This window comes from Oceanobacillus kimchii X50, assembly GCF_000340475.1.
Lineage (GTDB): Bacteria > Bacillota > Bacilli > Bacillales > Amphibacillaceae > Oceanobacillus > Oceanobacillus kimchii.
Window position 1 is genome coordinate 757,776 of record NZ_CM001792.1, and the last position, 43,813, is coordinate 801,588.

At 36.5% G+C, this 43,813-nt stretch carries 41 protein-coding genes and 2 riboswitches; of the genes, 34 read left to right on the plus strand and 7 right to left on the minus strand.

The genetic code is table 11. The features are described from left to right. Window positions 1–352: 352 nt before the first annotated feature. Complete coding sequence (locus tag C794_RS04145) at window positions 353–955, minus strand: TetR/AcrR family transcriptional regulator (protein ID WP_017795873.1); 603 nt, start codon at window positions 953–955, stop codon at window positions 353–355. Between the two features lie 293 nt (window positions 956–1,248). On the opposite strand from C794_RS04145, the gene C794_RS04150 reads away from it, so the two are divergent. From C794_RS04150 to C794_RS04165, 4 genes are all read left to right on the plus strand, one after another. After that, complete coding sequence (locus tag C794_RS04150) at window positions 1,249–2,130, plus strand: ABC transporter ATP-binding protein (RefSeq protein ID WP_017795874.1); 882 nt, start codon at window positions 1,249–1,251, stop codon at window positions 2,128–2,130. A gap of 24 nt (window positions 2,131–2,154) precedes the next feature. Further along, window positions 2,155–3,768 (plus strand): ABC transporter permease, encoded by a 1,614-nt coding sequence (locus C794_RS04155; RefSeq protein ID WP_017795875.1) that lies wholly within the window; start codon window positions 2,155–2,157, stop codon window positions 3,766–3,768. 195 nt (window positions 3,769–3,963) lie between these two features. Next, window positions 3,964–4,827 carry an AraC family transcriptional regulator gene (locus C794_RS04160; protein WP_017795876.1) on the plus strand — a complete coding sequence of 288 codons (864 nt, stop codon included), beginning with the start codon at window positions 3,964–3,966 and terminating at the stop codon, window positions 4,825–4,827. Window positions 4,828–5,041: 214 nt separating this feature from the next. After that, a riboswitch (purine riboswitch) is annotated at window positions 5,042–5,142 on the plus strand. A 98-nt stretch (window positions 5,143–5,240) separates the two neighbouring features. Continuing rightward, window positions 5,241–6,545, plus strand: a complete 1,305-nt coding sequence (locus tag C794_RS04165) for an NCS2 family permease (RefSeq protein ID WP_017795877.1) — start codon at window positions 5,241–5,243, stop codon at window positions 6,543–6,545. 77 nt (window positions 6,546–6,622) lie between these two features. Here C794_RS04165 and C794_RS04170 read toward each other — a convergent pair whose 3' ends face one another. After that, a complete protein-coding gene (locus C794_RS04170) occupies window positions 6,623–7,795 on the minus strand; it encodes an MFS transporter (RefSeq protein ID WP_017795878.1) in 1,173 nt (390 codons plus the stop codon). Window positions 7,796–7,960: 165 nt separating this feature from the next. Between C794_RS04170 and C794_RS04175 the strand changes: the two genes are divergently transcribed. The 4 genes from C794_RS04175 to C794_RS04190 all read left to right on the plus strand — a co-directional run bounded on the left by C794_RS04175 (window position 7,961) and on the right by C794_RS04190 (window position 10,642). Beyond that, entirely contained in the window at window positions 7,961–8,677 is a 717-nt protein-coding gene (locus C794_RS04175; protein ID WP_017795879.1) for a gamma-glutamyl-gamma-aminobutyrate hydrolase family protein, read from the plus strand. 78 nt (window positions 8,678–8,755) lie between these two features. Further along, window positions 8,756–9,301 carry a dihydrofolate reductase family protein gene (locus C794_RS04180; RefSeq protein WP_017795880.1) on the plus strand — a complete coding sequence of 182 codons (546 nt, stop codon included), beginning with the start codon at window positions 8,756–8,758 and terminating at the stop codon, window positions 9,299–9,301. 16 nt (window positions 9,302–9,317) lie between these two features. After that, window positions 9,318–9,998: an alpha/beta fold hydrolase gene (locus C794_RS04185; protein WP_017795881.1), complete on the plus strand. Its 681-nt coding sequence runs from the start codon at window positions 9,318–9,320 to the stop codon at window positions 9,996–9,998. A gap of 425 nt (window positions 9,999–10,423) precedes the next feature. Then, entirely contained in the window at window positions 10,424–10,642 is a 219-nt protein-coding gene (locus C794_RS04190) for a hypothetical protein (protein WP_017795882.1), read from the plus strand. Window positions 10,643–10,734: 92 nt separating this feature from the next. Here C794_RS04190 and C794_RS04195 read toward each other — a convergent pair whose 3' ends face one another. Beyond that, the gene (locus C794_RS04195; RefSeq protein ID WP_017795883.1) at window positions 10,735–11,172 is read right to left on the minus strand and encodes an SRPBCC domain-containing protein; all 438 of its coding nucleotides are present in this window, start codon (window positions 11,170–11,172) and stop codon (window positions 10,735–10,737) included. Window positions 11,173–11,215: 43 nt separating this feature from the next. Next, window positions 11,216–11,737: a peptide-methionine (S)-S-oxide reductase MsrA gene (gene msrA / locus C794_RS04200; RefSeq protein WP_017795884.1), complete on the minus strand. Its 522-nt coding sequence runs from the start codon at window positions 11,735–11,737 to the stop codon at window positions 11,216–11,218. Between the two features lie 84 nt (window positions 11,738–11,821). Between msrA and C794_RS04205 the strand changes: the two genes are divergently transcribed. The 19 genes from C794_RS04205 (at window position 11,822) to C794_RS04295 (ending at window position 31,735) form a co-directional block, all read left to right on the plus strand. Beyond that, the gene (locus C794_RS04205) at window positions 11,822–12,376 is read left to right on the plus strand and encodes an MOSC domain-containing protein (RefSeq protein WP_017795885.1); all 555 of its coding nucleotides are present in this window, start codon (window positions 11,822–11,824) and stop codon (window positions 12,374–12,376) included. Between the two features lie 18 nt (window positions 12,377–12,394). Further along, window positions 12,395–12,898, plus strand: coding sequence for a methylated-DNA--[protein]-cysteine S-methyltransferase (locus tag C794_RS04210; protein WP_017795886.1), 504 nt, complete (start codon window positions 12,395–12,397; stop codon window positions 12,896–12,898). A 183-nt stretch (window positions 12,899–13,081) separates the two neighbouring features. Then, window positions 13,082–14,338 (plus strand): Nramp family divalent metal transporter, encoded by a 1,257-nt coding sequence (locus tag C794_RS04215; RefSeq protein WP_017795887.1) that lies wholly within the window; start codon window positions 13,082–13,084, stop codon window positions 14,336–14,338. A 128-nt stretch (window positions 14,339–14,466) separates the two neighbouring features. Next, a complete protein-coding gene (locus C794_RS04220) occupies window positions 14,467–15,060 on the plus strand; it encodes a DUF2179 domain-containing protein (RefSeq protein ID WP_017795888.1) in 594 nt (197 codons plus the stop codon). 83 nt (window positions 15,061–15,143) lie between these two features. Next, a riboswitch (purine riboswitch) is annotated at window positions 15,144–15,244 on the plus strand. Between the two features lie 177 nt (window positions 15,245–15,421). Next, a complete protein-coding gene (gene purE / locus C794_RS04225) occupies window positions 15,422–15,913 on the plus strand; it encodes a 5-(carboxyamino)imidazole ribonucleotide mutase (RefSeq protein WP_017795889.1) in 492 nt (163 codons plus the stop codon). Continuing rightward, a complete protein-coding gene (gene purK, locus C794_RS04230; protein ID WP_017795890.1) occupies window positions 15,900–17,033 on the plus strand; it encodes a 5-(carboxyamino)imidazole ribonucleotide synthase in 1,134 nt (377 codons plus the stop codon). Before purE ends, purK begins: the two co-directional genes overlap by 14 nt. After that, window positions 17,030–18,325: an adenylosuccinate lyase gene (gene purB / locus C794_RS04235; protein ID WP_017795891.1), complete on the plus strand. Its 1,296-nt coding sequence runs from the start codon at window positions 17,030–17,032 to the stop codon at window positions 18,323–18,325. Before purK ends, purB begins: the two co-directional genes overlap by 4 nt. Window positions 18,326–18,340: 15 nt before the next feature. Continuing rightward, window positions 18,341–19,054 (plus strand): phosphoribosylaminoimidazolesuccinocarboxamide synthase, encoded by a 714-nt coding sequence (gene purC / locus C794_RS04240; protein ID WP_017795892.1) that lies wholly within the window; start codon window positions 18,341–18,343, stop codon window positions 19,052–19,054. Then, window positions 19,051–19,296 carry a phosphoribosylformylglycinamidine synthase subunit PurS gene (purS, locus tag C794_RS04245; RefSeq protein ID WP_017795893.1) on the plus strand — a complete coding sequence of 82 codons (246 nt, stop codon included), beginning with the start codon at window positions 19,051–19,053 and terminating at the stop codon, window positions 19,294–19,296. Before purC ends, purS begins: the two co-directional genes overlap by 4 nt. 3 nt (window positions 19,297–19,299) lie before the next feature. Further along, window positions 19,300–19,986, plus strand: coding sequence for a phosphoribosylformylglycinamidine synthase subunit PurQ (gene purQ, locus C794_RS04250; RefSeq protein ID WP_017795894.1), 687 nt, complete (start codon window positions 19,300–19,302; stop codon window positions 19,984–19,986). Then, window positions 19,970–22,198: a phosphoribosylformylglycinamidine synthase subunit PurL gene (gene purL / locus C794_RS04255; RefSeq protein ID WP_017795895.1), complete on the plus strand. Its 2,229-nt coding sequence runs from the start codon at window positions 19,970–19,972 to the stop codon at window positions 22,196–22,198. The genes purQ and purL overlap by 17 nt, the downstream gene beginning before the upstream one ends. Further along, entirely contained in the window at window positions 22,174–23,580 is a 1,407-nt protein-coding gene (gene purF, locus C794_RS04260; protein WP_017795896.1) for an amidophosphoribosyltransferase, read from the plus strand. The genes purL and purF overlap by 25 nt, the downstream gene beginning before the upstream one ends. A 25-nt stretch (window positions 23,581–23,605) precedes the next feature. After that, complete coding sequence (gene purM / locus C794_RS04265; RefSeq protein WP_017795897.1) at window positions 23,606–24,625, plus strand: phosphoribosylformylglycinamidine cyclo-ligase; 1,020 nt, start codon at window positions 23,606–23,608, stop codon at window positions 24,623–24,625. Beyond that, window positions 24,622–25,194 carry a phosphoribosylglycinamide formyltransferase gene (purN, locus tag C794_RS04270; RefSeq protein ID WP_017795898.1) on the plus strand — a complete coding sequence of 191 codons (573 nt, stop codon included), beginning with the start codon at window positions 24,622–24,624 and terminating at the stop codon, window positions 25,192–25,194. The genes purM and purN overlap by 4 nt, the downstream gene beginning before the upstream one ends. Before the next feature lie 2 nt (window positions 25,195–25,196). After that, window positions 25,197–26,729 (plus strand): bifunctional phosphoribosylaminoimidazolecarboxamide formyltransferase/IMP cyclohydrolase, encoded by a 1,533-nt coding sequence (gene purH, locus C794_RS04275; RefSeq protein ID WP_017795899.1) that lies wholly within the window; start codon window positions 25,197–25,199, stop codon window positions 26,727–26,729. Window positions 26,730–26,746: 17 nt separating this feature from the next. Next, the gene (gene purD, locus C794_RS04280) at window positions 26,747–28,018 is read left to right on the plus strand and encodes a phosphoribosylamine--glycine ligase (protein WP_017795900.1); all 1,272 of its coding nucleotides are present in this window, start codon (window positions 26,747–26,749) and stop codon (window positions 28,016–28,018) included. Between the two features lie 555 nt (window positions 28,019–28,573). Next, entirely contained in the window at window positions 28,574–30,313 is a 1,740-nt protein-coding gene (locus C794_RS04285) for an adenine deaminase (RefSeq protein WP_017795901.1), read from the plus strand. A gap of 42 nt (window positions 30,314–30,355) precedes the next feature. Further along, a complete protein-coding gene (locus C794_RS04290) occupies window positions 30,356–31,414 on the plus strand; it encodes a DUF3048 domain-containing protein (RefSeq protein WP_017795902.1) in 1,059 nt (352 codons plus the stop codon). 24 nt (window positions 31,415–31,438) lie between these two features. Beyond that, window positions 31,439–31,735, plus strand: coding sequence for a YerC/YecD family TrpR-related protein (locus C794_RS04295; protein ID WP_017795903.1), 297 nt, complete (start codon window positions 31,439–31,441; stop codon window positions 31,733–31,735). Window positions 31,736–32,032: 297 nt separating this feature from the next. On the opposite strand, the gene kynA is transcribed toward C794_RS04295, so the two are convergent. Genes kynA through kynU form a run of 3 tightly spaced genes read right to left on the minus strand, consistent with a single transcriptional unit; the run spans window position 32,033 to window position 34,787 of the window. Beyond that, window positions 32,033–32,875 carry a tryptophan 2,3-dioxygenase gene (kynA, locus tag C794_RS04300; protein ID WP_017795904.1) on the minus strand — a complete coding sequence of 281 codons (843 nt, stop codon included), beginning with the start codon at window positions 32,873–32,875 and terminating at the stop codon, window positions 32,033–32,035. Beyond that, complete coding sequence (kynB, locus tag C794_RS04305; RefSeq protein ID WP_017795905.1) at window positions 32,865–33,512, minus strand: arylformamidase; 648 nt, start codon at window positions 33,510–33,512, stop codon at window positions 32,865–32,867. The genes kynA and kynB overlap by 11 nt, the downstream gene beginning before the upstream one ends. Further along, window positions 33,513–34,787, minus strand: a complete 1,275-nt coding sequence (gene kynU, locus C794_RS04310; protein ID WP_017795906.1) for a kynureninase — start codon at window positions 34,785–34,787, stop codon at window positions 33,513–33,515. Window positions 34,788–34,922: 135 nt separating this feature from the next. Between kynU and C794_RS04315 the strand changes: the two genes are divergently transcribed. The 7 genes from C794_RS04315 to C794_RS20800 all read left to right on the plus strand — a co-directional run. Beyond that, window positions 34,923–35,543 (plus strand): TetR/AcrR family transcriptional regulator, encoded by a 621-nt coding sequence (locus C794_RS04315; protein ID WP_017795907.1) that lies wholly within the window; start codon window positions 34,923–34,925, stop codon window positions 35,541–35,543. Between the two features lie 396 nt (window positions 35,544–35,939). Next, complete coding sequence (pcrB, locus tag C794_RS04320) at window positions 35,940–36,629, plus strand: heptaprenylglyceryl phosphate synthase (RefSeq protein ID WP_017795908.1); 690 nt, start codon at window positions 35,940–35,942, stop codon at window positions 36,627–36,629. 23 nt (window positions 36,630–36,652) lie between these two features. After that, window positions 36,653–38,878, plus strand: coding sequence for a DNA helicase PcrA (gene pcrA / locus C794_RS04325; RefSeq protein WP_017795909.1), 2,226 nt, complete (start codon window positions 36,653–36,655; stop codon window positions 38,876–38,878). Between the two features lie 11 nt (window positions 38,879–38,889). Next, the gene (gene ligA / locus C794_RS04330; protein WP_017795910.1) at window positions 38,890–40,893 is read left to right on the plus strand and encodes an NAD-dependent DNA ligase LigA; all 2,004 of its coding nucleotides are present in this window, start codon (window positions 38,890–38,892) and stop codon (window positions 40,891–40,893) included. A gap of 12 nt (window positions 40,894–40,905) precedes the next feature. Beyond that, window positions 40,906–42,015 carry a CamS family sex pheromone protein gene (locus tag C794_RS04335; RefSeq protein WP_017795911.1) on the plus strand — a complete coding sequence of 370 codons (1,110 nt, stop codon included), beginning with the start codon at window positions 40,906–40,908 and terminating at the stop codon, window positions 42,013–42,015. A 249-nt stretch (window positions 42,016–42,264) separates the two neighbouring features. Then, entirely contained in the window at window positions 42,265–43,536 is a 1,272-nt protein-coding gene (locus tag C794_RS04340; protein WP_017795912.1) for a helix-turn-helix domain-containing protein, read from the plus strand. Window positions 43,537–43,556: 20 nt separating this feature from the next. Continuing rightward, a partial coding sequence (locus tag C794_RS20800; RefSeq protein ID WP_039819578.1) for a hypothetical protein occupies window positions 43,557–43,813 on the plus strand: 257 nt, incomplete at its 3' end.

Here is a 43,813-nt window from a genome sequence, read left to right on the forward strand (position 1 = left end):
GTAAAGAAGCACGTCTATTAACCAAAGTACAAGCAATAACAAAATTAATAAGTGTAAACGAAGACACGCTATCTAACCAAAGTACAAAGCAATAACAAAATTAATAGTGAAAAGAGCACGTCTATCAACCAAAGTACAAGCAAATAACAAAAATTATAGTGAAAAGAGCACGTCTATCAATCAAATCACAAGCTCATTAATTGGTTACACTAGGAAAAAGGTTTTGTTTTCCTAGTTAGTTGAATCCGTGCCTGCTAAAGGCCCCGTCAGCAATGAATAGCAAACAAACATTCAGATTTTATACCAAATATTTTAATTATGAAATTGATTTAAAAATTTTGTCTTACTTTTCCTATTCTTTCTTGTTTGGTGCAATCCCTTTAATCAACATTTCTGTCCATTCTTCTGTATAGGGCATGATTTTTTCATATACTTGAGGACTGGAAATTCCTTCTACAAGTGCCTGGAAATAAATCAATAGAAATTCATCGGAATATTTTAAGTCAATTTTTCCTTCCTTACGTCCACGGTGGAATAGATCTAATAACATACCAAAACTTTCTTGGGTATATTGTTGCATCATTATTGACAATCCATCATCATCTTTTCTTGTAAGATATTCCATCATAGATAAATAAAAATCCTGATTGATCTTATTAAAAAAATTAATTTTATTTTGGCTCATTGAAATTAGTGTCTCTTCAAAAGTTTTATTCTGATCCATGATTTGCTTTGCGGATGTCGCCATTTGTTTTAAAAAGTGCTTGAAAACTTCATGGATAAGATTTTCTTTACTGCCAAAATATTTGAAAACAGTTGTTTTTCCAACATTAGAGGATTTTGCAATTTCCTCCATCGTTACATTTGATTTTTCTGCATCACTATTCATCAATGTAAAAGCAGCTTCTAATATCTTTTTTTTCTTCTCTTCGGTTCTTTTTTCAAAGCCATTCACTGTCTAAGCCTACTTTCTATATATCATTAATATTTCTCCGGCAGTTTATACTTTTCCTTATATTATATAGAAAAATATACGAACTATCAAACTGATAATAGTATTTATTTTATTGACTAAAGGACTTAAAAGTAATAATATTGAACCTATAATTGAACTTTAGTTTAAAAAGAGGTTTAAATTTATAATAAAATGAACTATTTCATTAATAATAGTTTATAATTATAACTTCTTCTTAGACCGGAAAGCACGTTATAACTTGATATTAATTTTTATGAAGGAGTGTCAGTGTTATGACCAAGATTGTGAAATTACAAGGAGTACAAAAGAAATTTGGTAAGTTTCAAGCGTTAAAGGATGTAACATTTGCAGTGAATGCTGGGGAGGTTGTGGGTTTTATTGGACCTAATGGTGCAGGTAAATCAACAACAATACGTGCTTTATTAGGTATTATCAAACGGGATGCAGGGAAGGCAGAAATTTTTGGGAAAGATGTTTGGAAAGATAGCCTAGAAATTCATAAACGTATTTCCTATGTTCCTGGAGATGTTGCACTTTGGGGGAGTTTGACAGGTGGAGAAATCATTGATCTATTTATTAAATTACATGGTGGAGGGGATAAACAAAAAAGGGATAATTTAATTGAGCGTTTTGAATTGGACCCAAAGAAAAAAGCGAAAGGATATTCGAAAGGAAACCGCCAAAAAGTAGGTTTGATTGCAGCACTATCAGTTGAATCAGATTTATATATATTTGATGAGCCGACTTCAGGCTTGGACCCATTGATGGAAGCAGTTTTTCAAGAAGAAGTGGAAAAAATCAAAGGTGCGGGTAAATCGATTTTACTTTCATCACATATCTTGAGTGAAGTAGAACGGTTAGCAGATAGGGTAGTTATTATTCGTCAAGGTGAAATTGTGGAGACAGGTACATTAGATGAATTACGTCACTTAACTCGATCGACGGTTACTTTAGTAACAGAAGGGGATGTTGGAGTAATGGCTTCTATAACTGGTGTACATGATTTCATGCAGAAAGACAACCAAGCTACTTTCTCTGCTGATCATCAATATTTAAATGATATTTTAACCCAAGCAACAAAATTAGGAGTTAAAAAGTTTGAAGCTGTTCCACCAACGCTGGAAGATCTGTTTATGCGTCACTACGAAGGTTAAGAGTTCAGATGGAGGTGATAAACAATGAAGGAAAAATTTGCACGGTGGGATACATTATTTGTTCAATATTTAAAGCGTGATTGGAAAAAGATATTTTTTTGGGTGTTAGGAATTGGTTTATTTTCTTCAGCGTTTGTTCCAGCATTTAAGGAAATTGCCAAAGGTGAAGGATTAGTGGGCATGTTTGAAACTATGCAAAACCCAGCGATGATTTCAATGGTAGGACCTACCCCAGTTGAATCTGCAAATGATTATACTTTGGGAGCAATGTATGCACATGAAATGTTATTATTTTGTGGTTTGTTTGCAATGATCATGGCTGTTTTGCATGTGGTAAGTCATACTCGTAAAGAGGAAGACCTTGGATTAACAGAACTAGTACGTTCTTTTCAAATAGGGCGCCAAGCCAATTCTCTAGCTGCAGTGACAGAAACGGTATTCATAAATATCATATTGGCATTATTTATTAGTGGAGTACTTGCAAGCTTTGGTGCTGATTCAATTTCTGTTGAAGGATCTTTGTTATTCGGAGCTTCCATTGGAATGGCCGGAATAATAGGTGTAGGAATAGCATTAGTGATGGTACAGATTATGCCAACTTCATCAAGTGCAACAGGTTCTGCACTTGGAATTGTAGGATTGTTATATATTATTCGTGCAGGAACTGATGCTTCCAATGTTGACTTATCTATGTTTAATCCGATGGGATGGACGTATTTAACGTATCCTTTTACGGAAAACAACTGGTTGCCACTGGTTTTTGCTTTGGCCTTTAGTATTATCATGATAATTATTGCTTTTGCTCTTGAAGGTGGTCGCGATATGGGAGCAGGTTATCTGCCTGAAAGAGAAGGACGAAAAAACGCAAAAAAATCCTTGTTATCTGTTCGAGGAATATTTTTTAAACTTAACAAAGGAGTTATGATTAGTTGGTTAATTGGTTTTGTTATTATGGGAGGAGCTTACGGTTCAATATATGGAGACATGCAGACGTTTCTTGAGAGTAACGAGATAATGAAGCAAATGTTTTCTCATTCAGGTGTTTCTATCGAAGAATCATTTACTGGCACGATAATGATGGTGATGATTGTTTTAGTTTCTATTTTACCAATTGCCATTGTCAATAAAACTTTTAATGAAGAGAGTCGTTTACATCTTAGTCAAGTATTTGCTACAAAAGTAACACGTAGTCAAATCTACTGGACTACTATCGGTTTGGCAATTATTGCTAGTCTAGTAGGGATATTACTAGCAGCAGGTAGTCTTGGAGCTATAGCAGTAGCTGTAATGGAAAATAGTACCACAATGGGCATAAGTGATTTTCTTGTATCTGGATATAATTTTCTTCCGTCTGTACTATTTATTACGAGTATTGCAGCTTTAATGCTTGGTTGGGCCCCAAAGTTAGGTAAACTGGTTTATATTTACCTTGGCTATTCTTTTGTACTAAACTATTTTGACGGTATCTTGAACTTACCTGAAGGCTTATTAAAAACAGCTATTCAAAGCTGGATACCGCATATGCCGATGGAGGACTTTGATGCATTTGTTTTCATTACCATTACTGCGATCAGTATCGTGATGTTAGTGATCGGATATTTTGGCTATAAGAGAAGAGACATGATTGAAGGAGCATAAACCATGGACTTTGAGAAACATTTTATCAGTTCATTAATAGATAATGATGAAACAGGGCGAGCTTAAACATTTGTAGCCTCTCTAAATAAATAAGCTGATTCCCCCTTTTTTATAGTATCCGATATAATTTATATAAGAAATGTCGAGTATGATAAACGCTGGTCAGATACGATATAAAAGAAAGGTGGGGAGGCCATGTTACACGAATTGAATCATGTCATTGATTATATTGAAGACCATTTAACGAATGATCTACCATTAGAAAGCATTTCTGCATACGCAGGGGTTTCAGATTATCATTTTAGAAAAATATTTTTTTATATTGCAGGGATAACGCTTAGTGAATATATTAGAAACAGACGATTATCTGAAGCGAATAAAGAATTATTAAATGGTGAAAAAGTGACAGATGTTGCATTTAAATACGGCTATGATTCCTTAGATGGATTTACAAAAGCGTTTAAAAAATGGAGCGGGTTTTTGCCTTCTGACGTGATCAAAACTGGTGTAAGTAAATATTTCCCCAAACTTTCATTTGTAATAAATGTAAAAGGAGGGTTATCTATGGATGTTAGAATTGAAGAAAAGCCGGCGTTTAATTTTGTAGGAGTAACGAAACGGGTACCGATGCAATTTGAAGGTGTGAATAATGAGATCGTAAAGCTTGTCGAAAGTATTACAGATGCTCAAATGGAAGAGATGCATTCCCTGCAAAATATCGAACCTTATGAAGTGGTAAATGTTTCTTACGATCCAGATGCGAATTTTTTGAAAGAGGAAGGCGATTTAACACATTTAGTAGGTGTCTTAACAACCTCAAATCAATTGAGCGATCAATTAGAAAAGCTCTCTGTCGCTGCTTGTACTTGGGCAATCTTTCCCAATGAAGGGCCATTTCCTTCTACGTTACAAGATACAATGGCGAGAACGTATTCGGAATGGTTTCCTACTTCTAATTATGAAGTAATCGAAGCCCCATCTTTTTCCTTTACCAAGATGGATGAGCATAAAGCTGATTATGCTTACAGTGAAGTATGGATTCCAGTGAGAAAAAGATAGTAATCGTCACCCAAAGCGTTTTATCATAACTTAGTTAAAAAAATGTTATGATAGAGCGCTTTTCTGTTTACAAAATAATTTATCATCGATAAAATAAAGGCTAACGTAGTGAATAAGATACTTGAACTTTAAAAGTAAAACACGAATATTATTTTTTATAATGAGTTTTTTGTTCGTGTTTTATTGACAGTAGTCGTCGATGATAGTAATATAATGATGTAATTGAATAGAAATGCGTATAATTAAGGGGATATGGCCCAAAGTTTCTACCAGACTGCCGTAAATGGTCTGACTACGCAGTAATTATATTCGTATCTCGATTATTTAAGATATGAAGCTAGATTTACTGTTGTGATTGTAGAAGCGCTTGGAGATCCCAAGGGCTTTTATTTATTTTGGGGGGAATTAGAGAAATGAAAAAGTATTTTCAATTAGACGAGTTAGGCACGAATATCCGTAGAGAATTTGTAGCCGGCTTAACAACATTCTTAGCAATGGCATATATTTTATTTGTAAATCCTAATATGCTCAGTGAAACTGGGATGGATGCTGATGCAGTTTTTGCTGCAACAGCAATTGCAGCAGCAATAGGTACATTGGTAATGGGATTAGTTGCGAAATATCCAGTAGCATTAGCTCCAGGTATGGGACTAAATGCATTCTTTACGTATACGGTCGTAATTGGATTTGGTATACCATGGGAGACTGCACTTGCAGGTGTGTTAGCTTCAGGTCTTATATTTATCATTTTAACGTTATCCGGTATTCGTGAAAAAGTCATTAACGCCATTCCGTCAAGCTTAAAGTTAGCAGTTGGTGCTGGTATCGGGTTGTTTATTGCTTTTATCGGTTTGCAAAATGCCAATATTGTACAGGCTGACCCTTCTACACTACTTGCATTAGGTGATATTACTTCACCTACTGTTATGCTTGCGATTTTCGGACTTGTAGTATCTGTTATTCTATTAGCCTATGGTGTGAAGGCAGGAATATTTTATGGAATGATTATTACTGCAGTAGCAGGGATGATTTTTGGATTAATTCAACCACCTAGTGGATTAAGCGGCGTTGTTAGTAGTGTTCCCAGTTTAGCTCCTACATTTGGACAAGCTGTTCTACATTTTGGTGAGATTTTTACTTTAGAAATGTTGGTTGTTATTCTAACTTTCTTATTTGTAGACTTTTTTGATACAGCTGGCACACTTGTAGCAGTTGCGTCAAAAGCAGGAATTATGAAAGATAATAAGTTACCTCGAGCTGGTAAAGCATTATTCTCTGATGCTTCAGCTACAGTGGTTGGAGCAGTTGTTGGTACTTCAACAACTACTGCATATGTAGAATCTACAACTGGTGTAAGTGTTGGAGGACGTTCTGGATTAACTTCTGTGTTTACTGCGGGCTTTTTCTTATTAGCATTATTCTTCTCTCCTTTATTGGGAGTTGTTACAAGTGAGGTTACTGCACCTGCTTTAATTATTGTTGGTGTACTAATGGTTAGTGCTTTAAAAGATATTCCTTGGGATAAATTTGAAATTGCTGTTCCTGCATTCTTTACCGTGTTGATGATGCCATTAACGTATAGTATTGCTACGGGTATTGCGATAGGATTTATCTTTTACCCAATTACGATGTTAGTTAAAGGGCGAGGAAAAGAAATTCATCCGATTATGTATGGCTTATTCGTCATATTTATTCTATATTTCATATTCTTAAATTAGTATTAGTTAATAAAAAGGGTTAACCAAAATTGGTTAACCCTTTTTGCATGCTCTATGATAAAATGTTCTACAGTAGCTTATTCTGAACCAGGTGCAGTTAAATCTCTACGGTAATATGCTATATGATAGGTGATTAACAAAACTGTGCCTATTGCGGAAAGAATACCCATTAATGTATACATTGAACTTCCTCCAAAAACATCAACTAGAGAACCTCCAGCTAATGAACCAATAATACCAGAAAGTCCAAAATACACTGAGAAGAATACCAGATGACCAGTGGATTGTAAGAAACTTGGAATTAACCGTGTAACATAATCAAACGCAGCGGTATAAAATACACCAAATGTTAGTCCATGTAAAAATTGTAATCCGATAATCATCATGGGATCCATCGCTGAAGCGTATAGGAACCATCTTACTGTATATATAATCGCAGCGATAATTATAAATATTAATGAATGGAATTTTTTAAACCAAAAAGCTGCTAATGCAAAGACGGCTGCTTCTGAGATAACTCCTGCAAACCAAGCCAATCCAACAAGATTCTCACTTCCACCAAGTTCACTAATATAAAGAGCCATATAGTAATCATTCATTCGGTGAGTAATCGTAATAAATAAGATAACCCCAAGAAAGAGAAGGAAAGGTTTACTTTTTATAATTTTACCGATGTCATTAAATTTAACTGGTTTGGTATCGGCTTTTACATCTTTTAAAGGGATGAGAGTAAGTAACGCAATCGTTCCAAAAGCTAAATACACCCATACCATATATCCAATCCCGAATCGCGCCAATACTTCTCCGACTAGTAAGGAAGATAGGGCAAACCCAACAGATCCCCACATTCGTATAGAGCCAAAAGAAATACCCAATTGTGTGGCACGTCTTTGCGCAAAACTATCATTTAAACCACCGATAGGAGCTGCAAAAAAGTAAAACACTGCTCCGAAAATAAGAATAGTATGTAAGGAGGACATTTGGAAAAAGGTGAAACCAAAAATCAATAGGCCGATGAGGCAAATGAATAGTATTCGTTTTATTGTTTTGAACTTATCACTTAGAAATCCCCAAAATGGTTGTGCCAGTATAGCAGCTAAAGACTCTACTGCAAGCACCCAACCAATTTGTGTTCCAGACAATCCGCGAGACTGTAGGTATAGTGGTAAGAAACTAATCAGAATCGTATTGGATGCATGGTAACTGACAAATAATGTTTTTAAAGGGATTAATGATTTTGTTTTACTCATACAATCAGATCTCCTTTTAGGATATAAAGTGAAACTTCATTCACAAGGGTATCACTGTCCGTTAAATGCTGGATAAAACGAATAAACACAACTTACATTACTATATCACTTTTTATAAAAGAGAAGTAGAGAATATTATTTAATTTTTGAATAGGAGGAGATTTAATGAAGCCAGTGATTGGTATTACTTCATCCATGGAGACAGATTGTTCCCAATACACCATTAATAATCGCAATATAAGGGCAATCGAGAATGCAGGTGGTATTCCCGTCATGCTACCATATTTGAAGGAGAAAGAAGATATAAATCACATGATGAACAAGCTAGATGGATTATATTTAACTGGGGGATATGATATTGATCCCACTTTATTTGGTGAAGAACCTTTACCTGGGCTTGGCACCATTATTCCTGAACGAGATCGTTCAGAAATTGCATATATAGAAAGAATGATTGAAACAGATAAACCAATCCTAGGAGTATGCCGTGGAAGTCAAATATTAAATATCGCAATAGGTGGTTCAATGTATCAAGATATTTATACACAACTAGACACTTCTACTTTATTACAACATCAACAGAAAGCCCCATTCGGTCATCGATCACATTTTGTGAACGTCAAAGAAGATTCGTTATTATTTCAATTAACTGGGATGGATAAATTCAAAGTTAATAGTTATCATCATCAGACAAACAATCGAGTTCCCAAAGATTATCAAATTTGTGCAACAGCAAGTGATGGAATTATAGAAGCTTTTGAGAGTACAAATCATCGTTTTGTACTTGGTCTACAATGGCATCCTGAGGGGCTTATCGATTACAAAGAGGATCCATCGCTTTCGATTTATCAAGGATTTATCAAAGCATGTATTGATCAGTAGAATAATAGAATTAGAATGAATGATTAGTTGAATGCTTTCACAACTGTCCGCTTAAATATTCAAAAAGGGGGTGTAATTATGGGGGAGAAGCGTAAGGTAAAACTATTTATTGCTACTAGTCTGGATGGTTATATTGCAACGAAGAATGAATCGATTCAATGGCTTGATGATATTGAAGGTGAAGGGGACAATGGTTATTTAAGATTTTATGAGGAAATAGATACGGTGATTATGGGAAATAAAACGTATCAATGGCTCGAATCACAAAACTTAAGTGAATTCCCTTACCAAAGCAAAGATTGTTATGTATTTTCACGTAAAGAATCAGGAAGTAACGAGAATGTGATTTTTGTAAATGATGATGTGGAGCGTTTTATTCAGATGTTACAAAACAAAGAAGGAAGAGATATATGGATAGTCGGTGGCGGGGAGTTACTATCTTCTTTCATAGAAAAAGATTTAATTGATGAATATATTATCACGGTAGCCCCTATCATTCTTGGCGGGGGAATACCTTTATTTAAAGAAGCGAGCAGTGTCATAAACCTATTGTTAATAGGTACGCAGAAATTTAACCAGTTTATAGAATTGCATTATGAGAGAACTATATATAAAAAAGAATAGTTAGAGAGGTGATGTAATGAATGTACAGTCGGTTGAGTTAAAAGGAATTACCATTCATTATCAAGAATATGGTGGAAAACATCTTCCGCCAATGGTAATGTTACATGCATTAGGAAAGGATGGACTTTCTTGGAAGAGTGTTGCAGAGGAATTAAGCGAAAAATATCATATCTACACATTAGATATGAGAGGACACGGTAAAAGTGAGTATACAAATGAATATTCTTTTGAACTAATGTATGAAGACGTAAAATTATTTGTAGATAAACTGGGGATAGATAAGTTCACTCTAGTTGGACATTCCATGGGTGGAACTGTTGCCTACATTTTCGCGGAGAATGATTCTTCACGATTGGAAAAGTTAATTATTGAAGATACTCCTCCTCCAGTTGAAAGAGAAGCCGTTTCAATCCCAGAGTCTCCAAACGCTCCTGTACCTTTTGATTGGAATGTAGTTCAAGAGCTAATGAAACAGTTAAACGAACCAAATCCTAAGTGGTGGAGCGATTTAAGTAACATAAGTGTGCCAACATTAATCATTGGAGGAGGAGAATCTAGTAATATTCCACAAGATCAATTAAAAGAGGTACATGATAAGATAGTAGATTGTCAGTTTGTAACCATTGATGCTGGACATCATATTCACGAAACTAGTTTAGAAAAGTACGTAGAAGTCTTACAGGAATTCTTATCATAACTCAGAATAAAAGAAAGGATTTCTATCAAGACGAAATCCTTTCTTTTATTTTGTAAGGAATCAAACTAGCCACATCTACCTCCAGTTCCCAGCAACTAGGCGACTTCACGAAATAAATTAAATTCATCATCGGTAAGTGGAACCGAAAAACAGGGCGTCCTCGCTACGTTTCTAAAAGGGTGTTTGCGCAATTTGTTCTGATATTTTCAGTGAAGTTTTAGTATTTTTCCAAGTCTATTATGAAAAATAGAAGTAGCCTTGGTTAATAGTGTGGTTCTATTAACATTTATTATGGGAATCAGAAACAGTTATAGTGAATAGAACCACTCTCTTATTACTTAGCTGTTCTTCATAGTTAATTGTTGAAATGTTAGAATAGAAAGACGAACTAAAATAATCGAGATTTTCGTAAGTGGGGCATACATATGAAAAAAAAGAAACCAATTTACGTGGAAACGTTCATTCGGAATGATTTGGAAACAGTTTGGAAGTTCTCGAAATGGTTTTCTATCAAGCTCCCAATTAGTGAGCATTTTACAGTTTGGGAAGAGGAAGATTATTTGAAGGCTAACCATGAAATGTGGATTCTTGGAAAGAAATTTTTGACGATAGATTACAGTATTTATAGTGTCTCAACAGAATAAATTTTCGTGAATTAAAGTCATGGTATAAAAAAAGAAGAAATATGCGATATTTTGCATATTTCTTCTTTAGCCTTTTTTGAAGAGAATTACGATTAAAGACCCTCTGCTAAATCTTTTATCGTTTGTTTTGCATCTTCTGCGAACTCTACGGAAGCATCATAATACATTTGGCCGTTTTCAATTAGCGAGAAATCACCAATTTCTATAGATAATAACGTATGGTCATTATTTTCTTCAATATAGAAACGATAGGCAACTTCTCCTTGTTGTGGTTTCTTCTTCCAACTGGTTACATATAAATCAATGACCAATTCTTCCTCTTTTAAAGCTTTAATAATGGTAGTGATGGATTGGTTTCCATTTGGAGTATCCCATATTACTTTGGAACCAGTAGTCATATGTTCTTGTGGATAGTCTTCTGGTAATTCATCCCATATAGCTACATATCTTGGATTTGTTAATATTTCCCACACATTGGTTGCAGTTGTGTTTATTCGTATACTTTCTTGAACAACTAGCGTATTCTCCATTTCAAATCCTCCTTAGATATTAAATTGAAGTTGCTTTTATAAATTAATCCCAGTTATCTTCAATAAATTCATCCCTACCTGATTTGGCACGATCTTCCTCATACTCTTCTTTATTCTTTTTATAAAAATCTTGATGATATTCTTCAGCTGGATAAAAAGGAGTAGCTGGTTTTATCTCTGTTACAATTGGTTTCGAAAATCGTCCGCTAGTTGCAAGCTCTTCTTTAGAAGCTTCAGCTAATCCCCATTGTTCTTTCGTATGATAAAAAATTGCAGTTCTATATTGTTCTCCTCGATCTTGGAATTGGCCACCATCATCGGTTGGGTCAATTTGCTTCCAATATAGATCGAGTATTGTATTATAATCGATGATCGAATCATCGTATGTGATTTCTACTGCTTCATAATGTCCAGTATCCCCATTTTTTACTTGCTCATAAGTAGGGTTCATAACTTTTCCGCCAGTATATCCTGAAATAACTTGATGAACGCCATCCCATTGATCAAAAGGCTTGACCATGCACCAGAAGCATCCACCTGCAAATGTTGCTTTTTGTAAAGTCATATTATACCTCCTAAAAGATTTTCAAACCGTTACTATTTTAGTAGAATAAACTTAATATAACACAATCAAAGATTGGGTGACAGTATGGAAGAACCGTTTGTTCATAAGATTATTAAACAAGGTAAAATAATTGAAAGTAAGATGTATCTATCTAAAAAAGGATTTATCGAGAAAAGTGAACCCTTAAAAAAATCAGATTTAGACAAAGCAATATCTGCCTTTCCTATTAAGCACTATTCCAATCCATACAATGAAACTCTGTTTAGCGAGAGGGTTGGAGAGAAAAAGGAGAATTTCTCCATACTAGAAATGGACGAGTTTTCTGTATTTATCGGTGATATCTATCAAGTAGGCGAAGCTACAATACAAGTCTCCCAACCCGGAATCGTGACGCGAGAAGAGGTAGAGAATGGGTATCGTACAGGGTGGTACTTTCGTGTAATTAATGAAGGAACGATCCAGCCTGAATCGGATCTTATACTACAGGAACGTCCGTACTCACAATTTTCCATTGCAGCTTGCTCAGAAATTATGTATATCAATCGAGATGATTTATGGGCTGCAGATGAATTGTTCCAGTGTGAAGCTTTAGGACTTACGTGGCGAAAAGCATTGAGGAAGCGATTAAGAGGTTATTGAATAGGAGGGAACGTGTAAATGAAAAACGTACTATATTATTCAAAAATTACTCGTGATAACGGAAGTATATGGGTTTTAGGGACGGATAAAGATATCTATTATATAGGAGGACATAATTCCGGTTTCAATGATTTATCATTATGGGCCAAGAAAAAATATCCTACTTATGAACTTATCAGTGATGATCAAATATTAGAAAACGCCGTAGAAGAAATTGAGAGTTATTTAGATGGAAAGGTAAAAGAATTTTCATTTGAAGTTGATTATTCCTATGGGACACCTTTTCAACAGAAAGTTTGGCGTGCTTTGCAAGAAGTCTCTTTTGGTGAAACGGTTACTTATACTGACATTGCTAAGCAAATAGGAAGACCCGATGCGGTTCGAGCAGTAGCAGGAGCAATTGGTGCGAATCAACTGTTAATAGCCATTCCCTGTCATCGCGTTATCGGAAAGAACGGAGAGTTAGTCGGTTATCGAGGCGGCATCGAAATGAAAGAATCATTATTAAAACTAGAGTCATAGACGGTGGTCTATGGCTTTTTTCTTTAATTTACAGACATATATTCTTCATAAAAGTATTCGATTATCAAGGTATCTTGCCTATGTTTGAATGATAACGAGAGGGGAACAGGTATAGAAATATTTCATCTTTCATACGTTTGAAGAAGAAAGGTATTGCGTATTTAGGAGAGGGAAGGTGTATCTATGGAAGATCCGAATCTAGAAGGAGCAAATACAGGGGAGAAGAAATCTTTTATTGAAAAAGTAAAGTCTGTTGGGCCAGGTGCAATTATTGCTGCTTCTTTTATCGGACCTGGAACGGTAACGACTTCTACACAGGCTGGAGCAAGTTTCGGCTATGCTTTAATTTGGGCGGTTTTATTCTCCATTTTGGCAACCATTGTTTTACAAGAAATGTCTGCCCGTCTCGGTATTATTTCAAAAAAAGGATTAGCTGAAGCTGCTCGAGATCAATTTAATCACCGGGCAGTAAAGTATCCGATTATTGGATTTATCATTATGGCAATATACGTAGGTTGTGCAGCCTATATGAGTGGTGACTTAAGAGGTACCTCATTAGGGTTAGAGGCATTAACAGGGGTTTCTATAAATATTATTGGACCAATTGTCGGAATTTTAATACTCTTGCTCGGGTTAAGTGGAAGCTATAAATTGATTGAAAAATTAATGGTAATCTTTGTTGTTTTAATGAGCATTATCTTCATCACAACAATGTTTATAGCTCAACCAGATATAGGTGGAGTGTTGTCGGGAATGTTTGTACCATCGATACCAGTTGGCTCAATAATTACAGTTATAGCGTTAATAGGAACTACTGTTGTACCATATAATTTATTTATCCACTCTTCATCAGTACAAGAAAGATGGTCACGTCCTGAACAGTTGAAAGATTCGCGAAGAGACATTTATTTTTCCATCGGTGTTGGTGGTTTGATTACGATGGCAATCGTAATTACATCAGGAACACTGATGCGTGGAGTGGAAGTTAGCAGTGTAATAGATTTAGCAATACAATTAGAACCTTTACTTGGTGGATTTGCGGAATCATTTCTAGCTATAGGAATTTTTTCTGCAGGATTTTCTTCAGCTACTGCATCGGCATTAGGTGCCGCTATTACTGTAAGCAGTATGTTGAAATGGGATAATGGAATGAAAAATTGGAAATTTAAAGCTGTATTTTCTTCTGTAATTATAATTGGTATCCTATCCTTTGTATTCCGATTTGAGCCATTAGATGTTTTATTATTTGCTCAAGCGTTAAATGGTATATTACTACCTGGTATTGCGATTTTATTAATGGTTATAATGAACAATAAGAAATTGCTAGGAAACTATGCAAATTCCACTATCATTAATATAATTGGAATTATAGTAGTTATTATTTGTACTGGGTTGGGGATTTACAGTCTAGTTACAGCGATACAAGGATTCATTGGTTAAAGAACGATATATACATGTCACCTGCTATACGTATGTAACGGGCAGTGAAAGTACAATTGTGATGGCATGTTTTCGTCTGTGTATCTAGATCAGAAAGCATACATGGATAGGATAAAGGGGGATTTTCCGTGTTAGAGAATGCTTTAGTTATGCTGGCTATTATTTTCTTGGTTAATGTTATTTATGTGTCTTTAATGACCGTTAGAATGATTCTAACATTAAAAGGAAGAACGTATATTGCAGCATTTGTAAGTATGTTCGAGATTGTAATCTATGTTGTGGGATTAGGACTTGTATTAGACAATCTTGATCAGATTCAAAATCTAATTGCTTATGCTATTGGTTTTGGAACAGGTTTAGTTATTGGTGCTAAAATCGAAGAAAAGCTAGCTTTGGGTTATATAACCGTGAACGTTGTATCTGCAAATCCAGATTTAAAATTTACACAGCGACTTCGTGACAAAGGTTATGGTGTAACGAGCTGGTCTTCATATGGGAGAGAAGGCGATCGCTTATCGGTTCAAATTCTAACTCCTCGTAAATACGAATTACGTTTATATGAAACCATTCAAGAAATTGATCCGAAAGCGTTTATTATTTCGTATGAACCAAAGCGAATACATGGAGGATTCTGGGTGAAACAAGTTCGTAAAGGGAAGTTAATGAATCCGAAGAAAAAGAAAAATATGAACACAGAGGGACTTGAAAACGAACGAAAATAGCAAAATCCGAACGTTGAAAGAAAACTTTACAAAAATCATCCGAGTTTATATTGATTTTTCGTATTTGATTTGTTATGCTTAAGCCGACAATTGAAAATGAACCTCATATAAATTTGAGAATATGGCTCAGAAGTTTCTACCCAGCACCGTAAATGGCTGGACTATGAGGGAAGATGGATCATTTTTGTTATAAGTTTATGTTTTAAAGGACTTAGTTAAGTCGACCTTGGTCTATGGAACATGAACGTTAATGGAATGATTAAGTTCGTAAATTATAAGTCTATTCATCTTCTCTCTATATAATATAGATGGAAGATAATAGACTTTTTCGTTTGTAAAAAGACATAGAAAGAGGGATTGGATGGTCCAAGTAGGGGTTATTATGGGGAGTATTTCCGACTGGGAAACGATGCAGTATACTTGTAATGTACTTGATGAATTACAGATTTCTTATGAGAAAGAAGTGATATCTGCACATCGCACTCCGGATGATATGTTTGCTTACTCGAAACAGGCTCGTAGCAGAGGGATAAAGGTAATTATTGCTGGAGCAGGGGGAGCGGCTCATTTACCAGGAATGGTAGCTTCACAAACAACATTACCCGTAATAGGTGTACCAGTTGAAAGTAAAGCATTACAAGGCTTAGATTCGCTGTTATCTATTGTTCAAATGCCTGGTGGCGTGCCAACTGCTACGGTAGCAATTGGGAAAGCAGGAGCTAAAAACGCTGGTATTCTTGCCGCACAAATCATCAGTACATTTGATGAAGTTGCAGAGAAGTCTCTAGAGAAGTATCGTGAAGAAATGCGAGAATCTGTAAAAGAAATGAGGGAAAATCTTGCAAACTACTAATACGATCTTACCTTCACAAACAATTGGAATTATCGGTGGTGGCCAGTTAGGAAGAATGATGGCAATCGCTGCACGGTATATGGGATATAAGATTGTTGTTTTAGACCCAACTCCAGATTGTCCAACTGCTCATGTGGCAGATCAACAAATCATTGCTGCTTATGATGATTTGACGGCGATTGATGAGTTAATGGATTGTTGCGACGTGATTACATATGAATTTGAAAATGTGGATTTACAAGCTGCCGCTATTATTCATAAGTCCGGAAAGTTACCACAAGGAACACGTGCTTTAGAAGTTACTCAAAATCGTGAAAAGGAAAAGAAAGTAATTTCTGATTTAGTATTGCCAGTTCCTGACTATTATATTGTTACAAGTACAGAAGAATGTGAACATGCAATTGACTCAATTTCTTTCCCGGCAGTGATTAAAATGTGTCGAGGTGGTTATGACGGAAAAGGACAATTAAAAATTCACAGCGAATCTGAAAAAGAACTGGCCATCCAATTTTTTAAACAGCATGGGTATTGCATTATTGAACAATGGATTACGTTTGATAAAGAAGTATCGGTAGTGTTTACGAGATCTATAAATGGAAATATTCAATTCTTTCCACTAGCAGAGAACGTGCATCGAGACCATATTCTATACAAAACAACTGTTCCAGCTAATGTAGACCAACATATCCATGAATCTACCTGTCAGATAGCTGAAAAAATTGCGGAACATATGGATATTGTCGGTACCTTTGCTATTGAAATGTTTGTAAAAGGAAAAGAAGTCTATGTCAATGAAATGGCTCCTCGTCCTCACAATTCAGGGCATTATACAATCGAAGGATGCAATGTTTCACAATTCGAGCAGCATATACGGGCAATTTGTGGACTTCCATTAATCGAAGTGGAATTACACGGACCGACGGCTATGATTAATGTTTTAGGAAATGATATAAAATACGCAAAAACGTTTCTTTCCAAATCGAATGTCGGCTTTGTACATTTGTATGGAAAAGAAGAGCCAAAGGACAAACGAAAAATGGGACATATTACATTCACTGCAAAGACAGTAGAAGAATTAGAGAAACAAGTGAATTACTTCAAGGAGGAAATACATTCATGATTGAACGTTATACAAGAGAAGAAATGGGTAATATCTGGACGGAGGAGAATAAATTCAAAGCGTGGTTAGAGGTTGAAATATTAGCTTGTGAAGCGTGGAGCGAATTAGGTGTTATTCCGAAAGAAGATGTAAAGAAATTAAGAGAAAACGCTTCTTTTGATATGAATCGCATTTATGAGATTGAAGAAGAAACACGACACGATGTAGTGGCATTCACACGTGCTGTATCCGAGACATTAGGCGAAGAACGTAAATGGGTACATTATGGTTTAACATCGACTGACGTTGTAGATACAGCATTATCTTATATTTTAAAACAAGCAAACGATATATTACGTAAAGACTTAAAGCAATTCGTAGAGATTCTTAAAGAAAAAGCAATAGAGCATAAGCACACGGTAATGATGGGACGCACACATGGTGTACATGCAGAGCCAACGACATTCGGTTTGAAAATGGCATTATGGTATGAGGAAATGAAACGAAATGTAGAGCGTTTTGAGATGGCTGCTGAGAATATCGAATTTGGTAAGATTTCTGGAGCAGTCGGTACCTATGCAAATATCGATCCATTTGTAGAACAGTACGTGTGTGAAAAGTTAGGTACCTCTCCAGCTCCAGTGTCAACACAAACATTACAACGTGATCGTCATGCTGCTTATTTATCAACACTTGCATTAATTGCAACGTCGATTGAAAAATTCGCAACAGAAATTCGTGGTTTGCAAAAAACAGAAACACGTGAAGTAGAAGAACGATTTGCGAAAGGCCAAAAAGGTTCGTCTGCTATGCCACATAAACGTAATCCAATAGGGTCAGAAAATATGACAGGTATGGCTCGTGTGATTCGAGGATATATGGTAACAGCCTATGAAAATGTGGCTTTATGGCATGAACGCGATATTTCTCATTCATCAGCAGAAAGAGTAATTTTACCTGATGCCACTATCGCATTAAATTATATGTTAAACCGTTTTGGTAATATTGTTAAAAACTTAACGGTATTCCCAGAAAATATGAAGCGTAATATTGATCGCACACATGGGGTTATCTTCTCTCAACGAGTATTGCTTTCATTAATTGATAAAGGAATGGCTCGTGAGGAAGCATATGATATTGTGCAACCAAAAGCGATGGATGCATGGGAAACAGAGACACATTTCAAACAGTTAGTGGAGAGTGATGAACGAATTACTGGAAAGCTAACGCAAGAAGAGATTGATGATTGTTTTGATTATACGTATCACTTGAAGAATGTCGATCAAATCTTTACAAAAATCGGTATTTCCTAGGAGGCCCATATAGATATGAAAGCAGCGCTTTTATATGAAGGTAAAGCAAAAAAAGTATATCAATCTTCTGAAGATGAACATCAATTAGTGCTCTCCTATAAAAATGATGCAACAGCTTTTAATGGGGAGAAAAAAAGTCAATTTGAAGGGAAAGGGAGACTCAATAATGAGATCTCCTCCCTTATCTTTCAACGTTTACATGAAGTAGGGATTAAAACACATTTTATAAAACGATTGGATTCGACTCAACAAATTGTTCAGAAAACTAATATTATTCCTTTAGAGGTGGTAATTCGCAATCTTTCGACAGGTAGTATTACCAAAAGATTAGGGATTAAAGAAAGACTCGCTTTTACCCCACCATTACTCGAATTGTTTTATAAAGACGATGCTTTAGGGGATCCGTTAATCAATGATGAACATGCATTGTTATTAACGGATATAACTGAAACTGAATTGGCTGAAATTAAAGATAAAGCGAGAGAAGTAAATGGAGCGCTTCAAGAAATCTTTCAATCTATCGGAATTAGCCTAGTAGATTTTAAACTGGAATTTGGAAGAAATAAAGAAGGAGAAATACTTCTTTCAGATGAGGTTTCTCCTGATACGTGCAGGTTATGGGATATAGAAACAAACGAAAAACTCGATAAAGATGTATTTCGGCAAGGTACGGGAGACTTAATTACTGTATATCAAGAAATTCTAAATCGCTTGGAGGTTCATGTATGAAAAAAGTAACGGTATATATCACATTAAAACCAGGAGTTTTAGATCCACAAGGAAAAGCAATCCAAGAATCACTTCAGTCCTTAGGATACCAAGAGGTTGACGATGCTCGAGTAGGTAAATATATTGAATTGCAAGTTGAGGAAGGGCCAAATATTGAGGAGCGAATTACGGAGATGTGTGATCGGCTTTTAGCGAACCCGGTTATTGAGAATTATCAATTTGATTTAGAGGAGGTTAAGTAAACCGTGAAATTTGCTGTCATCGTGTTTCCAGGATCAAATTGTGATCGAGATATGTACCATGCGGTAAAAGAAGTGGCAGGTGCTGAAGCAGAACTTGTTTGGTATACAGACACAGATAGATTAGAAGATGTAGATGGAATCTTACTCCCTGGTGGCTTTTCCTATGGTGATTACTTACGTTCGGGATCAATGGCTTCCACTTCAAATGTCATGCATAAAATTCGTGAGCATGCTTCGAAAGGTAAACCTGTCTTAGGAGTGTGTAATGGATTCCAAATATTAACGGAATCGGGGCTACTTCCGGGAGCGTTGATGAGAAATAAACATCTGTCATTCATGTGCCACCAAGAAGAATTAGTGGTGGAAGATAATCAAACGTTTTTCACTTCTTTATATGAAAAGAAGGAAGTTGTTCGTTATCCGATTGCACATGGTGAAGGAAATTATTTCTGTGACGATGCAACATTGAAAGAGTTAAAAGCAAATAATCAAATCGTTTTTACATATAAATACAATCCAAACGGATCGATTGAAAATATCGCAGGGATTCGAAATAAACAAGGGAATGTACTTGGAATGATGCCTCATCCAGAACGAGCTGTAGAAGAACTACTTGGCAGTGAAGATGGTTTGAAACTTTTTAAATCAATGATCGCAAATTGGAGGGACAGCTATGCAGTTAATGCATGATATACACCCAGAACAAATTGAGAAAGACCGTCTTTACCTTGATATGGGATTAAGTGATGAAGAGTTTCAACGAATTAAACAAATACTTGGACGTCATCCGAACTTTACAGAAACGGGTATTTTTTCCGTAATGTGGTCAGAACATTGTAGTTATAAAACTTCAAAACCACTGTTGAAAAAGTTTCCTACAGATGGGCCACATGTATTACAAGGTCCAGGTGAAGGTGCAGGAGTAATTGATATTGGTGACGAGCAAGCAGTTGTATTTAAAATCGAAAGTCACAACCATCCATCAGCAGTAGAACCATATCAAGGAGCTGCTACTGGAGTAGGTGGAATCATTCGTGATGTATTCTCAATGGGAGCACGACCAATTGCCTCGCTTAATTCATTACGATTTGGGCCATTAACAAATAGTCGTACGAAATATCTTTTTTCTGAAGTGGTCGCTGGAATAGCTGGATACGGTAACTGCGTCGGAGTTCCAACGGTCGGTGGAGAAGTACAATTCGATGAAAGTTATGAAGATAATCCATTAGTAAATGCGATGTGTGTCGGATTAATCAATCATAACGATGTACAAAAAGGGATAGCAGCAGGGATTGGAAATACGATTCTTTATGCAGGGCCGCCAACTGGTCGTGATGGTATCCATGGTGCTACGTTTGCCTCTGACGATTTAGCTGAAGATTCCAATAAAGATAGACCAGCTGTACAGGTTGGGGATCCGTTTATGGAAAAATTATTAATCGAAGCTTGTTTAGAGGTGATCCAATCCGATGCATTAGTCGGTATTCAAGATATGGGTGCGGCAGGATTAACCTCATCTGCTAGTGAAATGGCGAGTAAAGCTGGAACGGGTTTAGAGATGAATCTGGATCTTGTTCCCCAACGTGAACAAGGAATGACAGCTTATGAAATGATGCTTTCTGAGTCTCAAGAGCGCATGTTGCTTTGTGTGCAGGCGGGGCGTGAACGAGAAATTATCGATATATTTGAAAAATACGGACTAAAATCCGTACCGGTAGGAAAAGTAATTGAAGAAAAAGTATTTCGTATTAAACACCTTGGCGAAGTGGTCGCTGATATTCCTGTTGATTCATTAGCAGATGATGCACCTGTCTATAATATGCCTTCAAAAGAGGCAGCATACTACAAAGCTTTTCAACGGATGAAAATAGCAACGCCAGCTATTGAAGATTACGCAAATACATTAAAACAGCTATTACAACAACCGACGATTGCGAATAAAGAGTGGGTCTATGACCAATATGATTCGATGGTGCAAACCAATACCGTCGTTACTCCTGGTTCGGATGCAGCAGTTATTCGGATCAAAGGAACGGATAAAGCATTAGCAATGACTACGGACTGTAATTCAAGATATATCTATCTTGATCCAGAAACAGGTGGAAAAATTGCAGTAGCAGAAGCAGCGAGGAACATCGTATGCTCAGGAGCGAAACCATTAGGATTAACAGATGGATTAAATTTTGGTAATCCCACCAATCCAGAGATTTTCTGGCAAATGGAGAAGAGTGTTGAAGGAATGAGTGCTGCATGTAACGCCCTGCATACACCTGTAATTAGTGGAAATGTCTCTTTATATAATCAATCAAAAGGAAAATCTATTTATCCAACACCTATTGTAGGAATGGTAGGGTTACATGAATCGACGAAACATATTACACCGAGTTATTTTCAACAGAAAGAGGATGTAATTTATTGTATTGGTGAAGCAAAAGCTGAATTTGGCGGTTCTGAATTACAACAATTATACTCTGGGAAATATGAAGGAAAAGCACCACATATTGATTTAGATGTGGAAGCAGAACGTCAAGAAAATTTATTAACAGCCATTAAAGAAGGAATTATTTCTTCTGCACATGATATATCAGAAGGCGGTCTGGCGATTGCTCTAGCAGAGTCGTTATTCAATGGTAAAGGACTTGGAGCGGAAATTAATTTAGTAGGAGAAGCAACCGTAGAATTATTTAGTGAAACCCAATCACGGTTTCTTGTTTCCGTCAATGAAACACATGTAGCTGCATTTGAAGCTCACTTTCCAGAAGCAGCTAAGTTAGGTAAGGTTACTGATCAAGGTGAATTATCTATTTCTATCAATGATAAAACAATTATTCAAGAACGTGTCGGAGAATTAGAGAATCTTTGGAAGGGAGCTATTCCATGCTTGCTGAAATCAAAGGCATAAATGAAGAATGTGGAGTTTTTGGCATTTGGGGTCACGAAAAGGCAGCTGAATTAACTTATTATGGCTTGCATTCCATGCAACATAGAGGGCAAGAAGGTGCCGGGATTGTTGTAAATACGGGTAGCGAACTAAAAGGACATAAAGGTTTAGGGCTTGTAAATGATGTATTCAAACGAGTAAAATTTGATGATTTGGCGGGAAGCGTAGCTGTAGGACATGTTCGTTATGCGACACAAGGTGGTCGAGGCATTGAAAATGTCCAGCCTTTATTATTTCAGTCACAAACTGGTGGAATGGCACTAGCACATAATGGTAATCTGATGAACGCACATGAACTGCGTGGCGAATTAGAAAGAGAAGGAAGTATTTTGCAAACCTCTTCGGATACGGAAGTGTTAGCCCATTTAATTAAACGAAGCGGAGAAGTAACGGAGGATTCGATTGCTCGGGCATTGAATCGTGTTGTCGGTGCGTACGCATATATCATACTGCAAGAAGATAAAATGTTTGCAGCACTCGATCCTGCAGGAATTCGTCCACTTTCGATTGGTCGTTTAGGGGATGCTTATGTCGTAGCTTCTGAAACATGTGCTTTTGACCAGATTGGCGCAATATTTGAAAGGGAAGTATTGCCAGGTGAATTGATTACGATTAGTGACGAAGGGATTACCTCGACTAGGTTTGCTCCAAGGGATAAGCGTCGTATGTGCGCAATGGAATATGTTTATCTCTCCCGACCAGACAGTGACGTGAATTATGTGAATGTACATGCCTCACGAAAAGAAATGGGGAAAGAATTAGCGAAAGAATCTTCCATTGATGCGGATATGGTTATCGGTGTTCCTGATTCTAGTATTTCTGCAGCTATCGGTTATGCGGAAGAAAGTGGATTACCGTATGAAATGGGCATTATAAAAAATCGTTATGTCGGGCGAACGTTTATTCAACCTTCACAAGAACTCAGAGAATTAGGTGTGAAGATGAAGCTTTCACCTGTGCGAAGTATCATTGAAGGGAAACGAGTTGTCATGATTGATGATTCGATTGTACGTGGTACAACAAGTCGACGAATTGTTCAGATGTTAAGAGAAGCAGGCGCAAAAGAGATTCATGTTCGAATTGCTTCTCCAGCGATTCAAAATCCTTGTTATTACGGAATTGATATGTCTACTAAAAAAGAATTAATTGGAGCCAATTATTCTGTTGATGAAATCAATGAAATTATAGGATCAGATACGCTAGCTTATTTATCGGAGGAAGGCTTGGTAAAAGCAATTGTCAAAGATAAAACTATTAATCAAGGTGTTTGTATGGCTTGTATGACTGGTAAATACCCAGTAAAACAAGACGGTGGATTGGAAATTCATTATACAAGTTGTTAGAAGAAGGTTACGTGGAGGGATTACCATGTCAGAAGTCTATAAACAGGCTGGAGTAGATGTAGAAAAAGGTTATGAAGCTGTTGAACGCATGAAAAAACATGTTGCTCGTACACATCGTCCGGAGGTATTAGGGGCCATAGGTGCATTTGCAGGAGCGTTTGATCTATCGTCGTTTCAATATAAAGAACCCGTTCTTCTTTCCGGTACAGATGGTGTGGGAACAAAATTAAAACTAGCTATTGACTTAGATAAGCATAATACGGTTGGGATTGATCTAGTTGCAATGTGTGTGAATGATATCGTCGCCCAGGGCGGAGATCCACTGTTCTTTTTAGATTATATTGCTTGTGGTGAAAATGATCCGTCTAGAATAGAAGCAATTGTTTCTGGAATTGCCCAAGGGTGTGAACAAGCAGGAGCTGCATTGATTGGTGGAGAAACTGCTGAAATGCCTGGTATGTATGAGCCTAGTGAGTATGATTTAGCAGGATTCGTCGTAGGAATCGTGGAAAAGTCTGCGATGATTACAGGCTCAGAAATCAAATCAGGAGACGTAGTAATTGGACTTTCTTCCAGCGGAATTCATTCGAATGGCTACTCTCTCGTCCGTAAATTAATAGCGGATGTTGATATACATCAAACGCAACCTGGACTAAGTCAACCAATAGAAGAAGCAGTGATGGCACCAACTAAAATTTATGCAACGTCGATTCAAGCATTAAAAAAAGAAGTGATATTGAAGGGAATATCGCATATTACTGGTGGGGGATTTGATGAAAATATTCCCCGTATGTTACCACCTGGATTAGGTGTTTTAATTGAATCAAATAGTTGGGACATACCAGAGATTTTTCACTTCCTACAAGAAAAAGGAAATATCGACTACAGAGAAATGTATGGTGTGTTCAACATGGGAATTGGAATGGCTGTCGTTGTGTCAGAAGATGATGTTTCTACCGCATTACAATTGCTTGAAAATGTAGATGAACAAGCATATGTGATTGGTAAGGTTACAGAGGAGGAAGGAGTGCGCTTTACATTATGACTATAAAAGCAGCTGTATTTGCTTCAGGTACGGGAAGTAATTTTGAAGCAATAATGGAAGCCACCGATTTGAAGTGTAAGATTACTCTTCTTGTATGCGATAAACCGGGAGCATTAGTGATTGATAAAGCAGCTAGTTACGATATTCAAACATTGGTATTTAATCCAAAGGAATACAGTTCAAAGTCCGAATACGAAAAAATGATTCACCGTCAATTACAGCATCATGGCATATCTTGGATATTTTTAGCGGGGTATATGCGACTGATTGGCAATACATTACTGGATGAATATGAAAGTAAAATTATAAATATACATCCTTCCTTGCTACCTTTTTTTCCAGGAAAAGATGCTATTGGTCAAGCATATGATGCAGGAGCGAGAGAAACAGGTGTTAGCATTCATTTTGTTGATGCGGGAATGGATACGGGACCAGTTATCGCTCAGGAAAGCGTCATGATTGAAGAAAATGATACAATAGAAAAATTAAAAGAACGTATACAGAAAGTAGAACATCAACTTTATCCAAAAGTAATTAATCAAGTAGTGTCTAATAAAGTGAGGGAATAACAATGAGTAAACGTGCTTTAATTAGTGTGTCAGATAAAACGAATATAATTGAATTTGCCAAAGGTCTTAAAGAAAGAGGATTTGAAATCTTATCTACAGGTGGAACATTACGAAGTATTGCTGAAGCGGGCATTAATGTAACACCAGTAGATGAAGTAACCGGATTTCCTGAAATGTTAGATGGACGTGTGAAAACATTACACCCAATGATTCATGGGGGATTACTTGGTAAACGTTCCAACCAGGAGCATCTTACCCAAATGGAAGAGCATGGAATTGTATCAATTGATTTAGTAGCCGTTAATCTATATCCATTTAAAGAGACCGTGCAAAAAACGGATGTAAGTCATCAAGATATTATTGAGAATATAGATATCGGTGGTCCATCTATGTTGCGTTCTGCTGCGAAGAACTTTGAAGACGTACTAGTTGTAACAGATCCGACAGATTACGAGCGTGTGTTAGCAGTAATTACATCTGCAACAGATACATATGAATTTCGTCAGCAATTAGCAGCAAAAGTATTTCGTCATACTGCTAGTTATGACACAATGATAGCGAATTACTTCCTATCTCAGACCGAAGAACAATATCCAGAAAGCTATACAGTTACGTATGAAAAAGTGCAAGACTTACGTTATGGAGAAAACCCACATCAGCAGGCTGCTTTTTATAAAGAACCAATTCAATCTCGTCCTACTTTAGCAACAGCAAAACAACTACATGGTAAGGAGCTTTCTTATAACAATATTCAAGATACGAATGCAGCCATAGAAATTGTAAAAGAATTTACGGAACCTGCTGCAGTCGCAGTAAAACATATGAATCCTTGTGGAATAGGAATTGGTCAGTCGATATCTACTGCATTTGAACGAGCATATCATGCAGATCCAATCTCGATATTCGGTGGAATTGTAGCATGTAATCGACCAGTAGATGTGGATACTGCGAAACAATTAAGTCAAATCTTCTTAGAAATTGTTGTGGCGCCATCCTTTGAAACACAAGCGCTAGAAATATTAACTCAAAAGAAAAATATCCGACTATTGGAGTTAGATGTTACAAGTGATGACAAACAATCCAATCGTTTAACAACAGTATATGGCGGTGCATTAATTCAAGCTTATGACGCAAAAGAAGTAAGTGAAGAGGATCTTGAAGTGGTTACCAATCAACAACCAACCGAACAAGAAATCAATGATATGTTGTTTGCTTGGAAAGCAGTAAAACATGTGAAGTCGAATGCGATTGTATTAGCTAAAGACTCACAAACAATTGGTGTCGGTGCTGGACAAATGAATCGTATCGGAGCTGCAGAGATTGCCATTAAGCAAGCCGGAGATAAAAGTGAAGGAGCAGTTTTAGCTTCAGACGCATTCTTCCCTATGCCAGATACAGTAGAAGCTGCTGCAAAATCTGGTATTAAGGCAATTATCCAACCGGGAGGATCGAAGCGAGACCAAGATTCCATTGATGTATGTAATCAATTTGGCATTGCCATGGTTTATACGAAAGTTAGACACTTTAAGCACTAATAGTAGGAGGGACGCTCTTGAACGTTTTAGTAATTGGCCGAGGCGGTAGAGAACATACCATTGTGCAAAAGCTAAAAGAGAATACGGAGATAATAAATCTTTATGTAGCTCCAGGAAATGGCGGAATCGCAAATGACGCTACATGTGTAGAAATCGATGAGATGGATATCGATAAATTATGTGCGTTTGCAAAACAAAACGAAGTGGAGTTTACCATTGTCGGCCCAGAAAATCCTTTAAACGCTGGCATTGTAAATAAATTTCAAGAAGAAGGATTAGCGATTTTTGCGCCAACCAAAGAAGCGGCTTTACTGGAAGGAAGTAAAAGCTTTGCAAAAAACTTTATGAAGAAGTACGAGATCCCAACTGCTGCGTATGGCGTATTTACTGATGTAAACGAAGCGAAAAAAATGGTAGAACAACAAGGTGCTCCAATTGTTATTAAAGCAGATGGATTAGCCGCAGGAAAAGGTGTAATCGTGGCTATGACAGAAGAGGAGGCTTTTCAAGCAATAGACGATATGTTAGTAGATAAAGCATTTTCTAATGCTGGAGCAACTGTCGTTATTGAAGAATACCTCGAAGGTAAGGAATTTTCCTTAATGGCTTTTGTCCATGAAAATCATGTATACCCTATGCTGGCCGCAAGAGATCACAAACGAGCGTTTGAACATGATCAAGGACCGAATACAGGGGGGATGGGTGCTTTCGCTCCGGTTCCTGATCTAACAAAAGAAGCTTATGACTTTTCTCTTGAACGTATTTTACAAAAAACTGCAGATGGGATGATAGAGGAAGGACGGCCATTTACAGGTATTTTATACGCCGGGTTAATGATGACGAAACAAGGACCGAAAGTCATTGAATTTAACACCCGTTTCGGTGATCCTGAAACACAGGTAGTCCTTCCATTACTTAAAAACGATTTGCTACAAGTAATGCAGGATGTGCTGGAGAAGAGAGATCCTGAATTAATGTGGTATGAAGAAGCTTGTGTTGGTGTGGTGCTTGCCTCTCAAGGTTATCCAAATGCTTATGAAAAAGGACATAGAATTCCAATGTTTGATTTACAACAGAAAAATTTTGTCATTCATGCCGGTACAAAAGTGAAAGAAGACGAATTAGTGTCTGATGGGGGGCGCGTGCTCTTAGTAGGTAGTCGTGCAAACAGTATGGAAGAAGCATCAGCAAATGTATATCGTCAACTGGAGAAAACAGCGATTAATACAGATTCTTTCTTTTACCGAAAAGACATAGCAATAAACCAAGACAACAAAGCTAGAACATAAGAAATTTATATGAAATGTGAGAGGGTGGGCTTCGCAAATTAAATGGAGGCCCACCCGTTATATGTCTGAATTGCCAATAGGGTATTGAGAAAGAAATTAGAGCATTTGTAAAACTAAACTGCATTGATGATTCAAAATGGAGCGTTTCTCTAAACCAAATAAACCAGAAAAATCGAAAAAAGTGGTGAATAGAGAGGCTCTCTGAACCAAATAAACCAGAGAAACCGAAAAAAGTAGTAAATAGACGTGCTCTCTAAACCAAATAAACCAGAGAAACCGAAAAAAGTAGTGAATAGACGTGCTCTCTGAACCAAATAAACCTGAGAAATCAAAAAAAGTAGTAAATAGACCAGCGCTATACCTCAAATACAACACCGGGATCCTCAAAAAATATTCCTATTAAGTTAAACGTACCTAAGTTATTTTAGGAAGAAAACAAAAACATCACAATATTAACATTTGGTAAATTTTACAAAAATATACACATTCTTTACTTTATTAAAGCAATATATATGATAGAATAAAAGAAATTATTTATTACTGGAGAGTTGCCGTATGGAAAACGGAAGGAATTGGAGAAATCGCGAATTGCGACAACATGTAAAGGTGATTGATGGAACGGTATCACCAACTTTATTATTGAAAAATGCAACATACTTAAATGTTCATACGAAACAATGGTTAGAAGCAAATATTTGGATTTATGAAGATCGAATTGTGTATGTAGGTGAAAAATTACCAGAACAGACAAAAGGAACAGAAATATACGATTGTAAAGATAAGTTTATCGTACCAGGCTATATTGAGCCACATTCACACCCGTTTCAATTAGCAAATCCGGAGATAACAGCTACACATGCAGCAAAAACAGGAACTACTACACTCGTAAATGACAATTTGACATGGTATTTGCTAACTAATAAAAAGAAAGCGTTTTCTATTATTGATCAGTTTAACAAATTACCAATTTCGATGTTTTGGTGGTCGAGATATGATTCTCAGACAACCTTGCAAGAAGAGAATCATTTTATTAATACCAACGATGTACTTGATTGGATAGAACATCCGGTAGTAGTACAAGGTGGAGAATTAACGGATTGGCCAAGTTTGTTAGCTGGAGATGATCGACTATTATATTGGATTCAAGAGACTAAACGTAAAGGAAAACCAATTGAAGGTCATCTGCCAGGTGCTTCATTACGAACATTGACAAAGATGAAATTATTAGGAATAAGTGCCGATCATGAAGCAATGACAGGAGAAGAAGTCATGAATCGTCTACAGCTCGGATACATGGTAGGTCTCCGTTACTCACCAATTCGACCTGATTTGCCTACCATTTTAGAAGATTTACTAGAGTATGGGTTAACTACTTTTGACCAGCTGATGTTGACGATGGATGGTCCAACTCCTTACTTTATGAAAGATGGAGTAATTAATACTTGTATTCAGATAGCTATCGATAAAGGAATTCCAATAGAAGATGCGTATCGCATGGGATCTTTTCATGCTGCAAAACATTTGCGTATGGATGAGGAACTTGGCAGCATTGCACCGGGTAGAATCGCACATATTAACATCCTACAAGAAAAAGATAATCCAAATCCGGTAAGTGTGCTCGCGAAAGGACAATGGATTGTAAAAGAAACAAAAGAGATAGATATTCCACCAATTATCGATTGGAGTAATTATGAGATTAATGAAATGAATATAGATTGGGATTTAAAGGAAGATGATTTACAATTCTCTGTTCCAGTAGGAATGGATGTAATCAATGATGTCATTATTAAGCCTTATACGATCGATTCAGATGTTAGTTTTGAAGAATTAAATGAAGAAAAGGGAGAACAATTTATCCTTCTAATAGATAGAAAAGGAAAATGGAGAGTAAATACTATTATTCGGGGATTTGCACCGAAACTTGGAGCGCTCATAAGTAGTTATTCTGCATCGGGTGATATTATTATTATCGGTAATAGCAAAAAGGATATATTTATTGCTTGGAATCGATTCAAAGAATTAAAAGGCGGCATCATTCTTGTTAATGATGGTGAAATATTAACGGAAATCCCATTACAACTTGGAGGATCTCTTCCAAATGAGCCAATGGAACAAATGATAGTGTTAGATAAACAATTAAAGGATACGTTACAAAAATATGGATTTGCCTTTTATGATCCAGTCTATAGCCTATTATTCTTGTCCGCTTTTCATCTACCTTTCTTTAGAATTACACAGAAAGGACTATTAGATGTAAAAAATCGTGATATAGTCTTTCCAGCAACGATGAGGTAGCCTATAATAAGAAATAACTTATTTTACAAAAAGGTGTTGTCTATGAAAAGAGTAGGATTCGTTATATTGCTCATTATTTCTTTATTAATCGCTTGCGAAGAGGACAATCATGATGCAACAGCAAACACACAAAAAGAACCAGGTGTAGATAAAAAAGAACAAGTGACAGATAGTCGTAATCAAGAAGTATATCCATTATCAGGGATGGTTTCTAAAGGTGAGAATATTGATCAACGTCCGATTGGTGTGATGGTTAACAATCATCGGTCTGCTCGACCTCAATCTGGTTTATCTGATGCTGATATTATATTTGAAATATTAGCTGAAGGAACAATAACGCGATTTCTTGCCATTTACCAAAGTAATCTGCCTGAAGTAGTTGGTCCTGTGCGAAGTGCAAGAGAGTATTATGCAGATATCGCGAATGGCTATAATAGTATATATGTATACCATGGTGCCGCTAATTTTGTAAATGATATCATTGCTTCAAAAGGAATTGATCATTTGAATGGATCGGTTTATGATAACGATGGACATTTATTTAAAAGAGAGAGCTTTAGAAGAGCACCGCATAATTCATACTTGCAACTACCTGCCGTAAACGAAGTTGCAACCGAAAAAGGTGTCGAAATATCAAATTCAATAGAATCACTTGAGTTTTTAACAGATGCGGAGGTAGAAGGTTTATCTGGAGACTCGGCGAATAGTATTGAAGTTGTCTACAGTAGTAACCCTGCAAATGTGGTAGAATATATATACCAAGAAGATGAAGGTACATATACTCGATCAAGTGAAGGGATACAGACAGTTGAATTACAAACAGACCAACCAATAACTGTTGAGAACATATTTATCTTAGAAACTCACCACGAAGTTATTGATGATGCTGGCAGAAGAACAGTTGATTTAACAAGTGGCGGCTCTGCATATTTAATTCAACATGGACAATATCAAAAAGTGGAGTGGGAAAATAGAGACGGAAGAATTGTACCGGTAAAAGATGGCAAAGAAATTGGACTTATTCCAGGAATGACTTGGGTAAACGTCGTACCAAGCGAAGATCCTGGAATGGAACAAGCTGTTACTATTTCTGGTCAGTAGGGCTAAGGTTAAGGAGGAAATTTCGTGCAAATCGATAAATTACGAGGAGAGCAATTAGATCTTTTGTTTGATGCTATTCTATCGTTAAAAGATAAAGAAGAATGCTATAAATTTTTTGATGATATTGCGACAATGTCAGAGGTTCAGTCATTGTCGCAACGATTTCAAGTAGCGAAAATGCTGACGGAAGGAAAAACGTATAGTGCAATTGAGAAGGAAACAAAAGCATCTACTGCGACAATTTCCAGAGTAAGACGTTGTATTAACTATGGTAGTGACGGATACAATTTAGTGTTAGAACGAATGAATATAAAAGAATAGTAGCAAGCACCTTCCAATCAGGAAGGTGTTTTTTTATGCGTGCTAGGCATCCAATTCCACTGTAGAGCTACACATTAACCAACCGCTAGAGAAACGAAAGTACTTATTTCGAGGTAAGGGATGAAGGAAGTGTGCCGTAGGAAATCCTGTGAAAATAGTAAATAGGATAAAGGTTCCCAAGAACATCTCTCGGTCATATTGTCCAGCAACATAAGTGGATTTCCACATAGACCGAGTCCAATTATGGCAAACTACTGATGATTATATAAATTGAAAAGGAAAGCACAAAGCTTTCCTTTACAATTCCGTACGAAGCTCCCACAATTCCGGGAAAAAGTACTGATCGATTACTTTTTTCAAATAAGCAACACCGCCGGAACCGCCAGTACCGCGTTTAAATCCAATAATTCGTTCAACAGTCTTCATATGTCTGAACCGCCACTGCTGGAATAGATCTTCAATATCCACTAACTCTTCTGCAAGCTCATAAAGCTCCCAGTACTTATCAACGTTCCGATAAACAGTTAACCATGCTTGTTTTACACTCTCATTTGATTGATGTGTTACACGCACATCACGATTCAGCACTTCTTCATCGATTGGTAAACCAGCCCTTACTAGTGCCTGAATAGAAACGTCATAAAGACTTGGTGCATCGTAAGCTTCCTGTAAAATCTCTAGCAGCTCTGGGTCTTTTTCATATATCTTCAGCACATATTCAGTCTTATAACCAAGAGCAAACTCAAGTATCCGGTTCTGATATGACTGAAAACCGGATGCGTTGCCCAGCTTGTCGCGGAACTCCATGTATTCAGCTGGAGTCAACGTGGAGAGAACATCCCATACATTTTTCATCTGCGCTTGTATTTGTGATACGCGTGCTAATTTTTTAAAAGAAGTAGACAAATTATCAGCCTGAATATCGCGAATAGCAGAATTTATTTCATGTAGAATCTGTTTCATCCAAATCTCACTCACATGATGCACTGAAATAAACAGCATTTCATCATGATGGTCACTCAACGGATGATGACTGCTCAATAATGTATCCAAGCCTAAATAATCACTGTAAGTCATCTTCTTTTTAAAGTCTGTATGAATACGCTTTTCATTTTTAAATGCTTCATGTTTATTTTGCATCGTGATTTCCTCCATTTATTGGTTTAATCACAGCTCTAACCAGACTTCCGTCGGCATCCTGAAGCGGGAGTGGCAGAGCAATCATTTCATAGTCGCCTTCAACTACCTGATCAAGCATGACATTTTCTAAAATGTTAATGTCATACTTAAAAAGTGCATGATGTCCAACTAGCTCCTTACTTGAAAGCGGATCTACCGAAGGCGTATCGACACCGACCAGTTTTACTCCAAGAAAATGCATGTAAGCAGCGCCGTCAGCTGTAATTGGCGTGACATCAGTCGGAAATTGTTCCGGATTATTCGGCAGTGATGTCCGGATTAATAACCGTTCTGTATCTTCTTTCACTTTACTTTTTAAAGCTGTTTCATTTATTTCGTCAAATGCACTGAGGTCTATTACTTTACAAGGACCAATATACCGATCGATTTCCAGGTCAAGAATCCGTTTTCCATCTTCCATAAAATGATAGGGAGCATCCGCATGGGTCCCCACATGCGTGCTCGTCTTGATCCTTCCAATATTCACAGAACCGGTCATTTCCTTCGTTACCGGTGTATGAAAATGAAATGATTGATCCCCCGGCCAACAAGCTAAATTATTATTTATCGGTTGAGAAATATCAATCCATACACCCATTTAGGAAACAACCTCCCTTACATTTTCAAATTGCTTATATAATTCATCTTCCATAATCGTTTTAAAAATTTGTACGCAATCATAAACATCTTCAAATGTATTATATAAAGCAACAGGTGCTAGGCGAATGCCGCTTGGGGTTCTGAAATCCGGAATAACCTTTTTCATTTTTAATGCTTTGCATATCCGAGCAGCTTCAGGATGTTCGACATATATGTGACCGCCGCGTTGGATATGATTTTCTGGGTTACAGATCACTACGCCATGCCCATCGAGTTCATATTTAATTAACTCCATTAAATAGTCCGTCAGCGCGAGTGATTTTCTACGTACTTTTTCAATTCCGGCTTCATGAAATAAATCTAGTGATCCAATCAGAGGTGCCACACTAAAAAGATGAGGTGTTCCAATTTGAAAAGCCCCGGCATTATTAGCAGGTGTTAAGGTATGTTCCATGTCAAATTGCTTATCCTTAGCAGAACTGAACCATCCCGCTAGTCCAGGTGCAACACCAAAATGCTTTTCATGTAAAAATAAACCTGCGACACTACCCGGTCCTCCGTTTAGATGTTTGTAGGTGCACCAGAAGGCAAAATCAACACCCCATTTATGAAGGTCATGTGGAATAGATCCAATCGAATGGCATAAATCAAAACCAATTTTAATGTTGCGTTTGTGGGCCTCTCTTGTAAGTCGTTCCATATCAAGAATTTGTCCGCTCCGGTATAGAACACTTGGGAGCACGATCAGCGCAATATCATCTGTCATCGCTTCAATAATGTGTTCCTCGTTTAACAGATTTCCATCCTCACTCTGCACCTGTACCAAATGGGATCCATCATACCCTTTTAATTGCAATTGTGCCTTCAATGCATAAATATCACTTGGAAACGTTAATGCATCTGCTAAAATCTTTGTACGCTTTCCTTCAGGCTGAAAAAAAGTTGATACAAGCTGATGTAAATTAACCGTTGTGGAACCGGTCGCAATAACTTCATCTTTTTTTCCACCAACTAGGACTGACATCTTTTCACCTAGACGTTCAGACAGATAGTACCACGGATGATCTCCTTCCATCCAACCGTCGATGCCATATTTCTTCCAAGAGTCAATTATGTTATGTAGTGCGTTTTCTGCCCTTTTAGACATTAAACCTAATGAATTCCCATCCATGTAAATGCTTTCATTTTTAAGATAAAATTCACTACGGAACTGTTTCAATTCGTCCTGTTCATCCATTTCCTGCGCATACGATCTAGTGTATTTTTTAACCATATGTTTCCCCCTGGAACTATAATTTTTAACTTGAATTGTTTATTTATTGTATGGTTAAATTATATTTAATCACTGACATAGTGTCAATGACATAATGTCAGTTATTTCGTGTCATTGACATTGTAGGAGGTTGTCATGAAAAATAAATTGACCAATCGAGATAAGCAAGCGCAGGAGACAAAAAGAAAACTAATTAAATCTGCCCATCATGTCTATTTACAAAATGGTTTTGAAAAAACGACTATTTCTCAGATTATAAAAAATGCTGGTGTTGGATATGGAACAGCATATGTATATTTTAAAAATAAACATGAACTATTTATTACTGTTATGGAAGAAGTCATGCAGGATTTTTTCAAAGTAGCCAATCAGGAATTTCGCCCTGCTACACCTGAAGAAGCATGTTCACGGATAAAAAATCAGGTGAGAGATTATATGTCTTTAGCAATTAAACATAGACCGATTATGAAAGTTGTGAAAGATGCGATCGGCTCTAGTGAGGAGATTGAATCAGAATGGGGAAATATACGAAATGAATTCATTCAAGGTATTACTACCGATATTAAACATTCCCAGGATAAGCAGCTGGTCAATACGGCCTTTAATCCCTTCATTACTGCAAAAAACTGGTATTACATGAATGAGATGTTTATGTGGGAATTGGTTGACGCAGATAACAATGAAAATCTGGAACTTATTGTCCATCAGTTATCACTCTTCTATACCAGCGCATTGTATGGGGTTAGTGACAGCTGATTATAAGAATTAATATGAAAGCCTCCTTAGATGAAAATTGCCCGTTCAAATCCTTTTTAAAATGTCACTGAAAGAATAGAGGGTTGTTATAAAAGAGCAATACTCCACCTTTTAAAAGCGGGCCTTCTATCCTCTTTAGAATAGATCACAAATGTTTTATCATTTGTCTCCTCAACCTACAAATCGCTTCAGTACCCACTAGGGGTGGGCAAAACCCGATAACTATCTCTACTCCAAAAAGCGGAACACTAGCTACGTTTCTAATGAACACATGCACTTCTGTGCTGTAAATTCGTCAGATTATGGTTCGTAATAAAAATTTCGCTCAATCACTAAATTCCGCATATTATTTTTGGTATAATAAAGTAATGAATTTATTGATGGAGGAATTACGGTTTGAAAAATATAAATGAGTGGCATCATATTTTTAAATTAGATCCTGCGAAAGAAATATCCGATGAACATCTAGATCAAATTTGTGAGTCTGGGACAGATGCTATTATTGTTGGTGGAACAGATAATGTCACCATAGATGGTGTACTAGATTTGTTATCTAGGATACGTCGAAGTCATATGGTTCCCGTTGTATTAGAAGTGTCAGAAGAAGAAACGTTAACTCCAGGATTTGATTATTATTTTGTTCCAATGGTATTGAATTCAAAAGAAAAAAAATACATGATGGATATTCAACATAAGGCAATTAAAGAATTTATCGACATGATGGAATTTGCTGAAGTATACTTTGAGGGATACTGTATTTTAAATGAAGATGCGAAGGCGTTTCAATATACGAATTGTGTAATGCCTGATCTTGATGATGTAAAAGCATATGCGTATATGGCAGAAAAGGTATTTCATTTACCATTTTTTTATGTAGAATATAGTGGTACGTATGGAGATCCTACTTTAGTAAAAGAAGTAAAAGAAGAGCTTCAAAATACTCAACTTCTATACGGTGGAGGAATCGAAACATCAACACAAGCGAAAGAAATGAAAAAATATGCTGATACAATTATTGTAGGAAATAGTATTTATACCAATATAAAGGAAGCATTAAAAACAGTAGAGGCAGTAAAAGGGAATTAAACAGTAGTAAGGACGGTGTACGTATGAATCAATCATTGGAAAGTATGATCAATACGTTAAATAAACAACAGCAAGAGGCTGTGCGACATACAGAAGGACCATTACTGATTATGGCAGGAGCAGGAAGTGGAAAAACACGTGTACTAACCCATCGAATTGCATATTTAATGGGAGAAAAAGATGTATCGCCACGAAATATATTAGCCATTACATTTACGAATAAGGCTGCACGTGAAATGAAAGAGCGTGTGAGCAAATTAGTCGGACCACAAGGAGAATATATGTGGGTATCCACCTTTCACTCCATGTGTGTCCGTATTTTGCGTCGTGACATAGATCGAATTGGATATTCAACCAATTTCTCTATATTAGATAGTAGTGATCAATTATCGGTAATCAAGCAAGTTTTAAAAAATTTGAATATCGATCCAAAAAAATTCGATCCGCGTGCTATGCTAGGACAAATAAGTACAGCAAAAAACGAATTAATTACTGAAGAAGAATATACGAAAAACGCTGGAAATTTCTTTGATCGTCAAGTAGCTCAAGTATATGAAGGATATCAAAAAATGCTTCGTAAAAATCAATCACTCGATTTTGATGATTTAATCATGCAAACCATTCATTTATTCCAACGTATACCAGAAGTGCTGGAGTATTATCAGCGCCGTTTTCAATATATTCATGTGGACGAGTATCAAGATACCAATCATGCACAATATTATTTAGTGAAACAACTAGCTAGCAGATTTCAAAATCTATGTGTAGTAGGAGATTCGGACCAATCGATTTATCGTTGGAGAGGTGCGGATATTGGAAACATCTTAACTTTTGAAAAAGACTATCCTTCTGCTCGCACGGTTTTATTAGAGCAAAATTACCGTTCTACAAAATCTATATTACAAGCGGCTAATCAAGTGATTTCTAACAACTCAGGTAGAAAGCCGAAAAACTTATGGACGGATAATATTGATGGAAAAAATCTAAACTATTATCAAGGCGCAACAGAACAAGAAGAAGCTCTTTATGTCACGGATAAGATTCAACAGTTAATAAGAGAGAATGATTATAAACCAAGTGATGTTGCTATTTTATATCGAACAAATGCACAATCACGTGCGATAGAGGATACTTTATTAAAATCAGGTATTGCGTATCAAATGGTTGGTGGCATGAAGTTCTATGACCGTAAAGAAATTAAGGACATGATTGCCTATCTTAGATTAATTACGAATCCAGATGACGATATTAGTTTTGTACGTGTAGTAAATGAACCGAAACGTGGGGTTGGTAAGACCTCGGTTGAACGTTTACAAGCGTATGCAGGAGAACATGATATTTCGTTATATGAAGCGGTCAAAGAAGTTGATTTTACTGGAGTATCCAAGAAAGCAGCGAATGCGCTAGCTGGCTTTGAAAATCTAATTCGAACTTTATCGCAACAGCAAGAGTTCTTAACGGCTACAGATATGGTAGAAGCTGTATTAGAACGAACAGGCTATGAAGAGATGTTAAAGAATGAGCGTTCGATTGAAGCGCAAAGTCGCCTAGAAAACTTAGAAGAATTCATGACAGTTACAAAAGATTTCGAGAAAGCAAGCGAAGATAAAACACTTATTGCTTTCTTAACCGACCTTGCGTTAGTTGCAGATATTGATCGTGTGGATGAAGAAGATCCAGATCATAATGAAAAAATTACATTAATGACATTACACGCAGCAAAAGGATTAGAATTCCCTGTTGTATTTCTAATTGGAATGGAAGAAAATGTTTTCCCACATAGTCGATCCATCATGGATGAAGAGGAAATGGAAGAGGAAAGAAGGCTTGCTTATGTAGGGATTACACGTGCTGAAAAAGAATTATATGTTACACATGCAAAAATGCGTACACTGTATGGTAGAACAAATATGAATCCAATAAGTAGATTTATTAACGAAATACCAAAAGAATTAATTGATGGTTTGGAAGAAAAGGATAAACCGATGTTTGGCGCAAAATCTCTTGAACGTTCCCCACAACAACCAGCTCCAAGGAAGAGACGTGCTGAAAAAATGCAACATTCTACAGGTGCTGAAAGTAAAATATGGGCCGTAGGTGAAAAAGCAAACCACAAGAAGTGGGGAATAGGAACGGTTGTTAAAGTACAGGGCGATGGAGAAAAAATGGAATTGGATATCGCCTTTCCTGCACCTATAGGTATTAAACGGTTATTAGCCAAATTTGCACCAATTACGAAGGAAGAATAGGGGCAACGCAAATGAATAAAGAACAAGCAAGTAAAAAGATAGAATCCTTAATTGAATTATTAAATCAATATGGATATGAATATTATGTGTTGGATAACCCTACAGTTCCTGATTCGGAATACGATCAGAAATTACGAGAGTTACAACAATTGGAGCAGGACTTTCCAGACTTAGTGATGGAAAATTCACCGACCCAGCGTATAGGTGGAGCTCCGTTAGCATCGTTTCAAAAAGTAACCCATAATATTCCTATGCTAAGTCTTGGAAATGCATTTAATGAACAAGATTTACGTGATTTTGCGAGACGTGCCAGTAACGGTACAGACCAACCAATCAGCTTTGTATGTGAGCTTAAAATCGATGGTCTTGCTATTTCTCTTACATATGAAAATGGCAAGTTTGTTCGAGGAGCTACTCGTGGAGATGGAACAATTGGAGAAGATATAACATCGAATTTAAAAACAATCCGCAGTATCCCTTTATCGATAAAAGAAGAAGGTACATTAGAAGTTCGTGGAGAAGCATATATGCCACATAAGTCATTTTTAGCATTAAATGAGCAACGTGAGAAAAATGAAGAGGAACCTTTTGCAAATCCGAGAAATGCTGCTGCCGGATCATTGCGCCAACTCGATCCAAAAATTGCTGCAAAGCGTAATTTAGATATTTTCCTATACGGTGTAGGTGAATGGGAGAATAGTGACCTTACATCTCATAGTGAGCATTTAGCTCGTTTAAAAGAACTAGGCTTTAAAACAAACAAGGAATGGAAGAAGTGTAATACGATTGAAGAAGTCATTGACTATGTAAACTATTGGACAGAACATCGAAATGATCTTTCCTATGAAATTGATGGTATAGTAATCAAAGTAGATAGTCTTGACCAGCAGGATGAATTAGGATTTACAGCAAAAAGTCCGCGTTGGGCGATTGCATATAAATTTCCGGCAGAAGAAGCGATGACAACTCTTCGAGATATTGAATTGAGTATTGGAAGAACGGGTGTTGTCACACCAACAGCAATATTAGATCCAGTACGAGTAGCAGGTACGACAGTTCAGCGTGCTTCTCTTCATAATGAGGATTTAATTCGCGAACAGGATATCCGGATTGGAGACAAAGTAGTAATTAAAAAAGCTGGAGATATTATTCCAAAAGTAGTTCGTTCTGTAGTCGAACAGCGAAATGGGGATGAAGAAGAATTCCATATGCCAGAGGAATGCCCTGCATGCGGCAATGAACTAGTTAGACTAGAAGAAGAAGTTGCTCTCCGTTGTATCAATCCGAATTGCCCTGCTCAACTAATGGAGGGATTAATCCATTTCGTATCACGTAATGCAATGAATATTGATGGACTTGGTGAGAAAGTAATTATTCAGTTATTCCAAGAAAACCTTGTTCAAACCATGGCTGACCTTTATCGACTTGATAAAGAAGAACTCTTACAGTTAGAAAGAATGGCAGAAAAATCAGTTACAAACCTTTTAGAAGCAATCGAGAAATCAAAAGAAAATTCATTGGAGCGTCTGTTATTCGGATTGGGGATTCGATTTATAGGTGCGAAAGCAGCGAAAACACTGGCAATGGAATTTGAAACAATGGAAAACCTCCAAAAAGCAACATATGAAGATATACTAGCTATTGATGAGATTGGAGATAAGATGGCTGATTCCATTGTACAATATTTTGCTGAAGAAAAAGTTACTGAACTCTTAAACAGTCTACGAGAACTAGGAGTTCAAATGGAATATAAAGGACCACGTAAATCAGAACAGGCAACAGATAGTATGTTTTCAGGGAAAACAGTTGTTCTTACAGGCAAGATGGAGAAGTTTTCTAGAAAAGAAGCAAAAGAAATAATCGAGTCACTTGGAGGCACTGTTACTGGAAGTGTCAGCAAGAAAACAGATATTGTCATTGCTGGTGAAGATGCTGGTTCAAAATTGGATAAAGCAGAGAAATTAGGAATTGACGTGTGGAGCGAACAACAGCTAGAAGATGTTGTTGGGAAGTAAGGAGGGAGCAGGTTGAAAAAAGTCAGCTTGTTAATGTTGGTGCTACTTCTTTTGTTAAGTGGTTGTCTTCAAAATCAAAATAGTGAAGAAGAAGTAGTACAAGATGATGCGGAACAAAAGACATCAATTGTCCCTAGTTATCAATTATCTGGTGAAAATTATCGTATGATTTTACCATATAAAACGAGTGCAGCTAGGGGAGCAATTGTGAATCAGATCGCGAACCGTGTCGATATTGATGAAATGGAAGAAGGATTAAGGCGTTTGTCTAAAGATGTCTACAGTCCAGAGGAATTATATTTCCAAGAAGGACAGTACTTTGACACAGATCGAATATATTCATGGATTGACGAGTTGAATCCTGAAGTTGAAGAAGGGGCAGATGTTCAAGAGTATAGAGATAACCCGCGTTATCTCACACATGTTCTCGAGCAAAATTTTATGCGACATTCTGATGATCAAAGTGTTGAGCTTGAAGGTATTTCCCTAGGTATTGCAATGAAGTCAGTATATAGTTTCCAAACGGAACCGGGCGGAACTACTTACTATCAAGATATACCAGAACAGGAAATGTTAAGTGTCGCGAATGATGTTGCACAAAATATCGTAACTGATATAAGAGAAAATGATGAAAATTTGCGTGATGTACCAATTATGATTGCAATCTATAGAGAAGAAGAACAAGCATCTCCTGTCCCAGGAAATTTTGTAGCAAGAACGAATGTCCCAGGTGGAAGTAGTACGGTTGACGATTGGGAAGAAGTCAAGGAAGAGAATATACTTTTTCCATCTGATGAAGGATCAGAAAAATATTTCGAGGATCAAGAACTCGTAACAAACTTTGGTAATGAAGTGAGAAAATTCTTTCCTAACTATGTAGGACTGGTTGGGGAAGGATTCTATATCGATGAGGAACTGCAAAAATTACAAATAGAAATACCTATCGAGTTTAATGGAAAAGGTGAAGTAATAGGTTTCACCCAATATGCTTATGGGCTTGTACAAGAGATCTTTCCTAACTACTATGATATCGAAATAGATGTCGTTTCTAGTCAAAAAACAGAGAGTATTATTTATCGAAATGCGGGAGAAGATCAGGTTAACGTACACATTTATGATTGATTAGGTTACAAATAAGTTCATCCAAAGTAACTATTTAATAAACAAATATTGGTAAAAATGAGGATTTACTGTTTCTAGTTATATGTGCTTACAGAAACAGTAAATTTTCTTTGTTTAGGAAAACAGGAAAACTTTTCTTATATTAAACAAGCATATACCTCTATGATTTTCCCAATATGAAAATATAGGAAACATGTTATAATTAATTTAACGAAACAGAATTCAGAATTAATTGATAGGGTGGGTACAATGATTGAGATTGGATCCTTTATAAAATTACAACGAAATAAACAAGAAATGACGCTTGGAGAGTTGTCAGACGGGATTGTTTCAGTATCTTATCTATCGAAAATTGAGAATCAAAAGACTCAAGCGAGCCCGGAAATTATTCAAATGCTCTGTAATCGACTAGGTATAGAGGTCGATAATAGTCAGGAAGATCTAATTAGACAACGATGCTCTGAATGGTATGGGATGTTGTTTGATAGTCATGATAAAGACGATATTGTCGAACATTATCAAGAAATTCAAGAGCTAATGGATAAGAATTTGTCGGAAAGTTTAATGATGTTCGAAATTCATAAAATTCGTTATTTCCTTGTTCTGAATGAGCTAGAATTAGCGCTCAAGAAAATAAATGAGTTAGGAGAGATTTCCAATTCATTTGATAATGAGCAACAATACTATTGGTATAAATTTAAAGGGAATTATTACTCTTTGGTAGAAGACTTTTCTCAAGCAATGTATATGTATAAAAATGCGGAAGATAAATTACAGCATGTTCGTATGGATGAAAAAGAGGTTGCAGATTTAAAGTATGTAATTTCAATAACCCATACGAAGTTTCGTAACACTCTTGAAGCTATTGAGTATGCAAATAAGGCATTAGATATTTTTATGAAGGACTATAATTTTACTAGATGTGCACAATGTCATAACCTTTTAGGTATCTCTTACCGAAGAATACGACTGTATGATAAATCGATTAAGAACTTTAATTTAGCACTTCATTTAGGAAAACTGGAAAAAAATACACAATTAATTCAATTAACAAATCAAAATTTGGGTTATTTATACTCTGCAAGAGGTAATTCAGAACAAGCTATAGTTCACTATAAAGAAGTATTAAGTGATTCAGAAGTTTATATCGTAACAAAACTAGCTGCCATATCTTCCTTAATTAAAGAACTATATAATACTAAAAACTATAAAGAGACAAAAGAAAGAGTAGAAAGTGCTTTAGTTCTTCTGGAAAGTTTTGAATCTATTGATTCTGATGAACAATTCTATGTTTATGTGATTTATACGTATAAGTATTTACTTGAAAATAATTTGGATAAATTTGTTAGCCACTTAACCACAAAGTTTATTCCATATCTTCAAAAGAAACAAGATTATGCAGAATTAAGTACCTATTTAAAATTATTAGCTAATCACTATGAAAGTGTTAATAAGTACAAATTAGCTGCTAATTATTATAAAGAGGCTACCTTTGCCTATGAGCAAATTTCAAATATATAATATTTTAGGAGGGAAAATTAATGAAAAAATTGTCTGTAGGATTAGTTTTAGGTACCCTTCTTGTCACAGGCTCAATTTTTATTACTGATATTACGGAGCAAAGTAACACGGGGGATAGAACTAATGAAGTAGCATCAGATTTAGTGCCTGGAGTGTTAAGTTCAGGTAATGAAGTAGCATCAGATTTAGTGCCTGGAGTATTAAGTTCAGGTAATGAAGTAGCATCAGATTTAGTGCCTGGAGTATTAAGTTCAGGTAATGAAGTAGCATCAGATTT

Coding starts and splice junctions, on each gene's coding strand:
- purF (WP_017795896.1), top strand. CDS start 22,174: ATGCTTGCTGAAATCAAAGGCATAAATGAAGAATGTGGAGTTTTTGGC.
- purE (WP_017795889.1), top strand. CDS start 15,422: ATGGTCCAAGTAGGGGTTATTATGGGGAGTATTTCCGACTGGGAAACG.
- C794_RS04155 (WP_017795875.1), top strand. CDS start 2,155: ATGAAGGAAAAATTTGCACGGTGGGATACATTATTTGTTCAATATTTA.
- C794_RS04170 (WP_017795878.1), bottom strand. CDS start 7,795: ATGAGTAAAACAAAATCATTAATCCCTTTAAAAACATTATTTGTCAGT.
- C794_RS04180 (WP_017795880.1), top strand. CDS start 8,756: ATGGGGGAGAAGCGTAAGGTAAAACTATTTATTGCTACTAGTCTGGAT.
- C794_RS04285 (WP_017795901.1), top strand. CDS start 28,574: ATGGAAAACGGAAGGAATTGGAGAAATCGCGAATTGCGACAACATGTA.
- purN (WP_017795898.1), top strand. CDS start 24,622: ATGACTATAAAAGCAGCTGTATTTGCTTCAGGTACGGGAAGTAATTTT.
- ligA (WP_017795910.1), top strand. CDS start 38,890: ATGAATAAAGAACAAGCAAGTAAAAAGATAGAATCCTTAATTGAATTA.
- pcrA (WP_017795909.1), top strand. CDS start 36,653: ATGAATCAATCATTGGAAAGTATGATCAATACGTTAAATAAACAACAG.
- C794_RS04190 (WP_017795882.1), top strand. CDS start 10,424: ATGAAAAAAAAGAAACCAATTTACGTGGAAACGTTCATTCGGAATGAT.
- C794_RS04315 (WP_017795907.1), top strand. CDS start 34,923: ATGAAAAATAAATTGACCAATCGAGATAAGCAAGCGCAGGAGACAAAA.
- purH (WP_017795899.1), top strand. CDS start 25,197: ATGAGTAAACGTGCTTTAATTAGTGTGTCAGATAAAACGAATATAATT.
- C794_RS04185 (WP_017795881.1), top strand. CDS start 9,318: ATGAATGTACAGTCGGTTGAGTTAAAAGGAATTACCATTCATTATCAA.
- C794_RS04150 (WP_017795874.1), top strand. CDS start 1,249: ATGACCAAGATTGTGAAATTACAAGGAGTACAAAAGAAATTTGGTAAG.
- C794_RS04340 (WP_017795912.1), top strand. CDS start 42,265: ATGATTGAGATTGGATCCTTTATAAAATTACAACGAAATAAACAAGAA.
- C794_RS04210 (WP_017795886.1), top strand. CDS start 12,395: ATGAAAAACGTACTATATTATTCAAAAATTACTCGTGATAACGGAAGT.
- purL (WP_017795895.1), top strand. CDS start 19,970: ATGCAGTTAATGCATGATATACACCCAGAACAAATTGAGAAAGACCGT.
- C794_RS04215 (WP_017795887.1), top strand. CDS start 13,082: ATGGAAGATCCGAATCTAGAAGGAGCAAATACAGGGGAGAAGAAATCT.
- purC (WP_017795892.1), top strand. CDS start 18,341: ATGAAAGCAGCGCTTTTATATGAAGGTAAAGCAAAAAAAGTATATCAA.
- purS (WP_017795893.1), top strand. CDS start 19,051: ATGAAAAAAGTAACGGTATATATCACATTAAAACCAGGAGTTTTAGAT.
- C794_RS04175 (WP_017795879.1), top strand. CDS start 7,961: ATGAAGCCAGTGATTGGTATTACTTCATCCATGGAGACAGATTGTTCC.
- purM (WP_017795897.1), top strand. CDS start 23,606: ATGTCAGAAGTCTATAAACAGGCTGGAGTAGATGTAGAAAAAGGTTAT.
- kynA (WP_017795904.1), bottom strand. CDS start 32,875: ATGCAAAATAAACATGAAGCATTTAAAAATGAAAAGCGTATTCATACA.
- C794_RS04205 (WP_017795885.1), top strand. CDS start 11,822: ATGGAAGAACCGTTTGTTCATAAGATTATTAAACAAGGTAAAATAATT.
- C794_RS04165 (WP_017795877.1), top strand. CDS start 5,241: ATGAAAAAGTATTTTCAATTAGACGAGTTAGGCACGAATATCCGTAGA.
- kynB (WP_017795905.1), bottom strand. CDS start 33,512: ATGGGTGTATGGATTGATATTTCTCAACCGATAAATAATAATTTAGCT.
- C794_RS04290 (WP_017795902.1), top strand. CDS start 30,356: ATGAAAAGAGTAGGATTCGTTATATTGCTCATTATTTCTTTATTAATC.
- kynU (WP_017795906.1), bottom strand. CDS start 34,787: ATGGTTAAAAAATACACTAGATCGTATGCGCAGGAAATGGATGAACAG.
- msrA (WP_017795884.1), bottom strand. CDS start 11,737: ATGACTTTACAAAAAGCAACATTTGCAGGTGGATGCTTCTGGTGCATG.
- C794_RS04195 (WP_017795883.1), bottom strand. CDS start 11,172: ATGGAGAATACGCTAGTTGTTCAAGAAAGTATACGAATAAACACAACT.
- purB (WP_017795891.1), top strand. CDS start 17,030: ATGATTGAACGTTATACAAGAGAAGAAATGGGTAATATCTGGACGGAG.
- C794_RS04160 (WP_017795876.1), top strand. CDS start 3,964: ATGTTACACGAATTGAATCATGTCATTGATTATATTGAAGACCATTTA.